The sequence below is a fragment of the Acidobacteriota bacterium genome, from assembly GCA_020853395.1.
GTDB lineage: Bacteria > Acidobacteriota > Vicinamibacteria > Vicinamibacterales > SCN-69-37 > JADYYY01.
In genome coordinates, this window is the sequence record JADYYY010000007.1 from 1 (window position 1) to 57,671 (window position 57,671).

At 70.1% G+C, this 57,671-nt stretch carries 45 protein-coding genes and 2 tRNA genes (1 of these 47 running past the window's edge); 18 read left to right on the forward strand and 29 right to left on the reverse strand.

Translation table 11 applies throughout. The features are described 5' to 3' along the window. Position 1: 1 nt before the first annotated feature. The 5 genes from IT184_05750 to IT184_05770 all read right to left on the reverse strand — a co-directional run bounded on the left by IT184_05750 (position 2) and on the right by IT184_05770 (position 2,923). Positions 2-75 (reverse strand) — tRNA-Cys (locus IT184_05750). Positions 76-202: 127 nt separating this feature from the next. After that, positions 203-277 (reverse strand) — tRNA-Gly (locus IT184_05755). Positions 278-330: 53 nt separating this feature from the next. Next, entirely contained in the window at positions 331-711 is a 381-nt protein-coding gene (locus IT184_05760) for a YraN family protein (GenBank protein MCC7008301.1), read from the reverse strand. A gap of 109 nt (positions 712-820) precedes the next feature. Then, positions 821-2,341 (reverse strand): NYN domain-containing protein, encoded by a 1,521-nt coding sequence (locus tag IT184_05765; protein MCC7008302.1) that lies wholly within the window; start codon positions 2,339-2,341, stop codon positions 821-823. An 81-nt stretch (positions 2,342-2,422) separates the two neighbouring features. Beyond that, complete coding sequence (locus tag IT184_05770; GenBank protein MCC7008303.1) at positions 2,423-2,923, reverse strand: GNAT family N-acetyltransferase; 501 nt, start codon at positions 2,921-2,923, stop codon at positions 2,423-2,425. Positions 2,924-2,958: 35 nt separating this feature from the next. On the opposite strand from IT184_05770, the gene IT184_05775 reads away from it, so the two are divergent. Next, positions 2,959-5,556 (forward strand): protein kinase, encoded by a 2,598-nt coding sequence (locus IT184_05775; protein MCC7008304.1) that lies wholly within the window; start codon positions 2,959-2,961, stop codon positions 5,554-5,556. A gap of 28 nt (positions 5,557-5,584) precedes the next feature. Here the strand turns inward: IT184_05775 and IT184_05780 are convergent, their stop codons facing one another. The 4 genes from IT184_05780 to IT184_05795 all read right to left on the reverse strand — a co-directional run bounded on the left by IT184_05780 (position 5,585) and on the right by IT184_05795 (position 9,036). Further along, positions 5,585-6,085, reverse strand: a complete 501-nt coding sequence (locus tag IT184_05780) for a hypothetical protein (protein MCC7008305.1) — start codon at positions 6,083-6,085, stop codon at positions 5,585-5,587. Continuing rightward, positions 6,085-7,212 carry a hypothetical protein gene (locus tag IT184_05785; GenBank protein MCC7008306.1) on the reverse strand — a complete coding sequence of 376 codons (1,128 nt, stop codon included), beginning with the start codon at positions 7,210-7,212 and terminating at the stop codon, positions 6,085-6,087. The genes IT184_05780 and IT184_05785 overlap by 1 nt, the downstream gene beginning before the upstream one ends. A 1-nt stretch (position 7,213) precedes the next feature. Further along, positions 7,214-8,506 carry a glucose-1-phosphate adenylyltransferase gene (locus IT184_05790; GenBank protein MCC7008307.1) on the reverse strand — a complete coding sequence of 431 codons (1,293 nt, stop codon included), beginning with the start codon at positions 8,504-8,506 and terminating at the stop codon, positions 7,214-7,216. A 158-nt stretch (positions 8,507-8,664) separates the two neighbouring features. Next, positions 8,665-9,036 (reverse strand): phage holin family protein, encoded by a 372-nt coding sequence (locus IT184_05795; GenBank protein MCC7008308.1) that lies wholly within the window; start codon positions 9,034-9,036, stop codon positions 8,665-8,667. Positions 9,037-9,108: 72 nt separating this feature from the next. On the opposite strand from IT184_05795, the gene IT184_05800 reads away from it, so the two are divergent. After that, positions 9,109-9,825, forward strand: a complete 717-nt coding sequence (locus tag IT184_05800; GenBank protein ID MCC7008309.1) for a hypothetical protein — start codon at positions 9,109-9,111, stop codon at positions 9,823-9,825. Between the two features lie 85 nt (positions 9,826-9,910). On the opposite strand, the gene IT184_05805 is transcribed toward IT184_05800, so the two are convergent. Then, positions 9,911-11,101, reverse strand: a complete 1,191-nt coding sequence (locus tag IT184_05805) for an MFS transporter (GenBank protein MCC7008310.1) — start codon at positions 11,099-11,101, stop codon at positions 9,911-9,913. A 74-nt stretch (positions 11,102-11,175) separates the two neighbouring features. On the opposite strand from IT184_05805, the gene IT184_05810 reads away from it, so the two are divergent. Further along, complete coding sequence (locus tag IT184_05810) at positions 11,176-12,003, forward strand: SGNH/GDSL hydrolase family protein (GenBank protein ID MCC7008311.1); 828 nt, start codon at positions 11,176-11,178, stop codon at positions 12,001-12,003. Between the two features lie 8 nt (positions 12,004-12,011). Here the strand turns inward: IT184_05810 and IT184_05815 are convergent, their stop codons facing one another. From IT184_05815 to IT184_05835, 5 genes are all read right to left on the reverse strand, one after another. After that, the gene (locus IT184_05815; GenBank protein MCC7008312.1) at positions 12,012-12,440 is read right to left on the reverse strand and encodes an SRPBCC family protein; all 429 of its coding nucleotides are present in this window, start codon (positions 12,438-12,440) and stop codon (positions 12,012-12,014) included. Between the two features lie 22 nt (positions 12,441-12,462). Beyond that, positions 12,463-13,878 carry a cysteine--tRNA ligase gene (locus IT184_05820; GenBank protein ID MCC7008313.1) on the reverse strand — a complete coding sequence of 472 codons (1,416 nt, stop codon included), beginning with the start codon at positions 13,876-13,878 and terminating at the stop codon, positions 12,463-12,465. Between the two features lie 38 nt (positions 13,879-13,916). Beyond that, positions 13,917-14,210, reverse strand: a complete 294-nt coding sequence (locus IT184_05825) for a hypothetical protein (GenBank protein MCC7008314.1) — start codon at positions 14,208-14,210, stop codon at positions 13,917-13,919. 226 nt (positions 14,211-14,436) lie between these two features. After that, positions 14,437-15,372 (reverse strand): bifunctional riboflavin kinase/FAD synthetase, encoded by a 936-nt coding sequence (locus IT184_05830; protein ID MCC7008315.1) that lies wholly within the window; start codon positions 15,370-15,372, stop codon positions 14,437-14,439. Between the two features lie 10 nt (positions 15,373-15,382). Then, a complete protein-coding gene (locus IT184_05835; GenBank protein MCC7008316.1) occupies positions 15,383-16,105 on the reverse strand; it encodes an MBL fold metallo-hydrolase in 723 nt (240 codons plus the stop codon). Between the two features lie 62 nt (positions 16,106-16,167). On the opposite strand from IT184_05835, the gene mazG reads away from it, so the two are divergent. Continuing rightward, positions 16,168-17,106: a nucleoside triphosphate pyrophosphohydrolase gene (mazG, locus tag IT184_05840; GenBank protein MCC7008317.1), complete on the forward strand. Its 939-nt coding sequence runs from the start codon at positions 16,168-16,170 to the stop codon at positions 17,104-17,106. Here the strand turns inward: mazG and IT184_05845 are convergent. Continuing rightward, entirely contained in the window at positions 17,018-19,432 is a 2,415-nt protein-coding gene (locus IT184_05845) for a DNA internalization-related competence protein ComEC/Rec2 (GenBank protein ID MCC7008318.1), read from the reverse strand. The genes mazG and IT184_05845 overlap by 89 nt on opposite strands. Before the next feature lie 275 nt (positions 19,433-19,707). On the opposite strand from IT184_05845, the gene IT184_05850 reads away from it, so the two are divergent. Then, on the forward strand, positions 19,708-20,394 hold the full coding sequence (locus IT184_05850) for a PorT family protein (protein MCC7008319.1): 687 nt from the start codon (positions 19,708-19,710) through the stop codon (positions 20,392-20,394). Positions 20,395-20,653: 259 nt separating this feature from the next. Here IT184_05850 and arfB read toward each other — a convergent pair whose 3' ends face one another. From arfB to IT184_05870, 4 genes are all read right to left on the reverse strand, one after another. Continuing rightward, positions 20,654-21,067 carry an aminoacyl-tRNA hydrolase gene (gene arfB, locus IT184_05855; protein MCC7008320.1) on the reverse strand — a complete coding sequence of 138 codons (414 nt, stop codon included), beginning with the start codon at positions 21,065-21,067 and terminating at the stop codon, positions 20,654-20,656. Between the two features lie 169 nt (positions 21,068-21,236). After that, entirely contained in the window at positions 21,237-24,482 is a 3,246-nt protein-coding gene (carB, locus tag IT184_05860; GenBank protein ID MCC7008321.1) for a carbamoyl-phosphate synthase large subunit, read from the reverse strand. A 15-nt stretch (positions 24,483-24,497) separates the two neighbouring features. Further along, positions 24,498-25,619: a glutamine-hydrolyzing carbamoyl-phosphate synthase small subunit gene (carA, locus tag IT184_05865; protein MCC7008322.1), complete on the reverse strand. Its 1,122-nt coding sequence runs from the start codon at positions 25,617-25,619 to the stop codon at positions 24,498-24,500. Between the two features lie 15 nt (positions 25,620-25,634). Further along, a complete protein-coding gene (locus IT184_05870) occupies positions 25,635-27,344 on the reverse strand; it encodes a PEGA domain-containing protein (GenBank protein ID MCC7008323.1) in 1,710 nt (569 codons plus the stop codon). Between the two features lie 103 nt (positions 27,345-27,447). On the opposite strand from IT184_05870, the gene bshC reads away from it, so the two are divergent. After that, positions 27,448-29,112 (forward strand): bacillithiol biosynthesis cysteine-adding enzyme BshC, encoded by a 1,665-nt coding sequence (gene bshC, locus IT184_05875; protein MCC7008324.1) that lies wholly within the window; start codon positions 27,448-27,450, stop codon positions 29,110-29,112. A gap of 3 nt (positions 29,113-29,115) precedes the next feature. Here bshC and argH read toward each other — a convergent pair whose 3' ends face one another. Next, on the reverse strand, positions 29,116-30,567 hold the full coding sequence (argH, locus tag IT184_05880) for an argininosuccinate lyase (GenBank protein ID MCC7008325.1): 1,452 nt from the start codon (positions 30,565-30,567) through the stop codon (positions 29,116-29,118). Between the two features lie 137 nt (positions 30,568-30,704). Here argH and IT184_05885 point away from each other — a divergent pair, with 137 nt between their 5' ends. From IT184_05885 to IT184_05900, 4 genes are all read left to right on the forward strand, one after another. Continuing rightward, positions 30,705-33,020 (forward strand): PBP1A family penicillin-binding protein, encoded by a 2,316-nt coding sequence (locus IT184_05885; protein ID MCC7008326.1) that lies wholly within the window; start codon positions 30,705-30,707, stop codon positions 33,018-33,020. Between the two features lie 91 nt (positions 33,021-33,111). Beyond that, a complete protein-coding gene (gene hrcA / locus IT184_05890; protein MCC7008327.1) occupies positions 33,112-34,146 on the forward strand; it encodes a heat-inducible transcription repressor HrcA in 1,035 nt (344 codons plus the stop codon). Positions 34,147-34,513: 367 nt separating this feature from the next. Continuing rightward, positions 34,514-35,770 carry a molecular chaperone DnaJ gene (gene dnaJ, locus IT184_05895; GenBank protein MCC7008328.1) on the forward strand — a complete coding sequence of 419 codons (1,257 nt, stop codon included), beginning with the start codon at positions 34,514-34,516 and terminating at the stop codon, positions 35,768-35,770. Next, entirely contained in the window at positions 35,767-36,633 is an 867-nt protein-coding gene (locus IT184_05900; GenBank protein MCC7008329.1) for a 50S ribosomal protein L11 methyltransferase, read from the forward strand. The genes dnaJ and IT184_05900 overlap by 4 nt, the downstream gene beginning before the upstream one ends. A gap of 106 nt (positions 36,634-36,739) precedes the next feature. Here the strand turns inward: IT184_05900 and IT184_05905 are convergent, their stop codons facing one another. After that, a complete protein-coding gene (locus IT184_05905) occupies positions 36,740-37,465 on the reverse strand; it encodes a 16S rRNA (uracil(1498)-N(3))-methyltransferase (GenBank protein ID MCC7008330.1) in 726 nt (241 codons plus the stop codon). Positions 37,466-37,502: 37 nt separating this feature from the next. On the opposite strand from IT184_05905, the gene IT184_05910 reads away from it, so the two are divergent. The 7 genes from IT184_05910 to rpsT all read left to right on the forward strand — a co-directional run bounded on the left by IT184_05910 (position 37,503) and on the right by rpsT (position 44,966). Continuing rightward, positions 37,503-38,492, forward strand: a complete 990-nt coding sequence (locus tag IT184_05910; GenBank protein ID MCC7008331.1) for a serine/threonine protein kinase — start codon at positions 37,503-37,505, stop codon at positions 38,490-38,492. 97 nt (positions 38,493-38,589) lie between these two features. Beyond that, positions 38,590-39,531 (forward strand): branched-chain amino acid transaminase, encoded by a 942-nt coding sequence (locus IT184_05915; GenBank protein ID MCC7008332.1) that lies wholly within the window; start codon positions 38,590-38,592, stop codon positions 39,529-39,531. 238 nt (positions 39,532-39,769) lie between these two features. Next, positions 39,770-40,903, forward strand: a complete 1,134-nt coding sequence (locus tag IT184_05920) for a PilT/PilU family type 4a pilus ATPase (GenBank protein ID MCC7008333.1) — start codon at positions 39,770-39,772, stop codon at positions 40,901-40,903. 110 nt (positions 40,904-41,013) lie between these two features. Beyond that, on the forward strand, positions 41,014-41,436 hold the full coding sequence (locus tag IT184_05925) for a regulatory protein RecX (protein MCC7008334.1): 423 nt from the start codon (positions 41,014-41,016) through the stop codon (positions 41,434-41,436). Positions 41,437-41,475: 39 nt separating this feature from the next. Beyond that, positions 41,476-44,169, forward strand: coding sequence for an alanine--tRNA ligase (gene alaS, locus IT184_05930; GenBank protein ID MCC7008335.1), 2,694 nt, complete (start codon positions 41,476-41,478; stop codon positions 44,167-44,169). Then, complete coding sequence (locus IT184_05935; GenBank protein MCC7008336.1) at positions 44,166-44,573, forward strand: RNA-binding S4 domain-containing protein; 408 nt, start codon at positions 44,166-44,168, stop codon at positions 44,571-44,573. The genes alaS and IT184_05935 overlap by 4 nt, the downstream gene beginning before the upstream one ends. A 120-nt stretch (positions 44,574-44,693) precedes the next feature. Continuing rightward, a complete protein-coding gene (gene rpsT, locus IT184_05940) occupies positions 44,694-44,966 on the forward strand; it encodes a 30S ribosomal protein S20 (GenBank protein MCC7008337.1) in 273 nt (90 codons plus the stop codon). Positions 44,967-44,994: 28 nt separating this feature from the next. Here rpsT and holA read toward each other — a convergent pair whose 3' ends face one another. The 6 genes from holA to IT184_05970 all read right to left on the reverse strand — a co-directional run bounded on the left by holA (position 44,995) and on the right by IT184_05970 (position 52,748). Further along, a complete protein-coding gene (gene holA, locus IT184_05945) occupies positions 44,995-46,029 on the reverse strand; it encodes a DNA polymerase III subunit delta (GenBank protein MCC7008338.1) in 1,035 nt (344 codons plus the stop codon). Positions 46,030-46,036: 7 nt separating this feature from the next. Next, positions 46,037-46,588, reverse strand: coding sequence for a hypothetical protein (locus IT184_05950; protein MCC7008339.1), 552 nt, complete (start codon positions 46,586-46,588; stop codon positions 46,037-46,039). Further along, a complete protein-coding gene (locus IT184_05955; GenBank protein ID MCC7008340.1) occupies positions 46,585-49,137 on the reverse strand; it encodes a leucine--tRNA ligase in 2,553 nt (850 codons plus the stop codon). Before IT184_05955 ends, IT184_05950 begins: the two co-directional genes overlap by 4 nt. 341 nt (positions 49,138-49,478) lie before the next feature. Then, entirely contained in the window at positions 49,479-50,393 is a 915-nt protein-coding gene (locus IT184_05960) for a histone deacetylase (GenBank protein ID MCC7008341.1), read from the reverse strand. A gap of 25 nt (positions 50,394-50,418) precedes the next feature. Next, entirely contained in the window at positions 50,419-51,093 is a 675-nt protein-coding gene (locus IT184_05965; GenBank protein MCC7008342.1) for a lysophospholipid acyltransferase family protein, read from the reverse strand. Continuing rightward, a complete protein-coding gene (locus IT184_05970; GenBank protein MCC7008343.1) occupies positions 51,090-52,748 on the reverse strand; it encodes an electron transfer flavoprotein-ubiquinone oxidoreductase in 1,659 nt (552 codons plus the stop codon). The genes IT184_05965 and IT184_05970 overlap by 4 nt, the downstream gene beginning before the upstream one ends. 40 nt (positions 52,749-52,788) lie before the next feature. Here IT184_05970 and IT184_05975 point away from each other — a divergent pair, with 40 nt between their 5' ends. Then, entirely contained in the window at positions 52,789-57,105 is a 4,317-nt protein-coding gene (locus IT184_05975; protein ID MCC7008344.1) for a DEAD/DEAH box helicase, read from the forward strand. A 22-nt stretch (positions 57,106-57,127) separates the two neighbouring features. On the opposite strand, the gene IT184_05980 is transcribed toward IT184_05975, so the two are convergent. Continuing rightward, on the reverse strand, positions 57,128-57,671 hold the 3' portion of the coding sequence (locus tag IT184_05980) for a VWA domain-containing protein (protein ID MCC7008345.1). The gene runs 380 nt beyond the window's last position; 544 of the gene's 924 nt are visible here — the last part of the coding sequence; its start codon lies off the right edge, out of view — the gene reads right to left on this strand; it ends in the stop codon at positions 57,128-57,130.

Sequence of the window (57,671 nt, forward strand, 5' to 3'; positions counted from 1 at the left end):
ATGGAGGCGCCGCCCGGAATTGAACCGGGGATGGAGGTTTTGCAGACCTCTGCCTTACCGCTTGGCGACGGCGCCTCAGGACAAACTGGGAAGGGAACGCTCGTCAGCGACGATCTCGAGGCTCATCTGTGTCACGTATCGGACCAACCTCGGTGCCCACTGAGAGTGCGGCCGGGATGCATGAAGGCCCCGGCGATTAGATTGGAGCGGGAAACGGGATTCGAACCCGCGACTTCGACCTTGGCAAGGTCGCACTCTACCACTGAGTTATTCCCGCCCCTGCCAGCACTTGAGTCTACAGGAAACGCTTCGCACGCGGCAAGGCAACCATCACCATCGGCCAGCGCTGAAGGCGTTCTCGATCACGCGCACCATCGGCCGCGCGCTGCCCGCATCGTCAATCGCGACGACATCGAAGCGGCACGCGACGTCGCCCCGGCCCGCTCTCCGCAAGTACTCGACGGCCATCGTCTCGAGACGCCGGCGCTTCCAGCCCGGCACCGACTCCACCGCCTCTCCGAACAGCCCGGTCGTCCTCGTCTTGACCTCGACGAAGACGACCGTGCCGCGATGGTCGGCGACGATGTCGATTTCTCCAAAGCGTGTGCGGAAGCGCCTGGCAAGAACTGCGTACCCGCGGTGGGTCAACTCGCGGCACGCGAGGTCTTCGCCGGCTTTCCCGAGGCGTTGTCGGCCGGAGACGACAGGCACAGCCGATCGCAGAGCAAGCCCGCTGCCAAGCAGGGCCGCAAGGTGCCGGTCGCCGCCAAGCTCCGAAGCACGGGGAGCCGCCGCTCAGACTTCTCGCGCCGCGGAGCGCCTATTTTCTCGCTCGCGACTTCGGGGCTCTGGCCGTCGTCCGGCCGCTCCCACCTGCCGGGCGGGTGCGAGGACGACGCTTGCGCCCAGAGCTAGCGGCGCCCGACTCTCGGCCGCCAGAGGGCTCGGCGCGATTGCCATCGACGTCGCCCGGCAACCGATCCTCGCTCGCCTCGTAGGGCGTGACGTCGATCTCGGGAAGCGACACGGCCTCTTCGATGTACGCGACGTCGAACACGGGGACGTCGATCTCCGTCACGACGACCCGCTCCACGATCTCCTGCTCCCGCGCTTCGGGCGCCTCTTCGGTTTCCACGTCGAACACCGCGGGTTCCGGCGTCGCCTCCTCCTGGGACGAGGGCACCGGCGTGCTGCCCTGGAACACGCGGATGACCCCCTGCCGGTCGCGATCGACGCGCACGATGTTCTCGCGATGGGCGGCGCGCAGCAGATCGGTCAGGTTGGCGAACCCGTAGGAGCGTTCGTCGAACTCCGGGCTCGTCTGCCGGATGACCTGTTTGACGTTTCGCAAGTACATCGGCCACCGCCGGACGGCGGCGCGCGCAAGCAGATCACGGAAGGCGCGGAGGCCGTCCGCCGCCGTGCCGATCACCTCGGGCGGTGCCTGGCGTGAGCCAGCCTGCTCCGCCGCGGGCGCACCCGCGGCGAGCGGTGGGGCCGCTGCCGCCTCGCTCTCTTCGGCCGGCGCAGCGGCACGTTCGGCCGGCGGCTGCGGCGTTTGGACACCTTCCGCCAGCTCCACGAGCAGCCCGCCCTTGCCGTGGTGGACCTTCACGACGCCCACCTTCTCGAGCTTCTGGACGAAGTCACGGAACGAGCCCGCGCCGTAATTGCGCTCGGAGAAGGTCGAATCGAGCTGCAGCAACGTGCTCTTCAGCAGCCCCAACTGCGGCGACACCTCGCGCTCCGACAGCACTTTCAGCGCGCGGGACACCAGCGGGATCGCCTGTTCGATCGGCGACCGTTCGACCCGCACTTCTCGCCCGCCGCCGTGCCGTCGATCCGCCGCCGGCTGGCTCACGCCGGAGCTGGCCAGCAGGTTCTCGTAGGCGACGAACTCGTGGCAGTTGCGCTGCATGATCACGCTCGTGAACTGCCGGCCGCCCACGATGAACACCTTCTTGTCGTACTGCTTCAGCTTCTCCACCAGGCTGATGAAGTCGCTGTCGCCGCCGACGATGACGAACGCGTTGATGTGCGGATGGGTGAACGCCATCTCGAGGGCATCGAGCGCCAGGTTGATGTCGGCGCCGTTCTTGTCGCCGCCGGGCGTCATGTTGCGCTGCACCATCCGGATGGCGTGCTGGGTCAGCGCGCGGCTGTAGCCGCCGGCCCGCTGCCAGTCGCTGTAGGCGGTCTTCGAGACGACCTCCCCACGTTCCTTCAGCGCCTCGAGCACCAGCCCGGCGTCGAACGAGGCGCCGAGCGTGTTCTTGACGCCAATCTCGATGTTGTCGAAATCGATGAATACAGCTATGCGGAGACGGTCTGACTCAGCCACGCGGTCCTTCTGGAATCCCGGCGGGAGCGAACGAGCCGGAGAGGTCGGTAAGTGCAGCAAGCACGGTCGGTTACGACAGTTTCAGTATAGCGCCTTCGCCATCAGGATGAAATGACAGGGACGGCGGACCGGCCGATCGACGTAGGGCGCCTCGCCGACCGGGGCGTATCCCAGGCGCGCGTAGCGCGGCAGCAGATCGGCTCGCAGGTTCACGACGCGGATCTCCATCGTGGCGGCGCCGGCCTCGCGCGCGCAGCGCTCGGCGGCGTCCACGAGCCGGCGGCCGACGCCCTCGCCCTGCCGGGCGGGCTCCACCGCGAGCATCCCGAACGACGCGCTGCGTCCGGTCACGTCGACCAGCACGGCGCCGACGAGGCCGCCCGACTCGTCCACCGCCGTGAGGAACGTGCCGCGCGCCATCGCGGTGCGCACCTCGTCCAGGCTCGTGCGATCGCCGTCGACGAAAAACCGTTCGACTTCGTAGGCGCGGTTCACGAGGTCCGCAATCCTGGCCGCGGCGTCAGGGCGAGCTGGCGTGATCTGCATGTCGGCGATGCCGGATGTGCGCTTGACGCCCGTCATGCGCACACCCTACCATCCGGGTTTCTGGTGCGGACATGATCGGCGAAGTCGTCACCCATTACCGCATCGTCGATCGGATCGGCGAAGGCGGCATGGGCGTCGTGTATCGGGCCGAAGACACGCGCCTCGGCCGGCAGGTCGCCGTCAAGTTCCTCTCCGAGAAGCTGCTCGCGGATCCGCTCGCGATCGAGCGGTTCCAGCGCGAAGCGCGCGCGGCCTCGTCGCTCAACCATCCGAACATCTGCGCCATCTACGACATCGGCAGCCACAACGGCCTGCCGTTCCTCGTGATGGAGCTGCTCTCGGGCACGACGCTGCGCCGGCGGGTCGCCACCGGACCGCTTCCGCTCGATCTGCTGCTCGATCTCGGCGCGCAAGCGGCCGACGCGTTGAGCGTGGCGCACGCGGCCGGCATCATCCACCGCGACATCAAGTCCGCGAACATCTTCGTCACCGAGCGGGGACAAATCAAGATCCTCGACTTCGGGCTCGCGAAGCTGGCGCGGACGCACACCACGGACCAGTTCGCCGCCACGACGCTCGTGCCGCCCGAGCCGCAAGCGACCGAGACCGGCCAGACGATCGGCACGCTCACGTGCATGTCGCCTGAGCAGGCCCGCGGCGACGACCTCGATCACCGTACCGATCTCTTCTCCTTCGGCGTGGTGCTGTACGAGATGGCCACGGGCCGCGAACCCTTCTCGGGCAAGACGCCCGCGCTGATCTTCGACGCGATCCTGCGGCAGCACCCGACGCGTCCGACCGATGTCAACCCGACGCTGCCGGCCGAGCTCGACCACATCATCTACAAGGCGCTGGAGAAGGATCGCGAGCTGCGCTACCAGACGGCGGCCGAGCTCCGCGCGGATCTCCGCCGCCTGAAGCGCGAGTCCGACGGCGCCCGTGCCTCGATCGGCCGGCCGGCGAGCGGGCCGTCGGCGACGGCCGGCGTCAGCCCGGCGGTGCCGACGCCGGCCGAGAACTTCGACGAGACGCATCTGGCGATGCCGGGCACGCCGGCCGCTGCGCCCGCGGCACGCGGCATCGCGTCCGGCGCGCCGCTACCCGCGCCGCCGGCATCCGGCCGGGCTGGCACCGGCCTCGACGCGCGTACGCCAGGCACGGGCGGCTGGCACGAACCGAGCGGCGCCGGCACCGCGACGCCGCCGGCCGCCGCGCGCCGATGGCTGCTCGGCGCCGTCTCGGCCGTCGTCGTGTTGACCGTCGCCGGCGTCCTCTACCTCGGCCGCGGCGTGACGGCCGCCGACTCGGTGGCGGTCCTGCCCTTCTCGGCGACCGGCGGCACGGCCGGCGACACCGAGTACCTGACGGACGGCATCACCGAAACGCTGATCAACGGCCTCGCGCAACTGCCCGATCTGCGCGTGAGCGCCCGCAGCGTCGTGTTCCGCTACAAGGGCAAGAACGTGGACGCCCAGCAGGTCGGCCGGGAGCTGAACGTCAACACCGTGGTGACCGGACACGTCACGGTGCGCGGCGATCGGCTGATCATCCAGTCGGAGCTCGTGAACGTCGCCGACGGCACGCAGCTCTGGGGCCAGCTCTACAACCGGCCGCAAGCCGATCTGCTCGCCGTGCAGGACGAGATCGCGCAGGAGATTCTCGACAAGGTGCAGCCGCGGCTGTCGGGCGAAGACCGCCGGCGCGTGACGAAGCGCTACACCGACAACGCCGACGCGTATCAGGCGTACCTGCAGGGGCGCTTCTTCTGGAACAAGGGCACGATCGACGGCTACAAGCAGTCGATCAACTACTACCAGCAGGCGATCGGCCGCGATCCGAAGTACGCGCTCGCGTACACGGGCCTCGCCGACTCGTACCTCCTGCTGGGATCGTACTGGGTGGAGATGCTGCCGGAGGCCAAGAGCGCGGCACTCCAGGCGCTCGCCCTCGACGCTTCGCTCGCCGAGGCCCACGTCGCGCTGGGACACATCCGGCTGCTGCTCGACTGGGATTGGATCGCGGCCGACGCCGCGTTCACGCAGGGCCTCGCGCTCAACGGCAATTCCGCGCTCGCGCACAGCCAGTACGCGAAGTACCTCATGACCGTCGGCCGGACGGCCGACGCGGTCGCGGAAGGACGACGGGCGCTCGCGCTCGATCCGATGTCGCCGCTCGTGAACAGCGATCTCGGGTGGTACCTGCTGTTCGCCGGCGACACGGCGGAGGCGATCGCCCAGCTTCGAAAGACGCTCGACCTCGACGCGAACTCACTCGCCGCCCATCGCAGCCTGGGGCTCGCCTACAGCGAAGGCGGCCAGCACGGCGAGGCGATCGCCGAGCTGAAGCAGGCGCTCACGCTCTCGGAGAACAGCCCCGTGGTGCTCGGCTATCTGGGACTGGCCTACGCCCGCGCGCACGATCGCGCGCAGGCCGAGGGCGTGCTCCGCGATCTGGGCGCGCTTGCCGCGAGGACGTACGTCCCCTCGTCCGCCGTGGCGCTCGTCCACACCGGCCTCGGCGACAGCACGCGCGCCCTGGACGCGCTCGAAAAGGCCTACGAGGAACACGACTTCGGCATCACGCAGATCCGCACGGCGCCGTGGTATGGCGCGTTGAGAAACGATCCGCGCTTCACCGCGCTGCTCGCGAGGCTCGGCTTGAGCCAGTGAGACGGCCGAGCCGAGCCCCCGCCAGCGTCTACTTGAGCCCGTACCCCTGCTGGCCCGGCAGGCGGCCATCCACTCGCAGCAGCTTCACGGCACGGCTGGCGACCGGCGCCTGCACGAACGCGAGCGCGCCGGGCGTGCGGCCGACCTGCTCGATCGCCATCTCGTTCGAGTAGACGAGCTTCGGCCCATTGGCCGTGTCGGCGCGAAACACTTTCGCGATCCAGTGCTGGCGGAACTGGGCTTCGGTCATCTGGCAGATCGTCTGGACGACGGCGTCGCGCTCGCGCGCGATGGGCGCGCGGATGAGCAGCGTGACGCGGACGCCCGACGGCCAGAAGTCGCGATCCCCGAGCCACAGGCGGCGAAGCTCGGCCGTCGTCAGGTTGTCGATCGGCACGGCCGGGTGCACGATCACCGCGATCTCCGGCGTCTGGGCGCCGAGTGACCGCGGCGCCGCCAGCGCCGCGACGCCGAGCCACAGCACGACGAGCGCGAACCTCCACGACGGACGAGCAGGGCGGCCGCGCATCAGAACGTGAAGCAGACCTGGAAGAAGCCGCCGTGGTTGCGCACGCTGTCCGCGCCGCGCGTCCACGTGCGGTACTCGCCTTTGATCGCGGCGAGCGACGAGGCGTCGTATCGCACGCCGAGCGTCAGGCCATCGAGCCGCGGGACGGTCGCGAAGACGGCATCGGCCGCGTCGATGCCGACGTGTTCGAATCGCGCGTACGGCTTCCACAGCCGCTCGAACTGCGGCAGCCGATAGGCCCCCTGCACGTAGTAGGCGTGGTTCCACGTGGACGAGGCGCCGCCGACGGCCGTGTGGCGGACGCTCGCAATCTCGGCGATGAGCTCGGGTTCTTCCTTCTGCCAGGCGACGTGCGCGGCGACGATCTGCTCCGAGAACTCGCGGGCATCGGCGAGCGTGATGCGGTCGCCGTAGGCGGCCGCGCCGACTTCGAGGCCGTAGAAGCGATCGGGCTTGGAGAACACGTTCACGAGCCAGGCGCGCTGCCCGTTGACGTCGCCGGCGTCGCCGCCCCGGCTGATGGCGCTGGCGCGCCCGTTGCCGACGCCCCCCTTGTAGCTGAGATTCATCCCGCGCGCCGGCACGGCGCCTTCGACGAGCGCACCGATGAAGTGCACCGGAAGGAATCGGCCGCCGAACTGCACCATCTCGGGCCGGGCGATCGTCGTCTGGAGCCACTGCCCGTGGTGGAAGGCGGTGTTCCAGTAGTTGATCGGCGTGTGATAGCGGCCGAACGACACCTTCAGCCGGTCGCTCTGGTCGAAGCGGAGGATCATGCGCTCGACCTCGGTGTTGAAGCCCGTGGCGGCCGGGCTCCCGGTGCCGGCGTCGGCCCGGGCCGTGAAGCTCAGCTCGCCGAAGAACGTCACGCGCGGCGACAGCTCCGACGCCATGTGCAGCGCGAGCTGCCCGAGCGAGAACCCGCGGGCGCCCTCGGTGCGGCGCATGCCCGAGAGGTTCACGTCGCCGAATCCGGAGAAGCGCAGCGAGGGATATTGGCGCTCCGCGGTCTCGGGCGCCGTCATCTCGTGCGGCTGCGACTGCGCCGCGGCCTCGGCCGCGCCCAGCGTCAGGCCGGCCAGCAGGAGGACCGTCCGCCACGTCGTGCCGCGTGTCGGGTCGAGCACCTCAGATCACCGTCCCGTGCGGCACGATGCCGTTCTTCGGGATGATCACGATGCCGTCGCGCACGTAGTACAGCGGATGATCCATCGTCTCGGGCTTGCCGTGCGGCGAGATGGTCACGTCGTTGCCGATGCGCGCGTTCTTGTCGATGATGGCGTTCTCGATCTGCGTGTTCGCGCCGATGCCGATCCGGGGCTGGCCGACGGCCTCGTGCTCGGTGATCGACGTGGCCGATTCGTAGAAGTCGCTGCCCAGCACGATCGTGCGGTGCAGCCGCGCGCCCGGCTGAATCACGCTCCGGATGCCGACGATCGACTGGTGAATCTGCGCGTAGGCGATGATGCAGCCGTCCGAGATGACGGCGTGATCGACTTGCGCGCCGTTGATCTTGGAGGCCGGCAGGAAGCGCGGACGCGTGAAGATCGGCGCGGCCATGTCGAAGAAGTTGAACCGGGGCAGCTCGGCGGTCAAGTCCAGGTTGGCCTCGAAGAAGGCTCGGATCGTCCCGATGTCCTCCCAGTAGCCCTGGAACACGTAGGAGTACACGCGGCGCTCGCCGATCGCGTCCGGAATGACGTGCTTGCCGAAATCGGCCTTGTCGTTGTCGAGCACGGCGAGGAGCACGTCGCGGTTGAACACGTAGATGCCCATCGACGCGAGCAGCAGGTCCTCGTGATCGCCGGTCAGGCCGAGCGATCCGTACTGGTCGCGCGGGATCGCCAAGCCCTCGAGCGCCTCGGGCGTCTTTGGCTTCTCGACGAACCGCGTGATCCGGTTGTCGCGATCGATCTGCATGATCCCGAGCGCCGACGCCTCCCGTTCGTGCACCGGCATCGTCGCCACCGTCAGCTCGGCGCCCGACTGGATGTGCTGCGCGATGAGCGGCCGGAAGTCCATGCGGTAGAGCTGGTCGCCGCTCAGGATGAGCACGTACTCGAAGTCGTGGTTGAGGAAGTGGACGAGGTTCTTGCGGACCGCGTCGGCCGTGCCCTGGTACCACGACGTGTCGGTCGGCGTCTGCTCGGCGGCGAGGATCTCGACGAAGCCGTTGGCGAAGTGATCGAACTTGTAGGACTGCGCGATGTGGCGGTGGAGCGACGCCGAGTTGAACTGGGTGAGCAGGTAGACGCGCCGCAGCTCCGAGTTGATGCAGTTCGAGATCGGGATGTCGACGAGGCGATACTTGCCGCCGAGCGGCACCGCCGGCTTCGCGCGCTCCTTGGTGAGCGGAAACAACCGCGTCCCCGCGCCCCCGCCCATGATGACCGCCAGCACGTTGCTCGTGTTCGCGGTCATTCGCACGGCCCCTTGTGTCGCCGGCATAGCGCCTCCATCCCGGACATCATTCTGCCTCAAGAACCGCCGCGGCTTTCGGCGATCGGCCATCGGCTCGGGTCGCCGGCTCCGCCCCCGCGTGCCGCGGCACGACGCTCCCTCGCCGGGCGAGGCGTCCCTCAGCGATCTCGCCGCCCCGGCGGCCGCCCGATCGGATCGAGAAGGAGGCCGTTCAGCATCCAGCTCACGATGCTGACGAGCAGCGCGCCGACGAGCGCCGACCAGAAGCCGGCGATGTCGAACCCAGGGACGACCGCGGCCGTGAGCCCGAGACAGATCGCGTTGACGACGAACAGGAAGAGACCCAGGGTGACGAGCGTGAACGGCAGCGTCAGAAGAATCAGGACGGGCTTGACGAGCACGTTCACCACGCCGAGCACGGCACCGGCCACGAGCGCGGTGCCGGGGCCGGCCAGCCGCAGGCCCGGGGTGAGCCAGGCCGCCACGAGCAGGGCCACGCCGTTGAGGAGGAGACGGGCGAGCAGGCGCATTTCCACAGCGTACTCCGCCGGTGGCTTCGGTTGTATAGTGATGCGTCGCCACCTTTTCAGCGAGGTCACACTATGCGTTTGGTCTACGGGTCTGCGCTCGCGTTCGTCATCGCACTCTCTCTTCCGCTGCAGGGCGCCCAGCCGCAAGGCGCGATGGCCCAGGGGGACGCATCGAAGGGCGTGGCCGGCGGCGGCATCTTCGCGCAGGGCTGGCAGGGCAAGGTCGATCCCAACGAGGCCAAGGCCGGCCTGACCGTCGAGAGCGCCAAGCTGGCGCAGCAGGGCAACGTGCTGTCGGTCACGACCGGTCCGGCCATCACCTACTGGAATCCGAACAACCGGGCGACGGGCAACTACACGGTCAAAGCGACGTTCCACGAGCCCAAGTACATGAACCTGAACAATCACCCCCACCCGTACGGGATCGTGATCGCAGGCAACGACATGGGCACCGACAGCCAGAGCTACCTCTACTGCGCCGCCTACGGTGACGGCCGCTTCATCGTGCGCGGCTTCGGGCCGGCGCCCTTCCAGATGAACGGGCGTGGCGCGCCCGCGCCGTCGGTCAACAAGGCGGCAGGACAGGGTCAGCCGGTCAGCCAGGAAATCGCGATGTCCGTGAAGGGCGACACCGTCGAGTGCGCGATCAACGGCCAGGTCGTCGGCACCTACAGCAAGGCGGACCTCGTGACCGCGGGCAAGCTCAAGTCCACCGACGGCGTCTACGGCGTCCGCTTCGCCCACAACACCGAAGGCACGGTGACGGGCCTGACGATGACCAAGAACTGATCCGGCCATTGGGCATTTGGGGATTCGTTGTTCGAATCGAGTCGGCTGTCTCCAAACAACGAATCACCAGATGCCCAATCGGTGCTCAGCGCTCCCTTCTCGCCATCGCCCAGATCGTCACCAGCAGCAGCAGCCCCGCCCCCAGCAGTCCTGACACCGCCAGCGCGCTCGCGCGCGCGTAGCCGGGAAACAGGTAGAGCGACGCCGACCCCAGGGCCGGGCCGGCGAAGATCCCGACGCCGATCGCGGCTTCGTGGAAACCGCCGTGCTCGGCTTTCGCCTCCCCCACGTCCATCGAGTAGAAGAGGGACGAGTAGTACATCAGCCCGCACGACAGCCCGAAGGTGATCTGCGCCACGACGAGCATCCAGACCGCGGGTGCGAGCAGGATCGTCACGAAGCTCACGGCGAGCGTCGCGAAGCCGCCGACGAGGAAGCGGAAGCGATAGTGCCAGCCGGTCCAGTTCCAGAGCGCGACGAAGGCGACGAGCCGGCCGAACAGCCACACGGAGCAGACGAGCCCGGCGCGCGCGGGCGACAAGCCGAACCGCTCCGCGATGCTCGGCATCGTCGCGAGCAGCGTGTAGATCGCGACGTAGGAGAACGGGTTCGCGACCCAGCCGAGTTTGAGGAAGACGGCCGGCGGCACCGGCTGCCGGTAGGCGCGCGGATCGGGATGCGGCGTCGGATCGGGCGCGGCCGCCGCCGGCACCACGACGTGCTGGGCCTGCCGATCGAGCCAGATCGTCGCCCCCAGTTGCGCCGTGAACACCGCGGCTGGAATGCCGAAGAGCGCGCCCTTGCCCAGCCAGTCGTAGAGACCACCGCCCGTGAAGTAGGCGACGGCCGACGCCGTCGACCAGGTGCAGTTGTACAGCCCGACCATGTGCGGGACACGCGCGGGCGGCTCGTGCTCCGTGATCAGCGCCTCGATCGCCGGCCACAGAAAGCACACCGACGTGGAGTAGCACGCCAGCAGGGCGATCTCGAGCCACGCCCGGGTCACGAACGGCCCGATCAGCATGCAGACCAGCAGCCCGGTGAACCCGATCCGCAGGCTGAGATGAAACCCGCGCCGTTCGGCGAAGCGGCCGGCCTGCCACGACGCAACGATGTAGATGGCGCCGTGGAGGGCGGCGACGGCAAGGTTCTCCCGGTTCTCGAATCCGAACCGGTCGTGCAGGAAGAAGAACAGGTAGTTGAAGTAGTAGGACGTGGCGATCGCCGCCGCGGCCACGAGCGCCAGGTATCCGGCCTTGAGCCGGTGCAAACTCATCGTCAATCGGTGGTTCCTCGCCTTGCCGCCCTGGCGATACTATGCCGCATCCACGCTTCCGCCGGGAGGATCCCATGCATGCACGTCAGGTCGTGTTCGGCACTGCTACGCTCGTGCTCGTCACCCTTTCCCTCAGCGCCGGACGTCCCGTGCGCGCGCAGCAGCCCGCCGCGCCGGCGCCTGCTGCGTCGGCCGGCCAGACGCTGCCGGTCGGGCAACTCGGCTGCGTCGAGCTGTCCGCGGCGCTTCGTGGCGTCATGACGAACGACGTCCGCCTGCGCGACTGGGCGCAACTGGCGCGCTACCGTGACGCCAATCGCGCCGCCGGCCCCGTGGACGTCGTCTTCATGGGCGACTCGATCACCGACTCGTGGCCGCAGGAGCGGTTCGGCCCCTGGTTTCCTGGCCGCCGCTACGCCGGCCGCGGCATCAGCGGCCAGACCACCCCGCAGATGCTCGTCCGCTTCCGGCCGGACGTCATCACCCTGAAACCGAAAGCCGTCGTCATTCTCGCCGGCACGAACGACATCGCCGGCAACACCGGTCCGATGACCGACGAGGAGATCGAAGGCAACCTCGCGTCGATGAGCGAACTGGCGGTCGCCTCCGGCATCAAAGTCGTGTTGTCGAGCATCACGCCGACGAGCGCCTACCACGTCGGCCCGAGCGGCCTCCCCCAGACGACGACGAGGCCGATGGCGAGGATTCAGGCGATCAACGCGTGGATGCGCGACTACGCGGCGGCCCATGGCCACGTCTATCTCGATTACTTCTCGGCGATGGTGGATGCGTCAGGGGTCATGCGCAGCGAGCTGACGGGCGACGACCTGCACCCGAATGCGGCTGGCTACGCCATCATGGCGCCCCTGGCGCAGGCCGCGATCGACCGCGCGCTGCGGTAGCGGTCCGATCAGCCTTCGACGAGCGCCTTCAGGCGCTCGAGGTCCGACTGCATCGCGCTCTTGAGGGGGCCGGCCAGCATCGAAGCCGGCACCGGCAGCTCGTCGGATTGCCCGACGTTGCGCACACGCACGCGCGACCCCGCGCCCGACCGTTGCACGTCGTAGCGGATGATGCCGCTGAACGGCCCGTCGGTGACCTTCAGGATCAGCAGGTGCGGGAAGTGGACCGACTCCACTTCCGTCGTCCAACTGAACTCGTAGCCCATGAGCGTGCCGGTGCGACGCACGCGAGCGCCGGGCTCGAGCGCCTGGTCGAGCAGGTCGACCTGCTTGATCACCTTGATCCACTCGTGCTCGCGCTGGGGATCGAACATGATGCCGGCGATGTCGGCAGGGGATGCGGCGATCTCGATCTCTGCAGAGACGTCGAGGGTCATGGCCCGATGATACTGCGCGAGCTCACTTCCGCTTCCATCGGGTGCCCGCGGCCGAGTCCTCGAGGAGGATCCCGCGGGCGTCGAGGTCGCGGCGAATCTCGTCGGCGCGGGCGAACTGGCGCGCGGCGCGAGCCTCGCGGCGTTCGGCGATCAGCCGCTCGATCTCCTCGACCGGCACCGGCGGGCGCTCGTCCTCGCGGCGGCGCAGCGTGAGCACGCCGAGCAGCCGGTCCCAGTCGTCGAACTGCGCCCGCACGGCCGCCGCGCCGGCGCGAGTCAGCCGGCCCTCGTCGATCGCGGCGTTCATCTCGCGCACGAGATCGAAGATCACGCCGAGCGCCGCCGGCACGTTCAGGTCGTCCGCGAAACAGGCGCGGGCGTCGGTTCGCGCGCGCTCGAGCCGCGACGTCACGTCGGGCGCGGCATCGCCGCCGCCGCTCACGGCATCCAGCCGGGCCAGGAAGTCCGACAGCCGCGTCAGCGCGGCGTCGGCCTGATCGAGCACGTCCCAGTTGAACGTGAGCTGCTTGCGGTAGTGGACCGAGAGCAGCAGGTAACGGAGCGCCGAGGCCCGGTAGCCTCGATCGAGGATGTCGCGCACGGTGAACACGTTGCCGAGCGACTTCGACATCTTCTCGTTGTCGATGTTCAGGAACTCGACGTGGACCCAGAACCGGACGAACGGTGTGCCGGTGGCGCCCTCGGCCTGGGCGATCTCGTTCTCGTGGTGCGGGAACGTCAGATCGATGCCGCCGCCGTGGATGTCGATCGGCGGCTCACCGAGGAGCCGCAGCGCCATCGCCGAACACTCGATGTGCCAGCCCGGCCGGCCGGGGCCGCACCCGTAGTCCCAGCTCGGCTCGCCGGGCTTCGATGCCTTCCAGAGCACGAAGTCGCGCGCGTCCTGCTTGCCGTAGGAATCGGAGTCGACGCGCGCGCCAGCCTGGATGCCCTCGGCGTCGAGCCGCGAGAGACGGCCGTACGCCGGAAACGACGCGATGCGGAAGTAGACCGAGCCGTCGGACGTGTAGGTGTGGCCGCGTGCGTCGAGCGCCCGCACCATGTCGGCCATGGCGCGCAGGTTCGCGGCGTCGGTGGCGCGCGGGTACTCCTCGGCCGGCTCGAGGCCCATGGCCGCCGCGTCCTCGTGGAACGCCGCGATGTAGGTGGCGGTGTAGTCGGCAAGCGACCTGCCTGCCTGCTGCGAGGCGTTGATGGTCTTGTCGTCGACGTCCGTGAAGTTGCTGACCTGGCGGATCGCGTAGCCTTCCTGATACTTCAGGACGCGCCGCAGCACGTCGAGGCTCACGAACGTGCGGAAGTTGCCGATGTGCCCGCGGGCGTAGACGGTGAGCCCGCAGGTGTACATGCGCACGGTCTTGCCGTCGGCGGGAGCGAACTCTTCTTCGGATCGCGTGAGGGTGTTGTACAAGCGCATGGGCTGGACGGAACGGCTGGGCGGCTTCAATCTCGACGCTAGCGCGCCGCCTGTGGACGTGGGTTCTCGTACCGGACGACCGCCGATCGGCCGCCACAGCGAAGCTGGAGCTCGCCGCCGGCCTTGCCGCCGACGCACGAGACCTCGATGGTGCCCGGCGTACCGGTCGCGCCGACGAGCTCGTCCAGCGCGCGGCCGAACGCGGCCGCCAGCGCCTGCCGTTCCGACTCGGCGCCACCGATGAGGTCGAAATAGCGCGCGACCACGTCGACGGCGAGCGACCGATAGTCGGCACCGGCCGGCACGCGCAGGTTGAACACCGCGTCGGGCATCTCGGGGAGAGATTCTAACAGTCCCGGGTCCCGGGTCCCGGGTCCGGGGTCCTGGGTTCGCCGCTTCGGACCGATGGTCCGTCGGTCCTGGGTCCGCGGCTTCGGTCCGGTGGTCCTCGGTCCGGGGTTCGCCGCTTCGGTCCGACGGTCCGTCGGTCCCTGGTCCGGGGCGAGTCCTCCGGTCCATCGGTGCAGGGTTCGCGACCCGGCGGTGGGTCGATCCGGCTCAAAGGCCCATGCGGCGGAACAGGTCGAGTGCGGTGGCGCAGTCTTGGCGGATTTGGATGGTCAGGGCGTCGGTGTCGGCGAACCTGAGCTCCGGGCGGAGCCACTTGACGAACGCCAGGCGGAGGCGTCGGCCGTAGAGGTCGTACTCGCCGTCGAGGATGTGCGTTTCGAGCGTGGCGGGCCCCGCCTCGCCGAAGGTCGGGCGCACGCCGAGGCTCGTGACGGCAGGGTGCGCCGTTGCGCCGATCATCGCCAGCGTGGCGTAGATGCCGTGCGCCGGCAGCAGCTCGTTCTCGGTCCGGAGGTTCGCCGTCGGAAAACCGAGCGTGCGGCCGCGCGCGTCCCCGCGCACGACCTCCCCGTCGACGAAGTAGTGATGGCCGAGCAGCGATCCGGCCTCGTCCACGCGCCCTTCCGCGACGAGGTGCCGGATGCGCGTGCTCGACACGACGAAGTCCTTGTACCGGACCGGATCGATCTTCTCGACGCGGAAGCCGCGGTCCTCGCCGAGCGCCCGCAGGAGCGTGAACGTGCCCGATCGGTCGCGGCCGAAGAGGAAGTTCGCGCCCACCCAGACGTCGGCTGCGCGCAGCCAGTCGACGAGCACCGTCTCGACGAACACCTCGGGCTCCCAACGCGACAGCTCCGGCGTGAAGCGCACGATCGCCACGGCGTCCATCCCGGCGCGCTCGAACGCCTCGAGCTTCTGGTCCAGCGTCATCAGGAGCGGCGGGGCCTTGTCGGGACGCAGCACGCGTGGCGGGTGCGGATCGAAGATCATCGCCACCGACGTGCCCGCCCGCTCATGGGCGTGCCGCCGGACCTCGTCGATGAGCTGCTGATGGCCACGGTGCACGCCGTCGAAGTTGCCGAGCGCGACGACGGGATGCGGCCAGTTGGGCCGCTGATCGTCGGGAAACGCGATCACCTCCATGGCCGGCATCCTAGCGGGGCTCGATCGTCAGCCCGTCGTATGCCAGGGCCATTCCGTCGGGCAGCTCGCTGTTCGTGGCCGCGTGGCCCAGCTCGTGCGAGATGTGGGTGAAGTACGTCAGGCGCGGGGCGATCCGCCGGGCGGCCTGCACGGCCTCCTCGAGCGTGAAGTGCGTGGGGTGCTTCCGCTTGCGCAGGGCGTCGATCACGAGCACGTCGAGACCCAAGAGCAGCGGCATCGACGACTCGGGAATGCGGTTCGTGTCCGTCAGGTACGCGAACGCCCCGAACCGGAAGCCGAGCACGCCCCATCGGCCGTGCTGGACCGGCACCGGCACGATGGCCTGCGCCCCCACCTGGAACGGCCCGGTGATCGGCACGAGGTCCAGGTGCGGTACGCCGCCGCCGCGCGGCGCGTCGGGTGCGAAAGCATAGGCAAAGATGCGCGCCACGCTCTCGAGCGTTTCGGCATCGCCGTGAATCGGCATCGCGCGGCCGCTGATCGCGTTGAACCGGCGGACCTCGTCGAGGCCCATCACGTGGTCGGCGTGGGCGTGCGTGAGCACGACCGCGTCCACCTTCCGCAGGTCGTGGACCAGGGCCTGCGTGCGCAGGTCCGGCGTGGTATCCACCAGCACGCACGACCCATCGTCGCATTCGACGTAGATGGACGGCCGGAATCGCTTGTCCCGAGGATCCGGCGATCGGCAGACGTCGCAGTCGCACCCGATCATCGGGACGCCGTGGGACGTGCCGGTGCCGAGAAACAGCACGCGCACGAAGAGTGAATGCTAGCATGGCGGTCGTGCCCTCCCCCGCCCGGCGCGGGCGCGGCCGCTCGCCGCGCCGCGCCACACCGGCCGCCGCCTTCGCCCGGCTGGTCGCCGTCATGCACACGCTGCGCGCCCCTGGCGGCTGCCCGTGGGATCGAAAGCAGACGCATCGTTCGCTGCGCTCGTATCTGCTCGAGGAGACCTACGAGGCGCTCGAGGCCATCGACGGCGACGATCTCGACGCTCTCGCGGGAGAGCTGGGCGACGTGCTGCTGCAGGTGGTCTTCCACGCCGAGATTGCCGCGGAGGCCCATCGCTTCGATGTCGTCGACGTCATCAGCCTTCTGACCGCCAAGCTCATCCGCCGCCATCCTCACGTGTTCACGCCGACGGGGCGGCCGCTCCGCAAGCGGACCGGCCGGTCGGTTCGCAGCCCGCGGCAAGTCGTCGAGCAATGGCAGGAGCTGAAGGCCGGCGAGCAGAAAGCGGCCGGCCGCCAGGCGGGGCTGCTGTCGGGCGTGCCTCGCGGCCTGCCTGCCCTGCTGCGCGCTCACAAGATCGGCGGGCGCGTGGCCGCGGTCGGCTTCGACTGGCCGAACCCCGAGGCGGTCGTGGACAAGATCGACGAGGAGGTCCGCGAGCTCAGGGGCGCGCTGGCCGAGGGCCACGCGCGCGTGGCCGAGGAGCTCGGCGATCTGCTCTTCACGCTGGCCAACCTCGCGCGGCATCTCGGCGTAGAGCCCGAATCGGCGCTGCGCGAGGCCAACGACAAGTTCACGCGCCGCTTCGGCGCCCTCGAAGCCACGCTTGCCGCCGGCGGCCGGTCCGTGGGGGCAACGCCACCCGACACGCTCGACGCCGTCTGGAACCTCGTCAAGCGCCGCTCGGCCACACGCGGACGGTCCGGCCCGGCCCGCGCATCGGGCGCACGCGCACCACGTGCCCATCGGTCTCGACGATGATCGCGCCGTCGCGATCGGTGCGATAGACGCGAGCCCCCGCGTGCTCGAGGCGGCGGAGCACGTCCGCCGACGGGTGCCCGAACGGATTGCCGCGGCCGGCGCTGATGAGCGCGACATCCGGCTCGTACCGCTCCACGAGCTCACGGGTCGTCGACGAACGGCTGCCGTGATGCCCGACCTTCAGCACCCGGAGCGGCGCCGCGTCCGCGAGATCGAGCGCCTGCTCCACCTCGGCGCCGACGTCGCCGGTGAGCAGCATCTCCACGTCGCCGTATCGAACGCGCAGCACGAGCGAGTCGTCGTTCCGGACCCGTTGGCGCTCCCAGTCTGCCAACGGCGGGTGCAACACCGTGAGCGACACGCTCCCGACGCGCAGGCCGTCGCCGCGCTGGAGCGTACGCCACGTGCTCCGCCGCTCGTCCGCGGCCGCCACGAGCGCCGCGCGCTCGCGGTGAGGCGGGACCGGGACGCCTTCCCAGATTTCGGCCGGGCCGAACTGGCGCGTCATCGCCTCCGCCCCGCCGATGTGATCGAGATCCGCGTGGCTGAACGCCAGCGCGCGAAGACGGCGTTCGCCGCTGGCCCAGACGCCGGGCATGAGAATCCGCTCGCCGCTGTCGAACCGCGTCGTCCGCCCGCCCGCATCGATCAGGAACGCGAGGCCGCCCGGCACCTGCAGGAGCATGGCCTCGCCCTGCCCCACGTCGAACATCGTCAGCCGCAGCCATCCGTCCGGCGGCCGCGCGCACGAGGTCAACGGCGCGGAGACGATGAACACGATCGCGACGAGAAACGCCGCCGCCGCAGCGCGCCGGCGTGCGATGCGCGCCGTGGCGTGCAGCCAGCCCGCGCCGCCGAGATAGAACAGCAGCACGATGGCGAGTGGCGGCGGGGGCACGCGCCACGACAGCCACGGCACGAGGTCCACCAGGCGCGCCGATTCCAGGATGGCGTACGCCGCGACGGCCGCCACGGACGCGGCCGTGCGCCCGACCATCGGCAGCACGCCGCCGGAGGTGACGGCAACGGCGGCGCTCGCCTGCACGACGGTCATCATCGGCACGGCGACGAAGTTCAGGCCCAGACCGGCGACGCTGACGCGCGCGAAGAGGGCCGCCCCGACGGGCAGCAGCGCCAGCTCGGCCGCTATCGTCGCCCGCCACACATCGCGCACGGCCCGCCCCAGCACGCCTCGCCGCGTCTCACCGTGCGGGGGCGGGCGTCCGGCGACGAGCACGATGGCGAGCGTCGCGCCGAACGTGAGCCATTGCCCCGCGTTCAGCACGGCGAGCGGATCGGCAATCGCGATGGCCAGCGCCACCAGGGCGACGACCGTCATCGGCGCCAACGCCAACCCGGCCATGACCGACACGAGGTAGAGACACGCCGCCGCCACGGCCCGGGTCACGGAGGGATCCCCGCCAACGATCCAGCCGTACGTCACCACGAGCACCAGCGCCGCTGCCGCGCGCCAGCGGTGCGAACGAACGACCAGACGAAGCGCCAGGTACGCGGCGGCCGTGAGCAGCGCGACATTCCCTCCCGAGATCGCGACGACGTGATAGGTGCCCGCACGCTGCAGACGCTCCTCCACAGCCTCGTCGATTCCCGCGCGGTCGCCGATGAGCACGGCCGTGACGATGGCGGCGACGTCGGGCGGGTAGGGTGCGAACCAGCGCGCCACGCCGCGCCTGACGGCCGCTCGCACGCGAGCCGCCGCTTCGTCCCAGAGCGGCGCGCGTGCGACCTCGATCAGCAGCGCGCTCTTGATCGTGCCGGTTGCAACGACGCGCCGGGTCAACGCCTGCCAGCGCGCCGACGGGCCGCCCGGGTTGAGCAGCACGGGCACGGGCCGCAAACGGACGGGCGCGCGGATGCGCCGGCCGGCCGTCCACTCACGTACGATGTCGTGGCCGAACTGGCCGGCGACGAAGACATGGATGCGGCCGGTCATCGGCTGCCAGGCCGCCTCGTGACGCACCCGCGCCACGTCCATCGTGAGCCGCACCTCCGCTTCACCGGGCGACGCGTCTTCGGTGAGCGTGCCGTCGACCTCGATGGGTGCGGCGTCGCGCGCCGGCTGGCGGTCGAGCCAGGCGGCCAGCGGCGGCGCGAGCGCGCTGTCGCGGGCGCCGGCGGCGTGCCCGGCCGCCGCCGCGAACAGCGCCGCCAGCAGGCAGCCTCGCCGCGCGCGGCGTTCGAGGAGCAACGCCCACGACGCGCTCGCGATCGCGGCCGCCCACGCCGTTCTGGGCGACATCGTCGCAAGCGCCCCGCTCGCGGTTCCGGCGAGCACGATCGCGACGACCAGCAGATTCGCAGGCACCCATCCGGGCAGTGCAAGACCCGGGCACAACGTGCGCCAGCGTCATCGCGTGAGAAATTGCGGGACGTCGTGTGCAGATCGAGGATTCAGCCATCGCGATCGAACGTGGACGATCAAAATCTGCGAGGTGCCTCGTTTGCCGGCTCGGCCCGGCGGATCGTTGAGGTATCCTGATCGAGTTATCGATGCAGGCGAGTTTCTACTCTGTCGCCTGTTTTCCCCAAGGAGAAGCTATGCGTTCGAGTGTCAGGAATTTCCTGGGTGGAAGTGTGGCGGTGGCAGCCCTTCTCATCGGCGGTGCCACGTCTGCGCTCGCCCAGTCGGCGGATGAAACGACGCGCGTCGATTTCGACGCCACGCGCGCGGTGGCTCCAGCGGCCGCCGCGTTCACGCCGAAGCTGCGCGCCAACTTCCGGGCGCAGCAGCCCCAGCTCGGGCCGAGCGCGGAGGACCAGGGCATTTCGATCGGTGTCCTCGGCATGATCACTCGCACGTCGTTCAACACGGATGACGTGGGCGAGAACTTCGATCTGGACAGCAAGAGCGGATGGGGGGTTGGCCTGTGGGTCGGCGGCAACCGCAACGGCCGCGTGGGGTTCACCGGTGAGTTCATCTACCTCAAGCGCGGCGACGACGAGGGGCTCGAGACGACGGCGTTCCAGATTCCGGCGGTCTTCCACGTGAACTTCGGGTCGCGGAGCCGCAACAGCATCGGTGGCTACGTGGTGGTCGGGCCGAGCTTCACGCTCATCATGAACCAGAAGCTCTTCGGCGTGGACGTCGAAGACGATCAGTTCCGCGGCGCCGACATCGGCATCATCGGCGGCGCGGGCGTCGAGGTCTTCCGCATCGGCATCGAGGCGCGCGGCAATTGGGGCCTACGCAGCATCAGCAGCGCAGGCGACGTGGCCGACACGAAGACATTCACCTTCGAGCTGCTCGGCAAGTTCGCGTTCAACTAGGCTCACGGCTCAGGCTTACGCTTACGGGGCGGCGGGACGTTCTCCCGCCGCTTCTCACGTACGGTCCGCGATCGCACTCCCGGCGTCCCCCAACGACAGCCGCGCGCACACTGCGTTTCCAAGCTCGACGAGCGCGGGTCCTGTCGCCGGACCGCCCCACGTGGTGCTCGGCTCGACGCGCGTGATCACGCGCGTTGCCTGCGCGCCAAAGGGCACCTCCATCCGGCACCATTCCAGCCGCGGGAGTTCGAACGCAGTCTCAGTCCTCGGCTTTGATCTTCACGCGCGTGCGTTTCACTCCAGCGCGCTCGCGCTTCTTCTCGATGCGCCGTTCGCGCGAGGCCGCGGAGGGCTTCGTCGCGCGGCGCCGTTTCGGGGCGCGCGACGCCCGCTCGATCAGCGCCATGAGCCGCTCGCGCGCCGCCTCCCGATTCTTCGCCTGCGTCCGATGCTCATGCGCCTCGATCCGCACCTCATCGTCGGCAGTCAGCCGCGACCCCGCCAGCGTGCGCAGCCGCGCCTTCACCGCCTCTGGCAGATCGGCCGCTCCCACGCGGAAGCGCAGCTCGACCGCGGTCGCGACCTTGTTGACGTTCTGCCCGCCGGGGCCTGGGCTGCGGACGAACGATTCGTCGATGGCATTCGAGAATCTGAGAATTCGTTGCTTGGGCATCGCTTGAGACATCCGGCAACCCGATGGATTCGACGAGTGGCGCCGAACGCAGCATCGCACGAGTCGCGATGTCGTCGCCTCGCACGATCTCAGATCGTGCACCGAGTGGGAAGGGCCGGCGCAGATCCAGGAAGGCGCTGAGCGCGGCCCCCCGCCGCGCAGTGCCCAATCAGCTCCTGGCCATCTCCGCGTGATATTCCTGCAGCGACTTCACGGTGAAGCCCTCGTCGCGGAGCGCGCGGATGGCGCTGACGGCGGCGGCGGCGCCGGTGAGCGTGGTGATGGCGGGCACGCCCTGGAGCATCGCCACGCTGCGGACGGTGCGGTCGTCGAAGAACGACTCGCGGCCGAGCGGCGTGTTGATCACGAGCGAGATGCGGCGGTTCAGCAGCTCGTCCCCGACGTGGGGGCGCCCCTCGTTGATCTTGAAGACGATCCCGACGTCGAGCCCATGCGCCCGCAGGAAGGCGGCCGTACCGCGCGTCGCGACGAGCGAGAACCCGAGCGCCGCCAGCTCGCGCGCGATGGGGACGACGGCCGGCTTGTCGCTGTTGTTGACGCTGATGAAGGCCGTGCCGCTCTGGGGCAGACGCTGGCCGGCGCCGAGTTGCGCCTTCGCGAACGCGGACCCGAAGGTTTCGGCGCCGCCCATGACCTCGCCGGTCGACTTCATCTCGGGCCCGAGCAGCGTGTCGACGCCTGGGAACCGCACGAAGGGGAACACGGGCGTCTTGACGAAGGATCCCTTCACCTCGAGATCCTCGGTGAAGCCCTGCTCGGCGAGCGTCTGGCCGATCATGAGGTTGGCCGCCACCTTCGCCAGCGGCACGCCGGTCGCCTTCGAGAGATACGGCACGGTGCGCGATGCCCGCGGGTTCACCTCCAGCACGTAGACGACGTCGTCTTTCACCGCGAACTGGGCGTTCATCAGTCCGATGACGTTCAGCGCGCGGGCGATGCGACGCGTGTAGTCGCGGATGGTGGCGACGTGCGCGGGCGCGAGCTTGAACGGCGGCACGACACACGAGCTGTCGCCGGAGTGGATGCCGGCCTGCTCGATGTGCTCCATGATGCCGCCGATGATCACGCCGCCGGCCGCGTCGGCGAGCGCATCCACGTCGATCTCCGTCGCGTCCTCGAGGAACTTGTCGATGAGGACCGGGTGCTCCGGCGAGGCCTGCACGGCGTGGCGCATGTAGCGATCCAGCGCCGCCAGGTCGTACACGATCGCCATCGCCCGGCCGCCGAGCACGTACGACGGGCGGACGACGAGCGGGAAGCCGATGCGGAGCGCGACGTCGCGCGCTTCGTCGGCGGAGGTCGCCGTGCCGCTCGCCGCCTGCGGAATCCCGAGGTCCCACAGCAGCTTGGCGAAGCGCTCGCGATCCTCCGCGAGATCGATCGAGTCCGGCGACGTGCCGAGGATGCGGACGCCGGCGGCCTGGAGGCGGAGCGAGAGCTTGAGCGGCGTCTGGCCGCCGTACTGGACGACGCAGGCCACGTCGGCGCTGCCGGTCTTCTCCTTCTCGATCACCGCCATCACGTCCTCGAACGTGAGCGGCTCGAAGTACAGCCGATCGACGGTGTCGTAGTCGGTCGAGACGGTCTCGGGATTGCAGTTGATCATGACCGTCTCGTAGCCGCGGTCGCGCATCGCGAACGCCGCATGGCAGCAGCAGTAGTCGAACTCGATGCCCTGGCCGATCCGGTTCGGCCCGCTGCCGAGAATCACGACCTTGGCGCGGGTGCTCGGGTTCGCCTCGCACTGGTCCTCGAACGTGCCGTACATGTACGGCGTGTAGGACTCGAACTCCGCCGCGCACGTGTCGATGCGCTTGTAGGCGGCCACGAGCCCGCTCTCCTGGCGCCGCGCGCGGAGGCTGTCCTCGTCGATCCCGATCAGCCGGCTGAGGTCCGCGTCGGCGAACCCGGCGCGCTTGAGCTCGCGCAAGAGCACGTCCGAGAGATCGCGGAGCCCCACGGCCCGCGCCTCGCGCGCGAGCTCGACGATCTGCTGGAACTGGGTGAGGAACCAGGGGTCGATGCGGGTGATGCGATGGACCTCCTCCACGCTCCAGCCGCGGTCGAGCGCGCGAAACACCGCCCACATGCGGCGATCGGTGGGGATCGCGAGCGCCTGCTGCAGCGCGGCGGCGTCCTCGCCCGCCGCCTCTTCCTGGTCGAAGAGCGTGCCGGCCTTGCGGCCGTGCTCGAGCGACCGGAACGCCTTCAGGAACGCCTCCTTGAACGTCCGGCCCACCGCCATGGCTTCGCCGACCGACTTCATCTGCGTCGTGAGCGTGCGATCCGCCTGCGGGAACTTCTCGAACGCCCAGCGCGGCACCTTGACCACGACGTAGTCGATCGTCGGCTCGAAGGACGCGGGCGTCGTGCGGGTGATGTCGTTCTTGATCTCGTCGAGCCGGTAGCCGAGCGCCAGCTTCGCGGCGATCTTCGCGATCGGAAAGCCGGTGGCCTTCGACGCGAGCGCCGACGACCGCGACACGCGCGGGTTCATCTCGATCGCGACCATCCGGCCGTCGGCGGGGTTGACCGCGAACTGGATGTTCGACCCGCCGGTCTCGACGCCGACCCGCCGGATGATCCGCCGGGCGGCGTCGCGCATCCGCTGGTACTCCTTGTCGGTCAGCGTCAGCGCCGGCGCCACCGTGATGCTGTCGCCGGTGTGCACGCCCATCGGATCGATGTTCTCGATCGAGCAGATGACGACGAAGTTGTCCGCGCCGTCACGCATGACCTCGAGCTCGAATTCCTTCCAGCCGATCACCGACTCCTCGACGAGGATCTCGTGGACCGGGCTCATCGAGAGGCCGCGCTGGCAGATCTCGCGGAACTCCTCGATGTTGTAGGCGATGCCGCCGCCCACGCCGCCGAGCGTGAACGACGGCCGGATGATCAGCGGGAACCCCATGCGGTCGGCGGCGTCCATCGCCTGCTCGAGCGTCTTCGCGTACGCGCTGTCCGGCACCTCGACGCCAATCGAGCGCATGGCCTCCTTGAACTGCAGCCGGTCCTCGGCCACGCGGATGGCGTCGATCGAGGCCCCGATGAGCCTGACGCCGTACCGCTCGAGGACCCCGCGCTCGGCCAGGTCGATCGCGAGGTTCAGCGCGGTCTGGCCGCCCACGGTGGGCAGGATCGCGTCGGGCCGTTCCCTGGCGATGATCTTCTCGGCGACTTCGACCGTCAGCGGCTCGACGTAGGTCCGGTCGGCCGTCTCCGGGTCGGTCATGATCGTCGCCGGATTGCTGTTGATGAGCACGACCTCCAGCCCCTCGGCGCGCAGCGCTTTGCACGCCTGCGTCCCGGAGTAGTCGAACTCGCAAGCCTGCCCGATGACGATCGGGCCGGACCCGATCACCAGGATGCGTTTCAAGTCGGTACGTTTAGGCAAGGTCGATCGGAGCGGTTAGGCCCGCTTCTCCATCACGTCGATGAACTCGGCGAACAGGTAGTCGGCGTCGTGCGGCCCGGGCGCCGCTTCCGGATGGTACTGCACGCAGAACACGGGCCGCGACGTGTGCCGCAGGCCCTCGATCGTGCCGTCGTACAGGTTGAGGTGCGTGACCTCGACGTCGTGCGGGAGCGAGGCCGGGTCGACGGCGAAGCCATGGTTCTGCGACGTGATCTCCACCTGGCCGGTGCGCAGCTCCTTCACCGGGTGATTGCCGCCGCGATGCCCGAACTTCAGCTTGAACGTGCGTGCGCCCATGGCCAGCCCGAGGATCTGGTGGCCGAGGCAGATGCCGAACGTCGGCACCGACCGGTCCACGGCTTCGCGCGCGTTGGCAATCGCGTAATCGAGCACCGACGGATCTCCCGGACCGTTGCTGAAGAAGATCCCGTCCGGCCCCCACGCGAGCAGATCGCTCAGCGGCGCGGCGGCCGGAAACACGCGCACATCGCAGCCGTGCGCCGCGAACCGGCGCAGGATGTTCCATTTCATCCCGAGGTCGTAGGCCGCCACGCGCAGCCGCCGCTTGCCCCGGCGGCTCGGGACGACGGTGAACTCGCCTTCCTCCGGCGGCACGTAGTCGAACGGCTCGACGCAGCTCACGCCTTGGACCAGGTCGGCGCCCTCCATCTTCGGCAGCGCACGGGCACGCTCGACCAGCTCGTCCACGTCGCGCCGGCCGGTCGCGATGACGCCGCGCATCACGCCCGACGAGCGCAGCAGCCGCGTGAGCGCCCGCGTGTCGATGTCCGAGATCGCCACCACGCCGTTGCGCGTGAGGTACTCGCGCAGCGTGTGCTCGGATCGCCAGTTGCTCGCCACGGGCGATTCCGATCGCACGATGAATCCCGCCACCTGGATGCCGCGCGACTCCTCGTCCTCCTGCGTGATGCCGTAGTTGCCGATCTCGACCGACGTCATCGCGACGATCTGGCCGGCATAGGACGGATCGGTGAGCACTTCCTGATAGCCGGTCATGCTCGTGTTGAACACGACCTCGCCCCCGGTCTCGCCGGAGGCGCCGGCAGCGCGGCCGCGGTAGTGCGTGCCGTTTTCGAGCGCGAGAATGGCGTCCACGAACCCTGTGATCTCCTAGCGGGAAGTCGAACGGAGCATCGGCCTGAGCGAGGTCAGCGTCCCGGCGCTGACGCTCGCCTGACCCGTGTACGGCTGATAGCCTGCCAGTTCGAGTGTAACGGTGTAGGTGCCCGGCTTGAGCTGGGGGACGCGGAGCGGCGCGCGACCGAGGAACCGGCCGTCCACCAGCACACGCGCGCCGCGTGGCCGCGATCCGATGTCGAGGCCGCCGACCGTCGTCGACGCTGCCGGAACGCCCGGGCGCAGCGAGAACGACAGCTCCTGTTCCGGCGTCTCGGCCCCGAGCGTCACCTGCGCCACGCGCGGTGTGTAGCCGGACCGCGCCACCTGGACGAGATGCGTACCGAAGCCCGCGCTGACGAGCGCCGGCGTCTGGCCCGATCGGCGGCCGTCGATCGTCACGAGCGCACCGGACGGCACCGATCGGATCCACAAGCGGCCGGCCGACGCCGCCGAGACGACCTGCACATCGCCCGCCGGCGCAATCGGGGACCCGGACGCGTCGGCGACAACGACATCGGTCTGATCCACGCCAGCGTCCGGCGCCGGCACGGCGGCCACGCTCGACGCTCCGGACCGTACTGCGGGAAGCGGTCGTAGCGCGCGGACGGCGAGATGACCGCCCAGCGCACCGAGCAGCCCGAAGGCCGCGAGACCAGCCACGCTCGACCATCGGCGCGTCCGTCTCGGCGTGGCTGTCGGCGCCGCCACTGGCGGGATGATCCAGTCCGGCAACGCCTCCTCCACCGCACCGCGCGGCGCGGGCTCGGACGACGGTCTCGTCTCGACGGGCTCGCCCGGCGCCTCGTCCGGGCGATCGTGATGGGCGGCCCAGAAGTCGCCGGAGGCGTCGGCTGGCGCGTCTGCGATCGTCGAGAGCCGGGCTGCCGAGCCGAGACCGGCATGCTCGAGCGCCGCGACGAACGCGCGCGCCGTCGGATACCGGTCCGCCGGCGAGCCGGCGAGCACGTCCGCCAGCGCGCGCCGCAGCCTGACCCGGCGCTCGGGCGCGAGATCGGCGGCGAACTCGCCATCCTGCTCGCCTGGACCGAGCGGCCGGCGGCCCGTCAGGAACTCATGAGCGATGACGCCGAACGAGTAGAGATCGGCACGCCGATCCCACGCGCCGGTTGCGCGTTCGGGCGCGCTGTAGGGACGGCGCATCGGCGTCTCGACGCCGGCGGCCTCCAACGCGCGCACGACGCCGAACCCGACCACGGCGACCTGGCCGTCGGTGACGAAGACGTCGCGCGGGTGCAACGCGCCGTGCTCGAGACCCGCCGCGGCCGCCGCATCCAGCGCGTCGGCCAGCCGCGCGAGGATCGGCAGGACGTGCTCGGGCGGCGCGGGCGCCAGGAGGCGGATGACGACGTCGAGCGTGTCACCCGGCTGGTGTGCCATCACGATGAACGGCGTCGTGCCTTCGATGCCCGCGTCGAACGGCAGCACGACGGCCGAATCGGGCGCAACGCCCGCCGACAGCCGGCGCAACGCGTCGGCGACGCTGGTGATCCGGTCGGCCACCGGCGAGAGCTCGAAGGCTTTGACCGCGACGACGCGGTCGTGGCGAAGATCGAAAGCGCGAAAGACTGGTCCAAGAACGCCGCTGCCCGACTGGTGCAGCACGCGGTAGATGCCGAAGGTGGTCGGCGTGCTGGGGCTGGACGATTCTTCTATGGGCAGCGCGAAGCCTCCTGGAACCACTCAGGACCAGGCACATCCTAACATGCCGGTTCGAGCCGGCGGCCGGCGCCGCGGTCGCGTGTGGCGGGTGGAGCCGATGGTGGCTGTAGTAGATTCTGGCGTGATGTCCTCGGGATCAGACGCGGCAGCCACAGCGAACGCGATTCGCGCTTCGATCGATCTCCGGCGCTTTCCGTGGGTGCGGCCCCTCGTCAGCGTCTACGCGACCGAGTTCGAACGCGTCGCGCCGTTGTTCGCCGGCGATCCTGCGCAGCCCGCCGCCTGGCGCGACAGGATCGCGCGCGTCGCGCCCGCGGCACGCCATCGTGCCCTCATGGCCGACGTCCTCTCGCGCCAGCTCGGCCACCGTGACGCGCCGCGAGCGGCGAGAGCGCAGGTGGACGTCCTCGCCTCGCCGCAGTCGGTCGCCATCGTCACCGGCCAGCAGGCGGGGCTGTTCGGCGGACCGCTCTACACGGTGCTCAAGGCCGTCACCGCCATCCAGCTCGCCCGCAGGATCCAGCAGGAGCATGGCGTGCCGACGGTGCCGGTCTTCTGGGTCGACGCCGAAGACCACGACTGGGACGAGATCCGGAGCGCCGCGCTCCTCGATCGCGAGCTGAACCCGGCCTCCGTCTCGCTCGAGAGCCTCACCGGCGCCGGATCGCAGCCGGTGGCCGCCCTTCGCCTCGACCATCGCATCCAAAGCACGATCGACGCGCTGACCGAAGCCCTGCCACCATCGGAGTTCACGGCCGACGTCGTCGCGATCCTCGGCCGGCGCTATCGCGCGGGCGTCAGCGTATCGACGGCGTTCGCAGGCTTGCTGGACGACCTGCTCGGCCATCACGGCCTGGTCGTGTACGAGTCCGCCGATCCGTTGGCGAAACCGGCGGTCGCGGACCTCTTCGCGTCCGAGCTGTCGGCACCGGGCCGGACGTCGGAGCTCGTCCGTGCCGCGGGCGATCGCCTGCGCGCGCTCGGACACGAGCCGCAGGTGGAGCCCGCGCCCGACGGTGTGAACCTCTTCTACCTCGGCGCCGACGGCCGCGCGGCGATTCGCCGCCGCGACGGCCAGTACTTCGTGGGCGACGGGCTTGCGCGGTCCGCCGACGAGCTCGCCGCGGAAGCGAAGGCGCACCCCGAGCGTTTCAGCCCGAACGTCATCCTGCGCCCGCTCGTGCAGGACCGGCTGTTTCCGACCATCTGTTACGTCGCAGGCCCGGCCGAGCTGGCCTACCAAGCGCAGCTCGGCGACGTGTACCGGACGTTCGGCATCGAAGCTCCTCTTCTACATTCCCGCGCCACGGCCACGCTGCTCGACTCGGCGGCGGCCAAGTTCCTCGACCGCTACGACGTGCCGTTCGAGGCCTTCCAGGTGCAGGACGACCTGGCCCTCAACCGCCTGCTCGAACGGCAGTTGCCGCCGGAGATCGAGCGCATCTTCGCCGAAACCGAGCAGCAGCTCGACGAACGCGTCGGAGCGCTCAGAGCGATCGTGCCTGCGGTGGACCCCACGCTGACGGGCGCGGCGGACACGACGCTCGAGAAGATCAGGGACACGCTCCGCCACCTGCAGACGAAGATCGTGCAGGCGAGCAAGCGGAAGGACGACACGCTCCGGCGGCAGTTCACGCGGACGCGCGCGCTGCTCTTCCCCGGCGGCCACCCGCAGGAGCGCGTGCTCAACGTGGCGTTCTTCGCGAACCGCTACGGGCTCAGGTTCGCCGACCGGCTGGTCGACGTCGTGCCCGCCGACACGAGCCGGCATCACCTCATCGTCTTGTAGCGATCACAGCGTCGCCGCGGCGTCACGGCGCTGCCGCTCGGCCTCGGCGAGCGCCTGGCGCGAGCCGCGCACCACGGCCTCGTCGCGTTCGGCCAGATCCCGGCTCGCCGCGAGCGCCGTCGTCACGACGTCGGGCGCCGGGCCGCCGAGCGTCCTCCGCACGCCGACGAATCGGACGGGACTCAGGATCTCGGTGAGCTCGGCGTCGCTGATGGCGATCGCGTGCCCCAGCTCGCGCGCGATGTGCGCGAGTAGCCTCGCGTCGGGCGTGGCGCCGGCGTCGCGGACCGCCTGGACGTAGCGGCTCACGATCCGGTGCGCGTCGCCGAACGGCAGGCCGTGGTCGCGCACGAGCGCGTCGGCCAGCTCCGTGACCGTGATCCATCCCTGACCGGCGCGCTCGCGCAGCATCCCGACGTCGACGGTGACGCGAGGCGTCGTCACCGCCACGAGCTCGACGGCCCGGAGCGCATCCCGAAATGCGCCGGCCACGAGCGGCTGCAGATCGTCTTCGGTGTCCACGATGTCGCCGAACGGCGTGTTGTGAACGACCTGTGCGACGGCCGCGAGCTGGCCGAGCGCCTTCGACGACAACGCGCGCGCGTGCTCGAAGGCCACGGGATTCCGCTTCTGCGGCATGATGCTGCTGATCTGCACGAACTCGTCCGGCAGCCGGAGGTAGCCGAACTCGGCCGTGGACCAGAGCAGCAGGTCCTGCACGAACCGGCCGAGCCCGACGAGCAGCACGGATGCGGCCGCCGTGCTCTCGATCACGTAGTCGATGCTCGCGATGCTGCCGTAGGTGTTGCCGGTCGGGCCGGCGAACCCGAGCAGCTCGCTCGTGCGATGCCGATCGATCGGAAACCCCGTGCCCGTGATCGCGCAGGCGCCGAGCGGGTTCCGATTGACGGTGTCGTAGGCCGCGGTCAGGCGCCGGCCATCACGCTCGAGCTGCTCCACCACCGCCAAGAGGTAGTGCGCGAGGGTGGTCGCTTGCGCCGGTTGCGTGTGAGTGTGAGCCGGCATCACGGTCGCCACGTGCGGCTGGGCGAGCGTCAGCAACGCCTTGCGCAGCGCGATCGCGGCATCGGCCAGATCGAGCAGCCACTCGCGCAATCGCATGCGGTAGAGCGTCATGTCGACGTCGTTGCGGCTGCGCGCCGTGTGGAGCCGGCCGCCGGCCGCCTCGCCGGCGCCACCGACGATCAGGCGATTGACGTAGAAGAAGAGGTCCTCGCAGGTGCCGTCGTACGCGGCGCGCCCCAGCGCGTCGGCATCGATCGCGTCGAGCGCGCCACGGATCGCCCTCGCGTCACCCGTCGAGACCAGCCCCTGCTCGTGCAGCATGATCAGATGGGCGTAGTGAATGGCAAGGAGCGGGCGGATGAACAGCGCCTTGGCGTCCTCGAAGTTCTCGTTCAGGACCAGGCGGACGTAATCCGGCGAAAACGGCACGGGAATCCCCGGCGAACGGTATGCGGCGTCACCCCGGCTGTCAAGGCGGGGCTCTTGCCTTACACTGGCCTGTCGTGCCCTCGCCTTCTCCCCGCCGCGCCGCGACCCGACGGAGGACGCCGTCCGCTCGCGCGCGCGTGCGCCTGCTCCTCACGCCGCCCTTCCAGCCTCGGGTGAAATGGGCGCTCGTCGGGATTGGCGCGGTCGGCCTCGTCGCCGTCTCCGTGCTTGGCTATCTCTGGTACTCGTACGGCCACCAGATCGACGCCAGGCTCGCCGGCGAGCAACGGCCCGTCCCGCGCATCTTCGGGCGGCCGCTCGAGCTCAGTCCTGGGCAGAGCCTGTCGCAGGCCCAGCTCGTCCAGCGGCTGAACGACCTCGGCTACGCGCAGCGCGCCAAGGCCGCCGCGCCGGGCGAGTTCGAGGTCGCGGCGGCGTCCGTCGTCATCGCTCCGCTCGCGCCCGAGACGACGAGCTCCCGGCTGCTGCGTGCGGACTTCGGGCGGGCGACGTCGCCGGTCCTGTCGCGTCTGTCGATCGTCGGCGGGCGGGCGGTCGATCGCGTGACGCTGGACGCGCCGCTCATCGCGGCCCTCGCGCCAGGTGAGCGCCGGCGCTACGTGCCGCTCGCCAGCATCCCGCGCCACATGATCGACGCCGTGCTGGCGATCGAGGATCACCGGTTCTACGACCATCCGGGCGTCGATCCGATCGGCGCGCTCGGCGCGGTGTGGACGAACCTTCGGGGCAACCGGCCGTATCTGGTCGGCGGCAGCACGATCACGCAGCAGGTCATCAAGAACACGCTGCTCACGCCCGCCAAGACGTACCGCCGGAAGCTGCAAGAGCAGTTCATGGCGCTCGTCCTCGAGTCGCGCTTCACCAAGGACCAGATTCTCGAGCTGTACCTCAACGACGTCGTCCTCGGCCAGCGTGGGCCGTTCGAGATTCGCGGCGTGTCCGAGGCCGCCCGCGTCTTCTTCGCGAAGGACATCCGGAACGTCACGCTGGCCGAGGCGGCGACCATCGCCGGGATCATCCAGTCGCCGAGCCGGCTGTCGCCGTCGCGCAACCCCGATCGCGCCCGCGAGCGGCGCAACGTCGTGCTCCAGCAGATGCAGGAGTTCGGCGTGGCGACCGAGGCGGAAGTCGAGCGGGCGCGCAAGGAGCCGCTCGTCGTCTGGAACCGCGGCTTCGAGAACGAAGCGCCCTACTTCGTGGACTACGTGAGCAAGCTCGTCGACGAGAAGTACGCCGGGCTGCTCAAGAAGGACGCCGCGGTGGACGTGTACACGACGCTCGACCTGCAGTTGCAGCGCATCGCGCAGGAAGCCGTCGGCGCCGGCCTGACGCAGGTGGACAAGATGCTCGCCGGCCGCAAGCGGCAAGGCAAGGCGCAAGCCGCTCTCGTGGCCGTCGACCCGCGCACCGGCGAGATCCTCGCCTTCGTCGGCGGCCGGTCCTACACCGAGTCGCAGTACAACCGCGTCGTCGCGGCGCGCCGCCAGCCGGGCTCGATCTTCAAGCCGTTCGTCTACCTCGCGGCATTCGAACATGCCGCGGCGGAGGGGCGCAGCGACGTGACGCCTGCAACCGTCGTGGTGGACGAGCCGACGACGTTCAAGGACGGCGACAACGAGTACACGCCCGGCAACTTCCAGGGCGAGTACGACGGGCCGACCACGCTGCGGCATGCGCTCGCGCACTCGCGGAACATCGTGGCGATCAAGGTCGCCGAGGCCGCCGGCTACGATCAGGTGGCGAACCTCTGGAACCGGACGAAGGTCGGCGGCGACGCGAAGCCCTATCCGTCGATTGCGCTCGGCGTGTTCGAGGCCACGCCGCTCGAGATGGCCGAGGCCTACACGCTCTTCACGAACGGCGGACAGGTGCGGCCGCTCCGCGCCGTGAGCCGGATCCTCGAGAACGGCAGCACTCGGCGGATTCCGCCGGCGGCGGCGCGCGAGGTCGCGCGGCCGGACACGACCTACCTCGTCGTGAACATGATGCGCAGCGTCCTCAACGAGGGCACGGGCGCTGGCGCGCGCAGCGCCGGCTTCACGGCCGACGCGGCGGGCAAGACCGGCACGACCAACGATCTGCGCGATGCGTGGTTCATCGGCTTCACGCCGGAGCTGCTCACGGCGGTCTGGGTGGGGTTCGACAACAACCAACCGATCGGCCTCGGCGGCGCGCAGGCCGCGCTGCCGATCTGGACCGCGTTCATGAAACGGGCCCTCGCCGGCCGCGAGGGGCCGGCGTTCGACGTCCCGCCGGGGGTCGAGTTCGTCTCGGTCGACGCCAGCACCGGCCAGCTCGCCACCCCCGCATGTCCCAAGGTCATCCAGGAAGCCTTCCTTGCCGGCACCGCGCCCACCAAGAGCTGCGAGCTGCACGGCGAGCACGGGATCGCGGGCTTCTTCTCCCGCCTCGGCGCGCTCTTCGGCCGCTGAAGGTGCGCCGGCAGGACCGGCCTGGGCCGCGCGACGCCTTTTGCTATACTCTTTCGTCAGTTAGCAGTCTCGCCTGGAGAGTGCTAAGCCTATGACCACGCGGCAGTTTCGGATTCTCGCGACGCTCGTGAACGCCTACGTCGAGGACGGCGAGCCCGTGTCGTCGGGGTGGGTCGCCGAACATTGTGCGTTGGGCCTGTCGCCCGCCACGGTCCGCAGCATCCTCGCCGGTCTCGAAGAGCAGGGGCTCGTCCGGCAGCCTCACACCTCCGCCGGACGCATTCCGACCGATCTCGGGTATCGCCTGTACGTGGACTCGCTGCTCGAGTCGCGGCGCCGCGCGCGGCCGGCCAGCGACGTCGAAGCCAGGCTGCGGCGCTCAGGAACCGTCAGCGACCTGCTCGAGACCGCCTCGCAGGAGCTGTCGCGCGCCTCGCATCAGATCGGTTTCGCGCTGGCGCCGGCCAACGCCGGCGCGCGGCTCCAGCATCTCGACTTCGTGCCGCTCGACGGCACGCGCGTGCTCGTGATCATCGTGGCGGTCGGCGGCGTCATCACCCAGAAAGTCATCGACACCGAGGAGCGATATTCGTCGACGACGCTCTCGCAGGCAGCCAACTACGTCAACAGCGAGTTCGCCGGCCGCACCCTGCACGAAGTGCGGGAAGCGATCCTGCAGCGCCTGCGCGAAGAGCGGCAGCTCTACGACGAGCTCGTCCGCCGGGCGCTGACGCTCGCGCGGTCTGGCCTCGACCAGGTGGAACCGCCCGAGCTGCTGTACGTGCAGGGCGCCTCCTACCTCGTGGACGGCCTGGCGGGCGATGGCGAGGATCGCCAGCGGACGCTCGAGACGCTGCGGCTCTTGCTGCACATGATCGAGGAGAAACACCAGCTCGTCGATCTCTTGACGCGATCGATCGACGCGGGCGGCATCACGGTCGTGATCGGATCCGAGCACCGCTCACCCGATCTGCGGCCGTTCAGCCTCGTCGCGTCCACGTTCCAGGACGGCGATCGCCTCGGGACCGTCGGCGTCATCGGGCCGACGCGCATGCGCTATCAACGCGCGATCTCGGTGGTCGACGTCATTTCCCGGGCTGTCGAGCGTGTGCTCGAAGGCCCCTAGCACCATCCATCATGTCCAGTGAAGAATTTGCCGGGAGCAACGGCGCCGCGGCGTCGTCGGACGACACGCTGCGCCGCGAGCGCGACGATCTCTACGATCGGCTGCTCCGCACGTCGGCGGAGTTCGACAACTACCGCAAGCGCACGGACCGCGAGCGTCGAGAGCTCGCCGAAACGGCGGGCCAGGACGTCATCCGCGATCTGCTGCCGATCGTCGACGACCTCGAGCGCGCGCTCGCCGTGCCGCCCGAACCCGGCGCCGAACGCTATCGTGAGGGCGTCGAGCTGATTCGCCGTCAGCTCCTGGACCTCATGCGCCGTCGCGGCGTCGAGCCGCTCGACGTCGTCGGCAAGCCGTTCGATCCGGCATGGCACGAAGCGCTCGCGAGCGAGCCGGCCGGCGGCCGGCCCGACGGCGAAGTCACGGCGGAAGTCCGGCGCGGCTACCGGATGGGATCGCGCCTCCTCCGGCCGGCGATGGTGAAGGTGGCGAAAGCGTGAGCCGGCGCGACTACTACGAAATCCTCGGGGTCGCACGGGACGCGTCGGAGCAGGAGATCAAGAGCGCCTACCGGAAGCTGGCGCTCAAGAACCATCCCGACCGCAACCCCGGCGACAAGCAGGCCGAGGAGCGATTCAAGGAAGCGGCCGAAGCGTACGCCGTCCTGGGCGACCGGGAGAAGCGCGCGCGCTACGACCAGTTCGGCCACGCCGGCGTGTCCGGTTCCGGCCCTCAGGGCCCGGGGTTCAATCCCGACATCTTCGCGGACTTCTCCGACATCCTCGGCGACTTCTTCGGGTTCGGCGCGGGCGGGCGGCGGGCGGGTCCGGCTCGCGGCGCCGATTTGCGCTTCGATCTCGAGATCTCGTTCGAGGAGTCGTTCAGCGGAACCGAGACGACGATTCAGATTCCGCGCGACGAGCCGTGCGATCAGTGCCACGGCACGCGTGCGGCGAAGGGTACGACGCCCGAAACCTGTCCGCACTGCCGCGGCACCGGCCAGCTCCGCTTCCAGCAGGGGTTTCTCGTCGTCGCCCGGCCGTGCGCGGCCTGCGGCGCGACCGGACAGATCGTCAAGCAACCGTGCCCGGGATGCCGCGGCACCGGGCAGATCGCTCGCGAGCGCCGCGTGACGGTGCGGATTCCGGCCGGCATCGACGATGGCCAGCGGTTGCGCCTGCACGGCGAGGGCGAACACGGCGCGCTCGGCGGTCCGACCGGCGACCTCTACGTCGTCGTGCACGTGCGGCCGCACGCGGTGTTCAGGCGTGACGGCGATGACCTCTACGTCGAGGTCCCCGTGCCCTATCCGACCATGGCGCTCGGCGGATCGTTCAAGGTGGACGGTCCGGCCGGGCCGCTGACCGTCGACATCCCGGCCGGCACGCCGAGCGGCGCGATGATCAGCTTCCGCGGCAAGGGCATGCCGAGCGTGACCGGCCGCGGCAAGGGCACGTTCCACGTCCGCGCGGTGGTCGAGGTTCCGAGGCGGCTCACCAAAGAGCAGAAGAAGCTCGTCGATCAACTCGGCCAGACGATGACGGTCGAGCAGATCGCCGCGACGCCGCCAGGCGGCGACACCGAGAAACCGTTCTTCGAGAAGGTCAAGGATCTCTTCGGGTGAGCCGGGATCATCCCGCCTTGGAGGTGCGCTGGCCGGCGCATCCCGATCCGGAGATCGTGGAGTGCCTGCTCGCCGACGTCGACGAAGCGATGCCGACGGCGATCGAAGAGCTGACCGACGGCATCCGCCTCTTCTTCGCGGAGCCGTCGCACCGCGATCGCGCCGCGGCGCTCGTCGCCGACGCGCACCCGGCGCTGACCTGCGGCGTCGTGACGGTCAACGACGAGGACTGGGCGGCGCGCAGCCAGTCGGCGCTCGGCGCCGTCCAGGTCGGCAGTCTCGTCGTCGCGCCGCCGTGGGCGCGTGAAGCGGCGGAACGCGACCGCGACGATCGGATCGTGATCGTCATCCAGCCCTCGATGGGATTCGGCACCGGCCACCACGCATCGACCCGCCTCGTCCTCGCGCTGTTGCAGCGGATGACCCTCGCCGGAAGGGCCATGCTCGACGTCGGTACCGGCTCCGGGGTCCTGGCGATCGCCGGATGGAAGTGCGGCGCTCGGCCCGTTACGGGGATCGATTACGACGACGATGCGTTGACGTCGGCGCGGGAGAACCTCGCGCTCAACGATGCGGAGGCGATCCAGCTCGAACGCGTCGACCTCGCGACCGCACACGATCTCGACGCCTTCGACGTCGTCACCGCCAACCTGACCGGCGCGATGATCCAACGACACGCGCCCCGGCTCGCGCGCTGGCTCACCCCGGGCGGCACGCTCCTCGCGAGCGGATTCCAGGCCGACGAGGAGATGCAGGTCTCGGCCGGCCTCGCCCGGGCGGGCCTGGCCGTCGTTCATCGCGCGGAGGAAGAGGGCTGGGTGGCCGTCGAGGCCGTGCGCGCTGCAGCGCCGGCGATTCTCTGAACCAGCCCGCGGCGCCACGGTGACGGGCATGCACCGCGGCGACGCTCCTTCGAGCGCAGGATTCGACCCGCTCACCACGTTGACGTGATGACGCGGGCCGCGCCGCTCAGCGCCAACCCCACGCAGACCACAGCAGGCTGAGCGCGACCGTGGGCGCGAGCTCGGCTCGGAGCGTGCGCGGTCCGAGATCGAGCAGCGTCGCGCCGACGCCGCGGCACTGCTCCACTTCCTCTTCGGACCATCCGCCTTCAGGGCCGGTGAGCAGGAGCGCGCTCGACGGACGATCCGTCGTCGCGAGCGGCGCGCCGCCGCCGCGCGCCGGTTCGACGCAGCAGATCACCCTGCGCGCGTCTGCCACGGTGCGTCTGACGAGCGCGGCCAGTTCGACGGGCGGTTCGATCGACGGCACGACGGCGCGCCCACACTGCTTCGCAGCGGCGATGGCGACACGCTGCCAGCGCTCCACCGACCGCTGCTCGCGGGCGCGGGGCGGCAGCGCCACGTGCGACGAGACCACCGGCACGATCGCCGACACGCCGAGCGCCGTCGCATCGCGGACGACGGCGTCCATCCGATCGCCCTTGAGCAGGCCGCTGCCAAGCGTCACCGTGACCGGCGGCTCGGCCACCGCGGCACGCTCGGCCTCGAGGGCCACGCTCGCGCCGCCCCGCGCGACCGACGCGAGATGGCCGGCCCACTCGCGTCCTCGTCCGTCGAAGACCAGCACGGGATCACCGGGCTGCAGCCGCAGCACGCGCGTCACGTGATGCGCCTCGCCCGCCGGCAACGACACGATCGGCGGCGCGGCCTCCGGCACGTACAGGCGAATCATGGGCAGATTCTGAATCAAGTCGGTATACTTTGCCGCGATGTTCCGCGGGCAGTCGCTCGGCAAGTACCGACTGATCGAGCCGCTCGGCAGCGGCGGCTTCGGCACCGTCTATCTCGCGGAAGACACCTGGATCGACAAACGCGTCGCCATCAAGGTGCCGCACAAGCAGAACCTGGACTTCGGCGAGCTGCTGCGCGAGCCGCGCCTGCTCGCCTCGCTCAGCCATCCCAACATCGTGAGCGTCACGACGGCCGAGAAGCAGGAGGGCGTGTTCTTCATCGTCATGGAGTACGTCCCCGGCGAGACGCTGGAGACGATGATCCTCGAGCAGGGCGCGCTCGAACTGGGCACGGCGCTCGACTACACGTGCCAGATCCTCAACGCCGTCGAGCACGCGCATGCCCAGGGGGTGATCCATCGCGATCTCCGCCCTGCGAACGTGTTCGTGACCGAGCGCGGGCTCCTGAAGGTCGGCGACTTCGGCACGTCGCGGTTCCTCGAGATCGCCGCGCACGGGACGACCGTGATCGGCAGCCCGCCGTACATGGCGCCCGAGCAGTTCGAGGGACGGGCCGTGTTCGCCTCCGACCTCTACTCGCTCGGCGTGACGATGTATCAGATGCTGACGGGCGTGCTGCCGTACGACACGCCCGCGCCGGGCGATCTCGAGAAGCTGCGCCGGGGCGAGCTCGTCAGCCGGCCGCGCACGATCGTGCCCTCGATTCCGCAGGCGATCGAAGACATCGTCATGCGCGCGCTCGAGGGGGCCGTGTCCCAGCGCTACCAGCGCGCGGAGGAACTGCTCCACGACATCCTCGCCGCGCGGCGCGACGTCAGCCGTCCGACCCCTCGACAGACGCCGGTCGCCGCCGGTGGCAGGGTCGCTGCGCCGCGGCCGGTGATGGCGCGCCCCGTCACACCGCGCCACCGTACGCGTGAGCTGGCGGTCGGCCGCTTCTGCTGGCAGTGCCGCAAGCCGCTGCCGGTGCGCGGCGGCCGCTGCCCGTTCTGCGGGGAAACGCAGTAAGGCTGATAAGATCGCCTTTTCCGGCACGCGCACGCCATCCGGATGCCCGGCGCCCGGACATGGCGGCACAGCGCGACGACTTCTTCAGGAGACAGCGATGGCCTTCGATGGCACCGGCAAGGTGTGGATGAACGGGAAGCTCGTGGAGTGGGCGAACGCCACCATTCACGTCGCCTCCCACGTCGTCCACTACGGCTCGGCCGTCTTCGAAGGCGCACGCTGCTACAGAACTCCGAGAGGATCGGCGTTCTTCCGCCTCGACGCGCACATGCGCCGGCTGTACGACTCCGCGAAGATCTATCGGATGGACTACGGCATCGATCGCGAGGCGATGACCCAGGGGGTCGTCGACGTCGTCCAGGCCAACGCGCTCGAAGCCTGCTACATCCGGCCGATCATCTATCGCGGCTACAAAGAGCTCGGCGTGAATCCGCGCAACTGTCCGGTGGACGGCGCGGTTCTCGTGTGGGAGTGGGGCGCCTATCTCGGTCCGGAGGCGCTCGAGCAGGGCGTGGACGTGTGCGTCAGCTCCTGGGCGCGCAGCGCGCCGAACACCTTCCCCGCGATGGCCAAGTCCGCCGCCAACTACGCGAACTCGCAGCTCATCAAGATGGAGGCCATGCTCGGCGGGTTCTCCGAGGGCATCGCGCTCGATCCGGAGGGTCACGTGAGCGAAGGCAGCGGGCAGAACCTGTTCCTCGTCCGCGACGAGATCGTGTACACGCCGCCCGTGTCGGCGTCCGTGCTGCCCGGGATCACGCGCGACAGCGTCATCACGCTGGCGCAGGATGCGGGGTTCGAGGTGCGCGAGCAGGATCTGCCCCGCGAGATGCTGTACATCGCCGACGAGCTGTTCTTCACCGGCACCGCGGCGGAGATCACGCCCATCCGAACGGTCGACCGGATCCAGATCGGCAGCGGCCGGCGCGGCCCCGTCACCACGGTGCTGCAGAACGCCTTCTTCGACTACGTGAACGGCGCCGTGCCTGACACCCACGACTGGCTCCAGTTGGTCGAGATCCCGACGCGGCAGCGATAGATCGGCGCGGCGCCGGCGGCGAATTCTGTCAGCCGATGACAGGATCGTTACGGGCTGAGCGCGGCGGGACTCCGGTGACCAGTGCGTTGAGGCGCCGCGCTGCCGCCGGGCTTCGACGCCGCCTTCTCCGGAATCAGGCCGCGCGCGCCGGCGCGCGACGTCGACGCCGCTCGCGCCAACGGCAGGCAGGCAACTTGCAGGAGTGCAGTCGCGCCCGGACCACGGGCCCTCGTACGCCATGACTTTCGATCAGCTCATCGCCGCCGCCAGCGCCAGCCGCGCTTCCGACATCCACCTGCGCGCCGGGCACGCCCCGCTCGTCCGGCTGAACGGCGTGCTGCAGCGCTGGTCGTCGGTCGCGCCGCTGACGCCCGGCCACCTCGAGGCGATCGCCTCCCGTTTGCTGCCGCCCATCCACCAGGAGCGGCTCCAGACCAAGCTCGAAGTCGACGTGGCGTGGCAGGCCCCGGGCAACGTGCGCGTCCGGGCGAGCGTCTTCCGGCAGCGCGGCACGATCGCCGTGTCGATGCGTCTCATCCCCGAGAAGATCCCGCCGATCGAACAGCTCGGTCTGCCCTCGGCCGTCGTCAAGCTCGCGCAAGAGACGCGGGGACTCGTGCTCGTGACCGGCGTCACGGGCAGCGGCAAGAGCACGACGCTCGCCGCGCTCATCGATCTCATCAACCGCACGCGTGCCGAGCACGTGCTGACGATCGAAGATCCCATCGAGTTCGTCCACAAGGACGCCAGAGCGGTCGTGACGCAGCGCGAGATCGGCTTCGACACGCCGTCCTACGCGTCGGGCCTCCGGGCCGCCCTGCGGCAGGATCCCGACGTCATCCTCATCGGTGAAATGCGAGATCAGGAGACGATCGAGACGGCGCTCGTCGCGGCCGAGACCGGCCACCTCGTGTTCTCGACGCTCCACACGCTCGACGCCCCCGAAACGATCAACCGCATCGTCGCGGTCTTCCCGCCGCACCAGCAGGATCAGATCCGCACCCAGCTCGCCCGCGTGCTGCGCGCGGCCGTCTCGCAGCGTCTGCTGCCCCGTGCCGACGGGCAGGGCCGGGTGCTGGCCGCCGAGGTGCTCGTGTCCACGCCCTACATCCGCGACTGCATCGTGGATCGCGACAAGACGTCGCTCATCGCCGACGCGATCGTCGCCGGCGGCTCCGAGTACGGCATGCAGAGCTTCGATCAGGCAATCCTGGGCCTCTGTCAGCAGCAGCTCGTGACCGTCGAGGAAGCCGAACGCTGGGTGACGAACGTTGAAGAGTTCCGCATGCGGCTCCGGGGCATCACGCCGGGCACGGCGGCTGCCGTCGCCATGGGCAGCATGACCGGCAGCCTGCAGCGCTTCGGGGCCTGATGCTGACGCGCTCGCGGCGCCGGGCAACGCGCGCTCGCGCGACGGGCGCACACGAACCGCCGTCCTCCCTCACGCCATTGGACAACCCGCGGCTCTCCGCCTTGCGGCTCTTGGGCCGCCGTGACCTAACGGCCGCGGAGCTGACCGCGAAGCTGACGGACCAGGGCTATGCGCCCTCCGACGTCACGGACGTCGTCCAGCGGCTGATCGACGAGCACGCCGTCGACGATCGGCGCACTGCCGCGGCGTATGCGGAAACGGCCGCGCGTATCAAAGGGCGGGGCCGGCTGCGCATCCGTCGCGAGTTGGAGGCGCGCGGCATCAGTCGAAGCGTGATCGAGGATGTCCTCCGTCAGGCGGCGCCGGCCGACGATGAGCTCGCCGCCATCAGGCAGTACCTCACCCGGAAGCGCTTGACCGAGCGCTCGTCGCCCGCCGAGCGCCGGCGCGTCTTCCAGCAATTGCTCCGCCGTGGGTTCCCTCCAGAGACCATTCGCAAGGTGCTTCGCGACGAGCCCGACGCCGACGACTGAGCCCGGCCGCATCCGCGCTTTCGCTAAAATGGTCAGTTCATGACCGCCAACGAGATTCGCCAGGGTTTCCTCGACTACTTCGCGTCTCAGGGCCACCGGATCGTCCCCTCCTCGTCGCTCGTGCCGGCCGACGATCCGACGCTCCTCTTCACGAATGCCGGGATGAACCAGTTCAAGGACCTCTTCCTCGGCCGGGAACGCCGTGACTACACGCGCGCGACGACGACGCAGAAGTGCATGCGGGTCAGCGGGAAGCACAACGATCTCGACAACGTCGGGCCGTCGCTCCGGCATCACACCTTCTTCGAGATGCTGGGCAACTTCTCGTTCGGCGACTACTTCAAGCAGGACGCCATTCCGTTCGCCTGGGAACTGCTCACCCGCGTCTGGCGGCTCGAGCCCGACCGCCTCTTCCCCACCGTCTTCAAGGGAGAAGCCGGCGTGCCGCGCGACGACGAGGCCTTTGCGATCTGGACGCGGCTCGTGCCGGCGGCGCGCATCACGGAGCTGGGCCTCGCCGAGAACTTCTGGCAGATGGGTGAGACCGGGCCATGCGGCCGCTGCTCGGAAATCCACTACTTCCGCGGCAACGACGTGCCGTGCGATCAGCCCGTCTGCCGTGGCGTGGACTGCTCGTGCGAGCGCTACGTCGAGGTCTGGAACAACGTCTTCATGGAGTTCGAGCGCGACGAGCGCGGCACGCTCTCGCCGCTGCCCGCGCCGTCGATCGACACGGGGATGGGGCTCGAGCGGATCACCGCCGTCATTCAAGGGAAGGTGTCGAACTACGACACGGATCTGTTCACGCCGATTCTCGAGGCCATCGGTGCCCGCTCCGGACGCCGGTACACGGCGGCGGCAGGCGTCACGGACCATGCGGACGTCTCCATGCGCGTCGTCGCCGATCATCTGCGCGCGATGACGTTCCTCATCGGCGACGGCGTCGTTCCGTCCAACGAGTGGCGCGGCTACGTGCTGCGCAAGATCATGCGCCGCGCGATGCGCCACGGCAAGAAGCTCGGCTTCACGCAGCCGTTCCTCTTCGATCTCGTGGACGTCGTCGTCGCGGAGATGTCGGGCGCCTATCCTGACCTCACGACGCATCGCGATGCCATCGTGCGAACCGTGCGCGCCGAAGAGGAGCGGTTCGATTCGGTGCTCACGGCCGGTCTCCCGCGGCTGGAGGAGCTCATCACCCGCGCGATCGCGACCGGCTCGCGCTCGCTGTCCGGCGCGGACGTCTTCAAGCTGTACGATTCGCTCGGCGTGCCGCTCGATTTCGCCGAGGATCTGGCGGCGCAGCACGACCTCGCCGTCGACCGCGCGGCGTTCGAGCAGGCGATGGAGGCTCAACGCGAACGAGCGCGCGCGTCGAGCGCGTTCGAGACGAAGAAGGGCACCGCGTTCGAGCTCGCCGGCGACGCCGAACGCCGCCGTCTCGAAGGGCTCGGCGATCGCTTCGAGGGCTACACGACCACGACCGTCGGCGGCGCCGTCATCGAGGCCGTCTTCGACGCGAATCGGCGCCAGGTCGCGGAGCTGCCGGCCGGCCAGGACGGATGGATCGTGCTCGACCGGACGCCGTTCTACGTCGAGTCTGGCGGGCAGGTATCGGACAGCGGCAGCCTGCGGATCGCTGGCGGCCCGGTCGCCGCCGACGTCACGGGCATGGCGCGTCTGTTTCCTGGCGGTGCCCGCGCGCACCGTGTCGCGGCGCAGCAACCGTTGATGCGGGGTCTCACCGTCGACGCCGTCGTCGACGCCGGCGCGCGCGACGCCACGCGCCGAAACCACACCGCGACGCACCTGCTCCATGCCGCGCTGCGGCAGCGCCTCGGCAGCCACGTGCGCCAGGCCGGCTCGCTCGTGAGCCCCGACCGGCTCCGATTCGACTTCACCCACTTCCAGGCGCTGACCGATGACGAGAAGCGGGACATCGAACGGCGAGTGAACGAGCAGATCTTCCGGAACGCCGAGGTGCGCACCGACGTGCAGCGCACCGAAGAGGCGATCACGCACGGCGCGATGGCGCTCTTCGGCGAGAAGTACGGCGATCACGTGCGCGTCGTCACCGTGGACGATTTCAGCAAGGAGCTCTGCGGCGGCACGCACGTGAGCCGGACGGGCGACATCGGACCGTTCGTCGTCACCGAGGAGTCGAGCGTGGCGGCCGGCGTGCGTCGCCTCGAAGCGCTCACCGGCGCGGGGGCCGTCGAGCGCCTGCAGTCGATGGCCGCCACGTTGACGCGGACGCTCTCGGCGCTGGGCGTCTCCGACGCCGACGCCGCCGAGGCCGTCGGCCGGCTGCAGGCCGAGACGAAACGGCTCGCGCGCGAGAACCAGCAGTTGAAGATGAAACTCGCCCTCGGCGGCGCGGCGCCGGAGCAAGACGACGCGGTCGCGATCGGAGACGTGCGTCTGATCGCGCGGAGAGTGCAGGGCCTCGACAAGGACGCGCTCCGCTCGCTGTCGGACTCGCTTCGCGATCGTCTGAAGCGGGGCGTGGTCGTGCTGGCGTCTGAGCAGGACGGCAAGGTGCAGGTGCTCGTGTCGGTCACGAAGGATCTCACCGACCGCGTCAAGGCTGGTCAGCTCGTCAAGGTCCTGGCGCCCATCGTCGGCGGCGGCGGTGGCGGGCGGCCCGACTTCGCCGAAGCCGGCGGCAAGGATCCGTCGCGGATCGACGAGCTGCTGACCGAGGCCCGCGCGCTGGTGGCCAACACCCTCCGATGACCGACGTCGCTGCGCCGCGGCTTCGTCTGGACGTCTGGCTCGACGTCGCGTGCCTCTTCCCGACGCGCACGGCCGCGCAGCAGGCCTGCAAAGGCGGCAAGGTGGACGTGAACGGCCAGGCAGCCAAGCCGCACCGCGAAATCGGTGCGGGAGACGTCGTCGAGATCACGCGGGCTCTCGGACGCCGCCAGCGCGTCGTCGTCAAGGCCGTGGCGACACGACACATCCCGAAAGCGCAGGCTCGGCTGCTGTACGAGGACACGACGCCGCCGCCCTCGCCGGAAGCCCAGGCGATGCTCGATCTGCTCCGGCTGGCGGGCCCGAAGCGGCGCCCGGCCAGCGATGGCGCGCCGGACCGCCGCGAACGGCGGCGCCTCCGCCAGGCCAAAGAAGGCGGCGCGTAGGCCGCAGTGCTATACTTCCAGGTTTGAACGTCAACGGGCGCTCGCGTCCGTGCACGTTCACAACGGGTATTCGTCGGCCAGCGGACGTCGGTCCCTGGCCCAGGACGCAAGGAGACAGAGTTGGCGACTCGACATGCATCGGCGGTGAAAGCGCACCGCCAGACGATCAAGCGCACGGCGCACAATCGCGAACTGCGCTCGAAGCTGCGCACCGGTCTCAAGAACATTCGGACGGCGCTCGCCTCCGGCCAGGCCGATCAGGCGAAGGCGGCGCTCAGCGGCACGTTCTCGCTGATCGACAAGATGTCGGCCAAGGGCATCATCCACGACAACGCTGCGGCGCGTTACAAGTCGCGGCTGGCGAAGCGGCTGCGCGCGTCGGCCGCGAAGTAGCCGCTCTCCGTCTCGCGTCTCGCGCGCGTCAGCGCCGGCCGCTCCAGCCCCGCTGCGGCAGCGGCCGGCCGGTCAGTTCCACCACCAGCCGTTCCATCAACACGCGGTCGTCTCCGCCCGAGCTCTTCAAGGCGAGGTCGGCTCGAAGCAGCGCCTCGAGCGCGCCGCGCACCCGCGACGGATCGCCTTCGGCCAGCCGGGACGACACCCACCAGCGCAACTGCCCGACGAGCGCGTGCGGGGAATCCCCGCGATCCATTCGTCGGCCGACTTCGTCCAGCGCGCGCGCCGCGTTCCCTTCCGCGATGGCGTTGACCACGGCCCATTCATCGTCGACCGCATGCTCTTCCGCCGACACCTCCATCACGTCGTCCGACGTGATGCGCGCCCTTCCCTGCGTGAACAGCAGCAGGCGCTCGACGTCGCCGCGAAGCTTCGAGATGTCGTTGGCAGCCCGATCGGCGAGCAGTCTGGCCGCGTCCGGCTCGATGGGGCGTCCGGCACGCTTCAGCTCGTCCTGCAGCCATTCCGCGGCGGTCCGCCGGCCCTCACGCCGGGCGGCCGCCCCATCGGCGGCGAGCCCGCGGAACTCGACGACGGCCGCCTGCTCGAGCAGCTTCTTCGTGAACCGTCGCGTGCGGTCGACGTCGAGGGCGACGAACACCAGCGTCGTGGAAGGCGAGGGCGACGCGAGGTAGTCCTCGAGCGCCTGCACGTCCACGACCTCGTCGCCGCCCTCCTCGCTGTCGTCGTCGGAGAGCGGCGCTCTGGCGGCCCGTTTCGGCTTCAGCAGACGTTCGGCTCTTCTGACGATGACGATGCGGCGTGCGCCGAGCATCGGCAGGCTGCGGGCCGCGGCAGCCACGTCGGCTGGCGCGCCTCCCGGTTCACCGGCATAGAGATGTTCGACGGCGAACGGCCGATCCGCCGGATCGATCACGGCCTCCACTGCGTCGACCATCCGATCGACGAGCTTCACGTCCTCGCCCACGAAGAGGTACACCGGCGCGAGGCGCGCGAGCTGAAGCTGCTGCTTCAGTGCCGCGAGGTCGAGCGCAGGCATCGATCGATCAGAACGCCTCGAAGATCGACGTCACGACCTCGCGCGCGAACTTCCGCGCGAGGCGATCGAGCGCCTGTGTGTTCTGGCTGAAGAGCGCGGAGGGATCGACGTCACCCGACGAGCCGGAGGCGAGCTGGTAGTCGTCGGTCACGCGAAACACGGGGTTCGCCCAGAGCACGCGATTGTCGTCGGTCACGTGCTTGAACTCGACGTTGGCGAGCACGACGACGGCGAACGCCGTGGGACGCCGATCGTCGCTGAACGCCGTCGGCTGCAGCGTGACGGAGGAGATCGTCGCCGTCAGCAGGCCGTCGACGCCCGCCGCGTCGGGGCGGACCTGGTACCGCCCCTTCGTCTGGAATTCCTCGCGGACGGCGGTCGCGACCACGCGGTCGACGTCGCCGATCGACGAGTGGTTGACGAACGGCGGCACGCCGATCGTCGTGATGGACGCGGGCAGCGCGTTGCCGCGGCCCGCGAGCGCGTAACCGCAGGCGGCCGACACGACGGCCGCAACCATCATCGCCGCCAGCCAGCCGATTGGCCGCCGTGCGATCATCCTCGCGCCCTTGGCTTGACGACGAAGTTGATGAGCCGCCCTTTGGCCACGACGACCTTGACGACGTCCGTGGACTCCAACTGCGACGCGATCGCCGGGCTGGATCGGGCGGCCGCTTCGATCTCACCTTCCGCGGCCTCGCGCCCGACGAGCACGCGCCCACGCAGCTTGCCGTTGATCTGCACCGGCACCTCGACCGCGTCTTCGCGGGCCACGTCGGCGTCGAACGCGGGCCAGCCGGCCGCGCTGGTCCCGTTGGCGTGCCCGAGCCGCTCCCACAGCTCTTCCGACAGGTGCGGCGTGAACGGCGAGATCAGCAGCACCAGCGCCTCGATCGCCTCGCGCAGCGCCGCGGCCGTCTCCCGCCGTTCGACCACCGCCGCCGGCTCGTCCTCCCGGCCGATCGGCCGCAGTCCTCGCGGCTCGCAGAACGCGTAGATCTCGTTGACGAGCTCCATCAGCGCCGAGATGGCCGTGTTGAGGTGCATGCGCGGGTCGATGTCGCGCGTGACGCGCTCGATCGTCACGTGCGTCTTCCGCCGGAGGGCGCGCTCGTCATCGTCGAACGCCAAGTCTCCAGGCGGCGGCGCGCCGGCCACCGCCGGTCCGAGGTGGTCCGTGATCCGCCACACCCGGCCGAGAAAGCGGAACGCGCCCTCCAACCCGGCGTCCGACCACTCGATCTCCTTCTCCGGCGGCGCGACGAACATGATGTACAGGCGCAGCGCATCGGCGCCGTACCTCTGCATCATCTCGTCGGGATCGACGACGTTGCCCTTCGATTTGGACATGACGGCGCCGTCTTTCAGGACCATGCCCTGCGTGAGCAGCCGGACGAACGGCTCGCTGTGATCCACGAGGCCGAGATCGCGGAACACGCGCGCGAAGAACCGCGAGTAGATCAAATGGAGGATCGCGTGTTCGACCCCGCCGACGTAGAAGTCGACGGGCAGCCAGTACCGGATCGCCGATGGATCCACGGGCCGGTCGCCGTTGCGCGGATCGGCGAAGCGATAGAAGTACCAGGAGGAGTCGACGAACGTGTCCATCGTGTCGGTCTCCCGCCGGGCGGGGCCGCCGCACGTCGGGCACGCGACGTTCACGAACGAGGCGATCTGGGCGAGCGGCGAGTCGCCGCGGCCGGTGAACTGCGCGACGCGCGGCAATGCAACCGGCAGATCCGCATCCGGCACCGGCACGGTGCCGTCGACCGGGCAGTAGATCATCGGGATCGGCGTGCCCCAGTAGCGCTGCCGGGAGATCCCCCAGTCCTTGAGGCGATACTGCACGGTCGCCTCGCCGATGCCCAAGACCGTCGCCTCCTCGGTCAGGCGTCGCCGCGCGTCGGCCGACGTCACGCCGGAGAACTGCGCCGATCGCGCGAGGGTGCCGTCTTCTTCGTACGCGGCCTCGAGCGCGTCGTCGGCGAGCGGCGACCCCTCGGGCTGGACGACGACGCGGATCGGGAGCCCGTGCTTGCGGGCGAACTCGAAGTCGCGCTGATCGTGCGCCGGCACGCCCATGACGGCGCCGGTGCCGTACTCGCCGAGCACGAAGTTGGCGATCCACAACGGGACCGTCGCTCCCGTGAAGGGGTTGAGCACGAGACGCCCGGTGTCGACGCCTTCCTTCTCGACGCCGCCGCTCATCCGCGCCAGCCGATCCTGCGCGCGAAATCGCGCGGCGGCGCCGCGCAGCGCCGCAGGATCCGCCGACTCGGCCGCGAGCCGCTCGACCAGCGGATGCTCGGGCGCGAGCGTCACGAACGTGACGCCGAAGATCGTGTCGATGCGCGTCGTGAAGACCTCGACGACGTCGGCCGACGGCGTGCCGCTGGCGTCGACGAGCGGGAACCGGATGCGCGCGCCCTCCGATCGCCCGATCCAGTTGCGCTGCATCGTCAGCACCTTCTCGGGCCACTCGGTGAGGCCGGCGATGGCGTCGATCAGCTCGTCGGCGTACGCCGTGATGCGAAAGAACCACTGCTCGAGCTCGCGCGTCTCGACGGGCGTGCCGCAGCGCCAGCAGCCGCCCTCGACGACCTGCTCGTTGGCCAGCACGGTGTGGTCCTTCGGGCACCAGTTCACCGACGATCGGCGCCGGTACGCGAGCCCCCGCTCGTACATCCGGAGGAAGAGCCACTGGTTCCAGTGGTAGTACTCGGCATCGCACGTGGCGAGCTCTCGCTCCCAGGCATAGCTGATGCCGAGCCGCTGGAGCTGCCCCTTCATGTGCGCGATGTTCCCGCGGGTGGAGTCCTCCGGGTGGACGCCGTGCTTGATGGCGGCGTTCTCCGCCGGGAGGCCGAACGCGTCCCACCCGAACGGGTGCAGCACGTTGAAGCCGCGCATGCGCTTCATGCGCGCGAGCGCGTCGCCGATGCTGTAGTTGCGCACGTGGCCCATGTGCGCGTGCCCCGAGGGATAGGCGAACATCTCGAGGCCGTAGAACTTCGGGCGCGACGGATCGACGGCCACCTCGAAGGCGCGGGTGTCGTCCCAGCGCCGCTGCCACTTCGGTTCGATGGTCTGCGGGGTGTACTCGGCCAAGGGAGTCTCGGGTCGTGTCGGACGTCGTGAATGTCCGGTCGTCAGCTTTCAGGGTGCGGCAACCCGGACCGGCGACTGAGCACTGAACGCTCCTCTAACTTAGCACGCGGATCGCGGCGGCCAGACACTTCCCAGCGCGGCCGAATCTTCACGGCACCCTCGACATGCTCGTGCTCACGGTGCTCGACACGGCCCACTGCACGGGCACGGCTTCGCCGTACGGCTGCGGCGTCCGTCGCGCGACGTGCTCACCGTGGAGAAAGGTTCGCTGTATCCGGCGCTGTACCGGGCCTGTGCGATTCTGGAGTCGCGTGGACCGCCGCGCCCGCCGGCGCGCTGCCCTAGCGGAGCACGCCGATCGTCGCCTCCAGACACTCGCGGAGCGCACCGAGATGGTAGCCACCCTCGAGCACCCATGCCGTGCGGCCGCCGCAGATCGACTGAGCCGTGGCGCGGATCGTCCGCGCGATCTCGGCGTAGCCGTCCGTCGTCATACGCATGCCGCCCAGCGGATCGCGCGCGTGCGCGTCGAAGCCCGCCGATACGAGGATGACGTCAGGCTGGAACCGCTCGACCGCGGGAAGGATCTGCATCTCGTACGCGCGCCGATAAACGTCATCGGTGGCACCGGCGGACAGCGGCACGTTCAACGTGAAGCCGGTGCCCTCCTCCGCCCCGGTCTCGGATGCCGCGCCGGTGCCGGGGTAATAGGGATGCTGATGCGTCGACGCGTAGAACACCGTGGGATCGCGATAGAACGCCGCCTGCGTACCGTTCCCGTGGTGCACGTCGATGTCCACGATCGCGACGCGGCTGACGCCGTCCGCCCGGAGCGCCGCGGCGGCGACGGCGACGTTGTTGTACAGACAGAAGCCCATCGCGCGATCGGGCTCTGCGTGATGGCCGGGCGGCCGGATCAGCGCAAACGCAGGCTCGCCGGCCATCGACAGCCGAGCCGCGTCGATGGCCGCTCCGGAGGCGAGCCGCGCCACGTCGTCGGACATCGGGCTCGTGAAGGTGTCCGGATCGAGCATCGTGGGGCGACCGCCCGCCGTCGATCCGATCCGATCCAGGTACTCTGGCGTGTGAATCCGGCCCAGTTCCTCGCGCGTCGCGGGTCTCGGCTCACGCACGGCGCCGCCAGCACCGCGAAAGGCCTCGGCGGCCTGATCGCAGACCTCGGCGCGCTCGATGCGCTCCGGGTGACCCGGCGGGGTCACGTGGTCGGCGAAGCGGGGGGACGAATAGACAATCACGCGGGCGCTCCTTTCGCTCGACGCCTCAATGACCGTCGCTGGTGCCGAGCATCGCGATCGTCTGATGCTCGAGGCGCCCGAGGGCGCGTTCGAGGGCCTGCCGGCCCTCCTCGATGTCCGTTTCGCTGGCCCTCGCGGCGACCTCGATGGGATCGCCGATCGCGATCGCGAGATCGCTGCCCGGCTTGGGCACCTGGTGGCGATCCCAGCTCTTGACCGTCCAGAACGATCCGGCCTCGATGTGAAACGGCACGATGGGACTGCCGGTGGCGCTGGCGAGCCAGACGGCGCCAGGCTGCGCGATGCGCGCGGGGCCTCGCGGGCCGTCCACCGTGAACGCCGTGGGACAGCCCGCCCGCATGTCGCGGCGCATCTGGACCAGCGCGCGCGCGCCGCCGCGCGAGCTCGAGCCCCGCGCGGTGTCGTACCCGAACCGGCGGATGACCCGCGAGATCCACTCGCCGTCGAAGTTCTCGCTCGTGATCACGACGATGCCGCGGTCGCGGAAGTACAGCGTGGCGGCGAGGATCCGGCCGTGCCAGAACGCGAAGATCGGCTGGCGGCCGTCGCGCGCGAGCCGCTCCAGGGTGCGCATGCCGGCCTCACGCCAACGGTAGGTCGCGCCCAGAGCCTCGAGGATCGGCGTGCCAATCGCGGCGATTGCGGCGGCCTGCAGCCGCTGGCGGCGCGAGAGCGTCACATGCCCTCGTAGTTCGGACCGTCGCCGCCCTCTGGCGCCACCCAGTCGATGATCTGATACGGGTCCATGATGTCGCAGGCCTTGCAGTGTACGCAGTTCGATGGATTCAGGTGCAGCCGCCGGCCACCCTGCCCATCCTCCACCATCTCGTACACGCTGGCGGGGCAGAATCGCGTGCACGGGTTGCCGAACTCGGCGACGCATCGGGTACGGCAGATCTCGGTGTCGTGCACGATGAGGTGCGCCGGCTGTCCCTCGCGGTGCCGCGTCCCGGAGTGATGGACGCTCGTCAGCCGATCGAACGTGCGCGTGCGATCGATGAACGCGTCGGGAGCGGCCGGACGGCGCGCCGCATCCCCGAAGCTTTCGAGCGTACGCATCCGCGCGTGTCCGGCGCGCGACGGCAGCGGATCGCGAAACCAGCCGCCGCCGGTGATCGTCGACAGCGCGCCGAACGCGGCGCCCGCCAGCAGCCCTCGCTCGAACGCCTGATGCACGTTGCGCACGGGGTACAGCTCCCGGCGAACGTCGCTGCCATCGACGAGATCCTGATAGCGGTGCAGCCGGGCGGCCGATGTGTCATCGGCGCGCACCGCCTCGAACGCCGCCTCCGCGGCCAGCATGCCGGTGCGCATGGCGAGGTGAATCCCCTTGAGCCGCAGGGAGTTCACGAACGCGCCCGCGTCGCCGGCGATGACCGCGCCATCCATGTAGAGACGCGGCACGGTCCACCAGCCGCCCTCCGGGATGGCCTTCGCACCGTATTGCCGCATGCGTCCTCCCTCGAGCAGGCGGGCGACGAACGGATGCTGCTTGAATCGCTGGAATGCCAAGAAGGGATCGAACAGCGGATCGTCGTAATCGAGCCCGGACACGAGGCCAACCGAGAGCTGACCGGATGGCCCGCCGTAGATGAAGCCGCCGCCGAACTGCATGGCGCCGAGCGGCGCGCCCACCGTGTGAATGACGGTGCCGGCGAGCAGCCGATCCGGCGGCACTTCCCAGCGCTCCTTGATGCCGAGCGCGTACAGTTGCGGCTGACGGCCGGCGTCGAGGCCGAACGTCCGCGTCACGATCTTCGTCAGGTGGCCGCGCACGCCGTCGCAGAGAATCGTCACACGCGCCCGGATGTCGGCGCCCGGCTCGAACGCCGCGGCAGGGTGGCCGTCGCGATCGAGACCGCGATCCACGAGCCTCACGCCGGTCACGCGCCCGTCCTCGATCGAAGGCGCCGCCGCGGCGAAGCCGGCGAACAGATCGACGCCCGCCGCTTCGACTTCGCGCGCCAGCCACCTGACGAGCTCGCCGAGCGAGACGATGACGTGCCCGCGATTCGCGAGCGGCGGCGGCGTGAACGGCACGCGCCAGGCCCGCTCCGCCGTCAGCACGTACAGACGATCCTCGACCACCGGGACGCCGAGCGGCGCTCCCCGCTCGACACCATCGGGCAGGAGCTGCCGCAGCGCCGACGGATCGAGCACGGCGCCTGACAGGCTGTGAGCGCCCGGCGTCCGCCCTTTCTCCAGCACGGCCACGCGCAACGGCGGCCCGCCGCGTTCACGTTGAAGCTTCGCGAGCTGCAGCGCCGCCGACAGGCCCGCTGGACCGCCGCCGACGATGAGCACGTCCACGTCGAGCGTTTCCCGGCCAGGCATGCCCGGATGATATCGAAGCCGCTGTGCTATTAGTGGAGTCTTGGCTCGTCCATCGGACCTCTCGTCGCCGGCGCTCGAGGCGCTCGGCTGGGCGCATCCGGTCGTCCAGGAATGGTTCGCCGGCAAGTTCGGCTCGCCCACCGAGCCGCAGGCACTCGGCTGGCCGGAGATCGTGGCCGGGCGGGACGTGCTGATCTCGGCACCCACCGGATCCGGCAAGACGCTGGCCGCGTTTCTCGCGTGCATCGATCGGCTCGTACGCGACGCCATCGCGGGCGCGCTGGCCGACCGCACGCAGGTGCTCTACGTGTCGCCGCTCAAGGCGCTCGGCAACGACATCCAGCGCAACCTCGACGGCCCGCTCGCCGAGATCGTCGCGCTCGCGCGTCAACGCGGCTACGAGATGCCCGACATCCGCACCGCCGTGCGATCGGGCGACACGCTCATGCCGGCCCGCCGCCAGATGCTCACGCGGCCGCCGCACATCCTGGTGACGACGCCCGAGTCGCTCTTCATCCTGCTGACGTCGGCGCGCAGCCGCGAGATCCTGCGGGCGGTCGGCACCGTGATCGTGGACGAGATTCACGCCGTGGCCGACGACAAGCGCGGCGCGCACCTCGCGCTGTCGCTCGAGCGGCTCGACGCGCTCGTCGGCCGACCCGTGCCCCGGATCGGTCTGTCGGCGACGCAGAAACCGATCGAAACCGTCGGCGCATTCCTCTGCGGCGCCGCCCGTCCGGCGCCGCACCTCGTGGTCGTACCTCCCCGCCGTGGCCCCGACCTGGCGATCGAGGTGCCGGGCAGCGAGATCGGGCCCATCGCCTCGAACGAGTTCTGGACCGAGGTCTACGATCGGCTGGCCGCCCTGGTTCACGAGCACCGCTCGACGCTGATCTTCGTGAACACGCGCCGCCTCGCCGAACGGCTCGCGCACCAGCTCGCCGCCCGGCTCGGCGAGACCGCCGTGGCGGCGCACCACGGCAGCCTGTCGCGGAAGATCCGGCTCGACGCGGAACGCCGGCTCAAGGCCGGCGAGCTCCGGGCGCTCGTCGCCACGGCGTCGCTCGAGCTCGGCATCGACATCGGCACGGTCGACCTCGTCTGCCTGATCGGCTCGCCGCGGTCGATCGCGGCGGCCGTCCAGCGGATCGGACGCGCGGGTCACTGGCGCGGCGCGATCCCCAAGGGGCGGTTCTTCGCGACCACGCGAGACGAGCTCGTCGAGTGCGCGGCGCTCGTGCGCGCCATCCGCGCCGGGGAGCTGGACCGCCTGATCGTGCCGGAAGCCCCGCTCGACATCCTTGCCCAGCAAATCGTCGCCATGTGCGCCGCCGACGACTGGAGCGAGAACGAGCTGTTCGAGACCGTGCGCCGGGCGTATCCGTATCGCGGCCTCACGCGCGGCGAGTTCGACGAGGTCGTCGCCATGTTGTCGGAGGGCATCGCGGCACGGCGCGGCCGGTTCGCCGCCTACCTCCACCACGACCGCGTGAACGGCCGGCTGCGCGGCCGTCGCGGCGCGCGGCTCGCCGCGATCACGAGCGGCGGCGCGATTCCCGACACCGCGCTCTACACCGTCGTCGCCGAGCCCGACGGGACGACCGTCGGCACCGTGGACGAGGACTTCGCGATCGAGAGCCATGCCGGCGACGTCATGCTCCTCGGCAACACGTCGTGGCGGATCCGCCGCGTCAGCAGCGCCGGACGCGTCATCGTCGAGGACGCGAGGGGTGCGGCGCCGACGATTCCGTTCTGGCTGGGCGAGGCGCCAGCGCGCACGCGCGAGCTGTCGCTGGCGGTGAGCGACGTCCGGCAGCAGGTGGACCGGCTCGCGCGCGATGCCGCGCCGGGCGACGCGTCCGCGCGGCGTCCAGCGGCCGCCGCCGCGATCGAGTGGCTCGTGACCGAGTGCGGCCTCGACGAGGCCGGCGCCGAGCAGCTCGTCGAGTACGTCGTGACGGGCCGCGCGGTCCTCGGCGCGGTCCCGACGCACACGACCGTCGTCGCCGAACGGTTCTTCGACGAAGGCGGCGGGATGCAGCTCGTCATCCACGCGCCGTTCGGCGCTCGCATCAACAAGGCGTGGGGGCTGGCGCTCCGGAAGCGGTTCTGTCGATCGTTCAATTTCGAGCTGCAAGCGGCCGCAACCGACAACGGCATCAACATCTCGCTCGCCGAACAGCACAGCTTCCCGCTCATCGACGTGTTCGGGTTCCTGCGGACGCCGACCGTGCGCGAGGTCCTCGAGCAGGCGGCCCTGGCGTCGCCGATCTTCGGCACGCGGTGGCGATGGGACGCCGGACGGGCCCTCGCGCTCCTCCGGTTCCGCCAGGGGCGCAAGACGCCGATCCATCTGCTGCGGCTCCAATCCGACGACCTGCTGGCCTCGGTGTTTCCCGACGTCGCGGCGTGCCAGGAGAACATCGAAGGCGACATCCAGATTCCCGACCACCCGCTCGTCCGCGAGGTGATGAAGGACGTCATGACCGAGGCGATGGACATCGACGGCCTGCGCGACGTGCTGACGGGCCTCGCCGACGGCCGAATCGCCTGCCGTGCCGTGGACACGCCGGTGCCTTCGGTCTTCTCACACGAGATCCTGAACGCCAACCCGTACGCGTTTCTCGACGATGCGCCGCTCGAGGAACGGCGCGCGCGCGCGGTCGAGATGCGGCGCGTGCTGCCGCCGTCGGTGCTGGCCGAGGTCGGTGGCCTCGACGAGGACGCGATCGACGAGGTGCGCCGCCAGGCCTGGCCCGACGTGCGGAGCGCCGACGACCTGCACGATGCGCTACTCACGTTCGTCGCGATGCCGGAGGACGATCGCGGGAGCGAGGATGGGACGGCGCGCCGGCTCTCGGCGTCGGTCGACGCATGGGGCGCGTGGTTCGCCGAGCTGGAACGCCACGGCCGCGCGAGCCGGGCGACGGCCGGCGGACGCCGTTACTGGGTGGCAGCCGAACGCGTCGCGGCGTTCCGCGCGGCCTACGGCGACGTCGCCTTCGCCCAGCCGCTCGCCGACGTGAGCCGGCCCGTCGCGTCCGAGAGCGAGGCCGACGTCGCGATCGTCCAGGGATGGCTGAGCCATCGCGGCCCGATCGCGGCGGATGCGCTCGCCGGCATGCTCGACCTGCCAGCGGAGCGCGTGGAAGCGGCCGCGCTCCGGCTCGAAGCGACCGGCTGGGCCCTGCGGGGCCGATTCACGCGCGCCGCGCGCGATCCGGACGCGCACGAGTGGTGCGAGCGCCGGCTGCTCGCCCGCATCCATCGGATGACGCTCGGCGCGCTGCGCCGCGAGATCGAGCCCGTCACCGCCGCCGACTTCATGCGCTGGCTCCTCGATTGGCAGCACGTGCGGCCTGGCACCCAGGTGCGCGAGGAGCCGGGGACCCGCGAGGTGCTCCGGCAGCTCCAGGGATTCGAGGCCCCGGCGAACGCCTGGGAGGCGCAGATCCTCGCGCGCCGGATCGTCGGCTACACGCCGGAGATCCTCGATCGCCTGTCGCTGACGGGGATCGTCGGCTGGGGACGGCTGTCGCCCCATACCGCCCTCGTCGACGGCACGGCAGGACGGCGGATCGTGCCGACGAGCGTCGCGCCGATCACGTTCTTCGTGCGCGAGGACGCCGACTGGATGGCGCCGCGCGCCGCGGCGATCGCGCCCGAGACGCTGAGCGCCAACGCGCGCGACGTGCTCGAGTGGCTCCGCCGCGCCGGCGCGTCGTTCTTTCCGGACGTCGTCCGCGGCACACGCCACCTGCCGTCGGAAGTGGAAACCGCGCTCTGGGAGCTCGTGGCCGCCGGCCTGGTCACCGCCGACGGCTTCGACAGCCTTCGCGCGCTCATCGATCCGCGGCGCCGCGCCGGCCAGGGATCGGCCCGCCACGCACGCCCTCGCCACGGCGCGGGCCGCTGGGCGCTGCTCCACGCCGAGGCGCACGCCGAGCGCGCGCGCATCATCGAGTCGGCGTGCTGGATGCTGCTCCGCCGCTACGGCGTCGTGTTCAGGGAGATGCTGACGCGCGAATCGAACGTGCCGACCTGGCGCGATCTCGTGCTCGCGCTGCGACGGCTCGAAGATCGCGGCGAGGTCCGCGGCGGCCGCTTCGTCTCTGGGCTCGCCGGCGAGCAGTTCGCGCTCCCGATCGCGCTCGAATCGCTGCGCGCGCTGCGGCATCGGCCGCCGTCGGGCCAGACGGTGTCGGTGTGGGCCTCGGACCCGTTGAACCTCGTCGGCATCCTCGTCCCAGGCGCGCGCGTGCCGGCCAACGCCAACCGAACCGTCACGTTTCGCGACGGCGCCGCCGTCGACGAGCCCGAGCCGCCCATCCGCGTGCCGCAGCTCGCGGCACGATGACCGGCGCCGCAGGAACGACGCGTCAGTTCGCGAAGTAGCCCTGCCGCGCGCGGATCTCGAACGTGCCCGGTCTCTGCACGGTGACCCGCAACGTGTGCCAGCCGTCCTTCGGGACACCCGCCGGCGAAAAGTACAGCACGTAGCTGCCGCGGAACGATTCGATCGCGCGCTGAAACGCGGGGACGAGGTCGCGCTCGCGCGGCGCCGGCGGCGAGAGCGCGCCGCCCGTTCGCTCGGCCGCTTCGGCCAGGAGCGCGAGGTGCGCGCCGACGCCGGGATCGGGCGCGTCGTTCGATCCCACGAGCGCGACGTGCAGCAGCGCATCGGCCCGGCTCGCGATCGACAGCAAGGCGCCCGAGTCGAGCACGCTGGACGTGTCGCGGCCATCGGTGAACACGAAGACGAGATGGCGGCGGTCGTGGCGCCGCGCACGCGCGAGCGCGAACAGCAGCCCGTCGTTGAGCGAGGTGTCGTCGCCCAGCCGGATCGCCTCGAGCGGCACGCGCGCGTCCGCCGGCTGCATCGGCGCGATCTGACGGACGCGGCTGTCGAACGTGATCAGCCGC

Coding starts and splice junctions, on each gene's coding strand:
- IT184_05770 (MCC7008303.1), bottom strand. CDS start 2,923: ATGACGGGCGTCAAGCGCACATCCGGCATCGCCGACATGCAGATCACG.
- IT184_05775 (MCC7008304.1), top strand. CDS start 2,959: ATGATCGGCGAAGTCGTCACCCATTACCGCATCGTCGATCGGATCGGC.
- IT184_05780 (MCC7008305.1), bottom strand. CDS start 6,085: ATGCGCGGCCGCCCTGCTCGTCCGTCGTGGAGGTTCGCGCTCGTCGTG.
- IT184_05790 (MCC7008307.1), bottom strand. CDS start 8,506: ATGACCGCGAACACGAGCAACGTGCTGGCGGTCATCATGGGCGGGGGC.
- IT184_05795 (MCC7008308.1), bottom strand. CDS start 9,036: ATGCGCCTGCTCGCCCGTCTCCTCCTCAACGGCGTGGCCCTGCTCGTG.
- IT184_05800 (MCC7008309.1), top strand. CDS start 9,109: ATGCGTTTGGTCTACGGGTCTGCGCTCGCGTTCGTCATCGCACTCTCT.
- IT184_05805 (MCC7008310.1), bottom strand. CDS start 11,101: ATGAGTTTGCACCGGCTCAAGGCCGGATACCTGGCGCTCGTGGCCGCG.
- IT184_05810 (MCC7008311.1), top strand. CDS start 11,176: ATGCATGCACGTCAGGTCGTGTTCGGCACTGCTACGCTCGTGCTCGTC.
- IT184_05815 (MCC7008312.1), bottom strand. CDS start 12,440: ATGACCCTCGACGTCTCTGCAGAGATCGAGATCGCCGCATCCCCTGCC.
- IT184_05820 (MCC7008313.1), bottom strand. CDS start 13,878: ATGCGCTTGTACAACACCCTCACGCGATCCGAAGAAGAGTTCGCTCCC.
- IT184_05825 (MCC7008314.1), bottom strand. CDS start 14,210: ATGCCCGACGCGGTGTTCAACCTGCGCGTGCCGGCCGGTGCCGACTAT.
- IT184_05830 (MCC7008315.1), bottom strand. CDS start 15,372: ATGGAGGTGATCGCGTTTCCCGACGATCAGCGGCCCAACTGGCCGCAT.
- IT184_05835 (MCC7008316.1), bottom strand. CDS start 16,105: ATGATCGGGTGCGACTGCGACGTCTGCCGATCGCCGGATCCTCGGGAC.
- mazG (MCC7008317.1), top strand. CDS start 16,168: ATGGCGGTCGTGCCCTCCCCCGCCCGGCGCGGGCGCGGCCGCTCGCCG.
- arfB (MCC7008320.1), bottom strand. CDS start 21,067: ATGCCCAAGCAACGAATTCTCAGATTCTCGAATGCCATCGACGAATCG.
- bshC (MCC7008324.1), top strand. CDS start 27,448: ATGTCCTCGGGATCAGACGCGGCAGCCACAGCGAACGCGATTCGCGCT.
- hrcA (MCC7008327.1), top strand. CDS start 33,112: ATGACCACGCGGCAGTTTCGGATTCTCGCGACGCTCGTGAACGCCTAC.
- dnaJ (MCC7008328.1), top strand. CDS start 34,514: ATGGCACGAAGCGCTCGCGAGCGAGCCGGCCGGCGGCCGGCCCGACGG.
- IT184_05905 (MCC7008330.1), bottom strand. CDS start 37,465: ATGATTCGCCTGTACGTGCCGGAGGCCGCGCCGCCGATCGTGTCGTTG.
- IT184_05910 (MCC7008331.1), top strand. CDS start 37,503: ATGTTCCGCGGGCAGTCGCTCGGCAAGTACCGACTGATCGAGCCGCTC.
- IT184_05915 (MCC7008332.1), top strand. CDS start 38,590: ATGGCCTTCGATGGCACCGGCAAGGTGTGGATGAACGGGAAGCTCGTG.
- IT184_05920 (MCC7008333.1), top strand. CDS start 39,770: ATGACTTTCGATCAGCTCATCGCCGCCGCCAGCGCCAGCCGCGCTTCC.
- alaS (MCC7008335.1), top strand. CDS start 41,476: ATGACCGCCAACGAGATTCGCCAGGGTTTCCTCGACTACTTCGCGTCT.
- IT184_05935 (MCC7008336.1), top strand. CDS start 44,166: ATGACCGACGTCGCTGCGCCGCGGCTTCGTCTGGACGTCTGGCTCGAC.
- holA (MCC7008338.1), bottom strand. CDS start 46,029: ATGCCTGCGCTCGACCTCGCGGCACTGAAGCAGCAGCTTCAGCTCGCG.
- IT184_05950 (MCC7008339.1), bottom strand. CDS start 46,588: ATGATCGCACGGCGGCCAATCGGCTGGCTGGCGGCGATGATGGTTGCG.
- IT184_05970 (MCC7008343.1), bottom strand. CDS start 52,748: ATGCCTGGCCGGGAAACGCTCGACGTGGACGTGCTCATCGTCGGCGGC.